The sequence below is a fragment of the Lacrimispora sp. genome (assembly GCF_032078915.1).
Taxonomy (GTDB): Bacteria; Bacillota; Clostridia; order Lachnospirales; family Lachnospiraceae; genus Lacrimispora.
Genome location: NZ_DAMAUN010000022.1, coordinates 1 through 57671, shown reverse-complemented (window position 1 = coordinate 57671; position 57671 = coordinate 1). Strand labels below are relative to the sequence as shown.

55 protein-coding genes (1 of these 55 running past the window's edge) are annotated in these 57671 nt (G+C 41.4%); 5 read left to right on the top strand and 50 right to left on the bottom strand.

Annotation, left to right across the window (positions count from 1 at the left end; all coding sequences use genetic code 11):
• The 7 genes from RT269_RS11155 to RT269_RS11125 all read right to left on the bottom strand — a co-directional run.
• On the bottom strand, positions 1 to 1582 hold the 5' portion of the coding sequence (locus tag RT269_RS11155; RefSeq protein WP_313182632.1) for a glycoside hydrolase family 9 protein. Its footprint begins 1721 nt before the window's first position; only the first 1582 of its 3303 coding nucleotides appear in the window; it begins with the start codon at positions 1580 to 1582; its stop codon lies beyond the left edge, outside the window.
• Between the two features lie 172 nt (positions 1583 to 1754).
• The gene (locus tag RT269_RS11150) at positions 1755 to 3857 is read right to left on the bottom strand and encodes a substrate-binding domain-containing protein (protein ID WP_313182631.1); all 2103 of its coding nucleotides are present in this window, start codon (positions 3855 to 3857) and stop codon (positions 1755 to 1757) included.
• Between the two features lie 87 nt (positions 3858 to 3944).
• Positions 3945 to 4823 carry an aldose 1-epimerase family protein gene (locus tag RT269_RS11145; protein WP_313182629.1) on the bottom strand — a complete coding sequence of 293 codons (879 nt, stop codon included), beginning with the start codon at positions 4821 to 4823 and terminating at the stop codon, positions 3945 to 3947.
• Positions 4824 to 4863: 40 nt separating this feature from the next.
• Positions 4864 to 5505, bottom strand: coding sequence for a hypothetical protein (locus tag RT269_RS11140; protein ID WP_313182628.1), 642 nt, complete (start codon positions 5503 to 5505; stop codon positions 4864 to 4866).
• Between the two features lie 26 nt (positions 5506 to 5531).
• Positions 5532 to 7667, bottom strand: coding sequence for a hydantoinase/oxoprolinase family protein (locus RT269_RS11135; protein ID WP_313182627.1), 2136 nt, complete (start codon positions 7665 to 7667; stop codon positions 5532 to 5534).
• A 161-nt stretch (positions 7668 to 7828) separates the two neighbouring features.
• Complete coding sequence (locus RT269_RS11130; protein WP_313182625.1) at positions 7829 to 9106, bottom strand: citrate transporter; 1278 nt, start codon at positions 9104 to 9106, stop codon at positions 7829 to 7831.
• Positions 9107 to 9138: 32 nt separating this feature from the next.
• Positions 9139 to 10521, bottom strand: a complete 1383-nt coding sequence (locus tag RT269_RS11125) for an FAD-dependent oxidoreductase (protein ID WP_313182623.1) — start codon at positions 10519 to 10521, stop codon at positions 9139 to 9141.
• A gap of 303 nt (positions 10522 to 10824) precedes the next feature.
• Between RT269_RS11125 and RT269_RS11120 the strand changes: the two genes are divergently transcribed.
• A complete protein-coding gene (locus RT269_RS11120) occupies positions 10825 to 11682 on the top strand; it encodes a MurR/RpiR family transcriptional regulator (protein ID WP_313182622.1) in 858 nt (285 codons plus the stop codon).
• Between the two features lie 240 nt (positions 11683 to 11922).
• On the opposite strand, the gene RT269_RS11115 is transcribed toward RT269_RS11120, so the two are convergent.
• From RT269_RS11115 to RT269_RS11090, 6 genes are all read right to left on the bottom strand, one after another.
• Positions 11923 to 12645, bottom strand: coding sequence for an MgtC/SapB family protein (locus tag RT269_RS11115; RefSeq protein ID WP_313182621.1), 723 nt, complete (start codon positions 12643 to 12645; stop codon positions 11923 to 11925).
• Complete coding sequence (locus RT269_RS11110; protein WP_313182619.1) at positions 12635 to 13360, bottom strand: MgtC/SapB family protein; 726 nt, start codon at positions 13358 to 13360, stop codon at positions 12635 to 12637. The genes RT269_RS11115 and RT269_RS11110 overlap by 11 nt, the downstream gene beginning before the upstream one ends.
• A gap of 107 nt (positions 13361 to 13467) precedes the next feature.
• Positions 13468 to 14148 carry a DUF1868 domain-containing protein gene (locus RT269_RS11105; protein WP_313182617.1) on the bottom strand — a complete coding sequence of 227 codons (681 nt, stop codon included), beginning with the start codon at positions 14146 to 14148 and terminating at the stop codon, positions 13468 to 13470.
• Between the two features lie 4 nt (positions 14149 to 14152).
• A complete protein-coding gene (locus tag RT269_RS11100) occupies positions 14153 to 14971 on the bottom strand; it encodes a carbohydrate ABC transporter permease (protein ID WP_313182615.1) in 819 nt (272 codons plus the stop codon).
• Positions 14968 to 15849, bottom strand: coding sequence for a carbohydrate ABC transporter permease (locus tag RT269_RS11095; protein ID WP_313182613.1), 882 nt, complete (start codon positions 15847 to 15849; stop codon positions 14968 to 14970). Before RT269_RS11095 ends, RT269_RS11100 begins: the two co-directional genes overlap by 4 nt.
• Positions 15850 to 15879: 30 nt before the next feature.
• A complete protein-coding gene (locus tag RT269_RS11090; protein WP_313182612.1) occupies positions 15880 to 17181 on the bottom strand; it encodes an ABC transporter substrate-binding protein in 1302 nt (433 codons plus the stop codon).
• Positions 17182 to 17331: 150 nt separating this feature from the next.
• On the opposite strand from RT269_RS11090, the gene RT269_RS11085 reads away from it, so the two are divergent.
• Both RT269_RS11085 and RT269_RS11080 read left to right on the top strand, forming a co-directional pair.
• Positions 17332 to 19086, top strand: a complete 1755-nt coding sequence (locus RT269_RS11085) for a cache domain-containing sensor histidine kinase (RefSeq protein WP_313182611.1) — start codon at positions 17332 to 17334, stop codon at positions 19084 to 19086.
• Positions 19067 to 20482, top strand: coding sequence for a response regulator transcription factor (locus RT269_RS11080; RefSeq protein ID WP_313182609.1), 1416 nt, complete (start codon positions 19067 to 19069; stop codon positions 20480 to 20482). The genes RT269_RS11085 and RT269_RS11080 overlap by 20 nt, the downstream gene beginning before the upstream one ends.
• Positions 20483 to 20729: 247 nt before the next feature.
• Here the strand turns inward: RT269_RS11080 and RT269_RS11075 are convergent, their stop codons facing one another.
• The 22 genes from RT269_RS11075 to RT269_RS10970 form a co-directional block, all read right to left on the bottom strand.
• A complete protein-coding gene (locus RT269_RS11075; RefSeq protein WP_313182607.1) occupies positions 20730 to 21089 on the bottom strand; it encodes a hypothetical protein in 360 nt (119 codons plus the stop codon).
• Positions 21090 to 21353: 264 nt separating this feature from the next.
• Positions 21354 to 21620 carry a helix-turn-helix domain-containing protein gene (locus tag RT269_RS11070; protein WP_313182605.1) on the bottom strand — a complete coding sequence of 89 codons (267 nt, stop codon included), beginning with the start codon at positions 21618 to 21620 and terminating at the stop codon, positions 21354 to 21356.
• Between the two features lie 4 nt (positions 21621 to 21624).
• Positions 21625 to 23445, bottom strand: coding sequence for a VirD4-like conjugal transfer protein, CD1115 family (locus tag RT269_RS11065; protein WP_313182603.1), 1821 nt, complete (start codon positions 23443 to 23445; stop codon positions 21625 to 21627).
• Positions 23446 to 23531: 86 nt separating this feature from the next.
• A complete protein-coding gene (locus RT269_RS11060) occupies positions 23532 to 24965 on the bottom strand; it encodes a DUF3991 domain-containing protein (protein ID WP_313182601.1) in 1434 nt (477 codons plus the stop codon).
• Between the two features lie 32 nt (positions 24966 to 24997).
• Positions 24998 to 25135 carry a hypothetical protein gene (locus RT269_RS11055; RefSeq protein WP_313182600.1) on the bottom strand — a complete coding sequence of 46 codons (138 nt, stop codon included), beginning with the start codon at positions 25133 to 25135 and terminating at the stop codon, positions 24998 to 25000.
• A gap of 12 nt (positions 25136 to 25147) precedes the next feature.
• Positions 25148 to 27889, bottom strand: coding sequence for a MobP3 family relaxase (mobP3, locus tag RT269_RS11050; protein ID WP_313182599.1), 2742 nt, complete (start codon positions 27887 to 27889; stop codon positions 25148 to 25150).
• Between the two features lie 2 nt (positions 27890 to 27891).
• Positions 27892 to 28314, bottom strand: a complete 423-nt coding sequence (locus RT269_RS11045) for a hypothetical protein (protein ID WP_104437357.1) — start codon at positions 28312 to 28314, stop codon at positions 27892 to 27894.
• A gap of 439 nt (positions 28315 to 28753) precedes the next feature.
• Positions 28754 to 29695: a DUF5688 family protein gene (locus RT269_RS11040; protein WP_313182598.1), complete on the bottom strand. Its 942-nt coding sequence runs from the start codon at positions 29693 to 29695 to the stop codon at positions 28754 to 28756.
• A gap of 90 nt (positions 29696 to 29785) precedes the next feature.
• Positions 29786 to 29959, bottom strand: coding sequence for a hypothetical protein (locus RT269_RS11035; protein WP_313182596.1), 174 nt, complete (start codon positions 29957 to 29959; stop codon positions 29786 to 29788).
• A 117-nt stretch (positions 29960 to 30076) separates the two neighbouring features.
• Positions 30077 to 30361 carry a plasmid segregation centromere-binding protein ParR gene (locus RT269_RS11030; RefSeq protein WP_313182595.1) on the bottom strand — a complete coding sequence of 95 codons (285 nt, stop codon included), beginning with the start codon at positions 30359 to 30361 and terminating at the stop codon, positions 30077 to 30079.
• A 4-nt stretch (positions 30362 to 30365) separates the two neighbouring features.
• The gene (locus tag RT269_RS11025) at positions 30366 to 31244 is read right to left on the bottom strand and encodes a ParM/StbA family protein (RefSeq protein ID WP_313182593.1); all 879 of its coding nucleotides are present in this window, start codon (positions 31242 to 31244) and stop codon (positions 30366 to 30368) included.
• Between the two features lie 35 nt (positions 31245 to 31279).
• Entirely contained in the window at positions 31280 to 31630 is a 351-nt protein-coding gene (locus RT269_RS11020) for a DUF6103 family protein (RefSeq protein ID WP_313182591.1), read from the bottom strand.
• A 48-nt stretch (positions 31631 to 31678) separates the two neighbouring features.
• Positions 31679 to 32782 (bottom strand): C40 family peptidase, encoded by a 1104-nt coding sequence (locus RT269_RS11015; RefSeq protein WP_313182589.1) that lies wholly within the window; start codon positions 32780 to 32782, stop codon positions 31679 to 31681.
• 64 nt (positions 32783 to 32846) lie between these two features.
• Positions 32847 to 33350 (bottom strand): gamma-glutamylcyclotransferase family protein, encoded by a 504-nt coding sequence (locus RT269_RS11010; protein ID WP_313182588.1) that lies wholly within the window; start codon positions 33348 to 33350, stop codon positions 32847 to 32849.
• 16 nt (positions 33351 to 33366) lie between these two features.
• The gene (locus tag RT269_RS11005; protein ID WP_313182586.1) at positions 33367 to 34416 is read right to left on the bottom strand and encodes an amidoligase family protein; all 1050 of its coding nucleotides are present in this window, start codon (positions 34414 to 34416) and stop codon (positions 33367 to 33369) included.
• A 37-nt stretch (positions 34417 to 34453) separates the two neighbouring features.
• Complete coding sequence (locus RT269_RS11000) at positions 34454 to 36283, bottom strand: VirB4 family type IV secretion system protein (RefSeq protein ID WP_313182584.1); 1830 nt, start codon at positions 36281 to 36283, stop codon at positions 34454 to 34456.
• Between the two features lie 332 nt (positions 36284 to 36615).
• Positions 36616 to 37998, bottom strand: a complete 1383-nt coding sequence (locus tag RT269_RS10995) for a hypothetical protein (protein ID WP_313182582.1) — start codon at positions 37996 to 37998, stop codon at positions 36616 to 36618.
• A 280-nt stretch (positions 37999 to 38278) separates the two neighbouring features.
• A complete protein-coding gene (locus RT269_RS10990) occupies positions 38279 to 39037 on the bottom strand; it encodes a Fic family protein (protein WP_313182580.1) in 759 nt (252 codons plus the stop codon).
• Positions 39038 to 39117: 80 nt separating this feature from the next.
• A complete protein-coding gene (locus RT269_RS10985) occupies positions 39118 to 39705 on the bottom strand; it encodes a hypothetical protein (RefSeq protein ID WP_313182579.1) in 588 nt (195 codons plus the stop codon).
• Entirely contained in the window at positions 39702 to 39965 is a 264-nt protein-coding gene (locus tag RT269_RS10980) for a hypothetical protein (RefSeq protein WP_026889870.1), read from the bottom strand. Before RT269_RS10980 ends, RT269_RS10985 begins: the two co-directional genes overlap by 4 nt.
• 79 nt (positions 39966 to 40044) lie before the next feature.
• Entirely contained in the window at positions 40045 to 40455 is a 411-nt protein-coding gene (locus RT269_RS10975; protein ID WP_313182577.1) for a DUF7768 domain-containing protein, read from the bottom strand.
• On the bottom strand, positions 40452 to 41354 hold the full coding sequence (locus RT269_RS10970; RefSeq protein ID WP_313182576.1) for a conjugal transfer protein TrbL family protein: 903 nt from the start codon (positions 41352 to 41354) through the stop codon (positions 40452 to 40454). Before RT269_RS10970 ends, RT269_RS10975 begins: the two co-directional genes overlap by 4 nt.
• A 420-nt stretch (positions 41355 to 41774) precedes the next feature.
• Between RT269_RS10970 and RT269_RS10965 the strand changes: the two genes are divergently transcribed.
• Both RT269_RS10965 and RT269_RS10960 read left to right on the top strand, forming a co-directional pair.
• Positions 41775 to 42437, top strand: coding sequence for a hypothetical protein (locus RT269_RS10965; protein WP_313182574.1), 663 nt, complete (start codon positions 41775 to 41777; stop codon positions 42435 to 42437).
• 195 nt (positions 42438 to 42632) lie between these two features.
• On the top strand, positions 42633 to 43040 hold the full coding sequence (locus tag RT269_RS10960; protein ID WP_331664141.1) for an SRPBCC family protein: 408 nt from the start codon (positions 42633 to 42635) through the stop codon (positions 43038 to 43040).
• A gap of 106 nt (positions 43041 to 43146) precedes the next feature.
• On the opposite strand, the gene RT269_RS10955 is transcribed toward RT269_RS10960, so the two are convergent.
• From RT269_RS10955 to RT269_RS10885, 15 genes are all read right to left on the bottom strand, one after another.
• A complete protein-coding gene (locus tag RT269_RS10955) occupies positions 43147 to 43485 on the bottom strand; it encodes a DUF3852 domain-containing protein (protein ID WP_313182573.1) in 339 nt (112 codons plus the stop codon).
• A gap of 73 nt (positions 43486 to 43558) precedes the next feature.
• Positions 43559 to 45253, bottom strand: a complete 1695-nt coding sequence (locus RT269_RS10950; RefSeq protein ID WP_313182653.1) for a hypothetical protein — start codon at positions 45251 to 45253, stop codon at positions 43559 to 43561.
• A gap of 70 nt (positions 45254 to 45323) precedes the next feature.
• The gene (locus RT269_RS10945) at positions 45324 to 45878 is read right to left on the bottom strand and encodes a DUF6550 family protein (protein ID WP_313182571.1); all 555 of its coding nucleotides are present in this window, start codon (positions 45876 to 45878) and stop codon (positions 45324 to 45326) included.
• Positions 45879 to 45974: 96 nt separating this feature from the next.
• Positions 45975 to 46403, bottom strand: coding sequence for a hypothetical protein (locus RT269_RS10940; protein WP_331664139.1), 429 nt, complete (start codon positions 46401 to 46403; stop codon positions 45975 to 45977).
• 119 nt (positions 46404 to 46522) lie between these two features.
• Positions 46523 to 46918, bottom strand: a complete 396-nt coding sequence (locus RT269_RS10935; protein WP_313182651.1) for a DUF4320 family protein — start codon at positions 46916 to 46918, stop codon at positions 46523 to 46525.
• 132 nt (positions 46919 to 47050) lie between these two features.
• Positions 47051 to 47923 (bottom strand): secretion protein F, encoded by an 873-nt coding sequence (locus RT269_RS10930; protein ID WP_331664137.1) that lies wholly within the window; start codon positions 47921 to 47923, stop codon positions 47051 to 47053.
• 4 nt (positions 47924 to 47927) lie between these two features.
• The gene (locus RT269_RS10925; RefSeq protein ID WP_313182568.1) at positions 47928 to 48857 is read right to left on the bottom strand and encodes a type II secretion system F family protein; all 930 of its coding nucleotides are present in this window, start codon (positions 48855 to 48857) and stop codon (positions 47928 to 47930) included.
• Complete coding sequence (locus RT269_RS10920) at positions 48854 to 50254, bottom strand: type II/IV secretion system ATPase subunit (RefSeq protein ID WP_313182567.1); 1401 nt, start codon at positions 50252 to 50254, stop codon at positions 48854 to 48856. The genes RT269_RS10925 and RT269_RS10920 overlap by 4 nt, the downstream gene beginning before the upstream one ends.
• Complete coding sequence (locus RT269_RS10915) at positions 50251 to 51063, bottom strand: AAA family ATPase (protein WP_313182566.1); 813 nt, start codon at positions 51061 to 51063, stop codon at positions 50251 to 50253. The genes RT269_RS10920 and RT269_RS10915 overlap by 4 nt, the downstream gene beginning before the upstream one ends.
• Positions 51060 to 51941 carry a Flp pilus assembly protein CpaB gene (gene cpaB / locus RT269_RS10910; protein ID WP_313182564.1) on the bottom strand — a complete coding sequence of 294 codons (882 nt, stop codon included), beginning with the start codon at positions 51939 to 51941 and terminating at the stop codon, positions 51060 to 51062. The genes RT269_RS10915 and cpaB overlap by 4 nt, the downstream gene beginning before the upstream one ends.
• Before the next feature lie 11 nt (positions 51942 to 51952).
• The gene (locus tag RT269_RS10905; protein WP_313182563.1) at positions 51953 to 52378 is read right to left on the bottom strand and encodes an A24 family peptidase; all 426 of its coding nucleotides are present in this window, start codon (positions 52376 to 52378) and stop codon (positions 51953 to 51955) included.
• Entirely contained in the window at positions 52368 to 52658 is a 291-nt protein-coding gene (locus RT269_RS10900) for a DUF6133 family protein (RefSeq protein ID WP_313182561.1), read from the bottom strand. Before RT269_RS10900 ends, RT269_RS10905 begins: the two co-directional genes overlap by 11 nt.
• A gap of 53 nt (positions 52659 to 52711) precedes the next feature.
• Entirely contained in the window at positions 52712 to 53077 is a 366-nt protein-coding gene (locus RT269_RS10895) for a SpoVG family protein (RefSeq protein ID WP_313182559.1), read from the bottom strand.
• A 57-nt stretch (positions 53078 to 53134) separates the two neighbouring features.
• Positions 53135 to 53695 (bottom strand): YodL domain-containing protein, encoded by a 561-nt coding sequence (locus RT269_RS10890; RefSeq protein ID WP_313182558.1) that lies wholly within the window; start codon positions 53693 to 53695, stop codon positions 53135 to 53137.
• 30 nt (positions 53696 to 53725) lie between these two features.
• A partial coding sequence (locus tag RT269_RS10885; RefSeq protein ID WP_313182556.1) for an S-layer homology domain-containing protein occupies positions 53726 to 57671 on the bottom strand: 3946 nt, incomplete at its 5' end.

Genomic DNA, 57671 nt, shown 5'->3' with positions numbered 1-57671 from the left:
CCTGATTATTTATATTTTTGGACTCTTCATCCAGTCGGGTATGTACATAACGGACATACTTGGTTCCTACTCCTGATACCCAACTGATATTCCATGGATTGTTTCCAAGAAACCAGTACATTCCCTTTTGAGCAGCCTTTAAGACCTTAGGGTCTTGAAACAATTCATAATACCGCAGCGCATCTGCTACGTAGGAGGCCTGTACTTCGTTAACTCCAAAGTCTCCAAACTCATTGACAACTCCATAGGGTGTATCATTGGAAGAAGAAAGAAAGTAATCCATTTCAGATTTTAACAGCGTCTTTATCTTATTCTGAACAGCCACATCTGCTTCCGGATAAAATTCAGCCAGAGCCAGAGGCCGTAGATCCCAGTAATTGGTACAGCGGATATCATTGATGGTCAGTTTGTTGATTTTAGCAATTGCGGCATTCTTGTAACTATCCTCACTCGTAAGTAGATATAATTCTACTTCTGCAAGAAGCATTGGATTGTTAATTCCTCCTATCGAAGAGTAGGAGCCTTCTGTACCATTGGGATGGCTTAATGCATATTGGTAGAATGTAACGGCAGCTTGCTGGCATTTTCCTAAAAACAACTCCATCTGCGCTCTTTGATTTGAAGCAATTTTATTTTCTTCTAAAGCAAGCTTTATCGCTCTTGCACAGGCAGCCATGGAAGCTGCCGCTTTGGCGGACCCACCAGTCTGTATTTCTGATTTTCCAGTTGATTGGGACAAAATAAAAAACGGATCATCTGCAGTTCCCGGAATATTATCGGTAGCTTTTTCTGGATGCTGGAAGGAAGTATAATTTTTAATGCTATAGACTGCTCCCTGCGTTTGCTCTGCAAATTTTAAAAGGTACTCGCATCCATATTTTGCTTCATCCAGCAAATCTGGGATTCCATTCTGATCATTATCAAATTGTACGTTACTGCTGCTAAAATTTCTTAGATAAGTTATTGCAATATTGGCTTGTACCCATTGATTTCCGCCATATTTCCCATAATCTCCTGCATCGAACCATCCTCCTGTGAAATCATAGTTGATTCCTGTATCTTTATCCTTGGCATCATCCAAAAAAGACTCTGGGTGAAAAATTTTATCAGATGGTGCAATACTGCTATATCCTTGTGGATACGCTGCCCGTGTATCCGTGGTGCGTAATAGCCGATAAAACGCTGTCATCTCATCGGTATAATCATTCCAAATATTTTCTTTAATCGAAAAAGGATAAGAGGAAACTCCATTATATCGAATTGTATAGTTTTCTCCGATTGGCTTGTAGGAGGTAAAATCAATGGTATATACCTCCTTATCCCCCCAATATCTCCCTTCCTTCGTTAGTCTCCCATTTGCAACCAAGGTACTCCCACGATAAATTTGATAAGCGGTATCCGTTAGTGTCTCATCGGTAATTACGAACGCAGGTTTATAAGCGGTGCTTGAATACCCAGCTTGACTTACTACAATTTGTACATTACTGCCTGCTTGTACGGGACTTACGAAAAAGCTAAACTGAAATAATAAAATAACACTCATAAGTAGAACAATTTGTTTCTTTCTTGACTTCCATAGCATGAAATCTGATTCCTCCTTATTTGTTTTTATTCCTATTCCTATTTGCTTATGTCTTCCCTTAGATGCCAAATATCTTCATTTTTTCCTAATATTTAAAACTATTCCTATATCAAGACATCTTTGAATTTGTTTAACAGGAGTCTCTTACAATCAGCTTCCCTTCCAACCTTTTTTATGATTTTCCTTTACACCTTCCAATAGATTTATCATATGGCTGATAAGACTTGCTATTTTCTTTATTTTTCTCTGTTTTTGTAATGGTATAAGTATCCAGCAATTCTATTTCCTTGATCTGATTTCCACTTTCCAGGTCAAAAATTTTTTTTAGTGCCATCTGACCAAATAAGTTTTGTCTTTGGGTGACCAATGCATCCACGGATCCGGATTTCACTGCATTGCAATTATATTCAGTAGCGTCAAATCCAATTAACTTAACCTCGTTTATCTCTGGTAACTTACGAATCTGCTCTGCTACCTTTACAAAATGCAAATCAAGCCCTGCAATTACCTTTAAATCAGGAAATTTTTTCATGGCCGCTTCTAAATACTGCAATCGATCCTGAATGCTTCCATGGTCTATTTCTACATCTACAATTTCTATTTCCGAATGAGTTTTTATATATTCTTCTACTGACTTTATTCTTATAGAAGCAATCCTGCTGCTTCTTGCTGTACTTAATATAACAATGCCTTTTCCTTTTGCCAACTTTATAATCGCCTCCGCTACACTGACTCCTGCCTTTTCATTATCGGTACCAATATAGGCTAAACGCTTGCTTTCTGGCAGATCACCGTCGATACAAATTGTCCGGATTCCCTTTTCATATATATAATTGATAATCGGGGTAAGTACTTTTGGTTCCCATGGATGAAGAATCAGGTAATCAATATCACCCTCTTTTTCCAATAGGTCACGGATAATTTCTACTTGTTTTTCTGGCTTACTATTTAAATAATTTTCCGGATATCGTAATAGCAGTTCATAACCATATTTTTTTGCTGTCGTTCTTGCTATTTCTACCAGATTGCTCATATAGGGATCGGTTTCTGGCAAAACAGTCACAAATCCGATTCTCGTATATTTTCTATTGTCTGCTTCCACATTAAAGTATCCAATGGCTCTTTCTGCACTCTCGATTTTATTGCTTAATTTCTTCGCTATATCTGACAGTACCACCATGGAATTTTTTTGGTTCAGGCTTAATTCTACTACCTCTCCTGTCGACGCCTCTGCTTCTTCGGTTACCATAGCGATATTTTCTATTTCCCCTGTGATATGGTCTTTAATCATTTGTAATTCCTGCAGACTACTTTTAACGCAACTGTATTGGTTAGCAAATTCATCCATACAAGTCTCGATATTATGAAAGCTATCCCCTACCGCTTTGACAGATTCCAATTGCTGATTGAGCTTTTCCTGCGTTGGCAGAATAATGGCTTCGGTCGCTTCGATTTCTTGAATCATATCCTCTATTACCTGATAAATGTCTCCCGCAGATTTTTTACTTTCCTCTGCCAGCCTGTGCACATCTTGTGCAACCACTTTAAAACCTTTCCCTGCTACTCCGGCTCTAGCGGCTTCAATGGAAGCATTTAGTGCCAGCAAATTCGTATGTTTGGCAATGTCTGTAATGGCAGATATGATTTGATAGATATTTTGTGCCTTCTCCTTTAATTTCTCAATGCTGTCAAAGACTTCGGAAAAAGCTTCCCTTGCTTCTGTACTTTTTCCCAGGGTATCTAAAACACTGGATCCACCTATCAAACTAGAATCTTCTAACAATTGAAATTTACTTTCAATGACATTCATCGCCCTGTCTACTTCATCATATTTTTGAGCCAATCCTTCTACAGAGTTCATGCTGTTTTCTATCCGCCTTGCCTGCTCCTTCGCACCGGTTGCTAATTCATGATTCAGCTTTTCCATCGTAGTTGAAAGTTTCTCCGACTCACTGGTGGTTTCAATCACTGAATGACTCAAATCGGATATCTCACTTACATAAATCTTAAAATTTTTCGCGATCTTTGAAAATTCCTCCAAGATAAATTTCTGATCCGAATCTAGCCTCTCCTTTTGGCTGATGATTAGATTACCACTCCTTATTTTTCCAATTACAAGATTCTTTGTTTTGTTTCCTGAATCTTGTTTATATAAAAGAAAAATCAAAGCGGCTCCAATCATGAAGAGAAACACATCCAAAAACGAAAACCTTCTTTGCATTATGCATAGAACCGTAAACAACAAAAGCATTAGTTTAAGTATACCTTTTCTCATATTCATGCACCATTACCTTATTTCCTTTAATGAACTTTAAAAAATCATTTGATAGTTAAGATTTCTTGTTTTATCCTGCATGTTCTCCTATAAAACCTGAAGATGATAGGAAAGTATTTTTTCTTCTCCCTGCCCTAACACGATACTATGTTGCTTCTCTCTAAGCTCTTCCCCATCCTCCTCAAAGGCCGGCAGACCATGCCAGGGTTCCAGACAAAGATAAGGAGCCTGTTTTTTGCCAATCGTCCATAGAGCCAAAACAGGAAAGCCCTCGAAGGTATATCCCACTCCCTTTTTGCTTTTAGGATTTATTAGCTTTAGGGTGTGTTCCGATATCTGATTGAAAATAATTGGCCCTTCTGCAAACAAATCATAATTAAGTGTGAAATGGTCCTCTTTTTCTAGAAACGAAAGTTCTGATGTTTTCTTGACTGGATCATCGCTGGCTGGACAATAGGCCTTTAAGGAAACCGGTCGCTCAAATTGAATTTGATAATCAGCAAAGGATTCTCCCTCTCTGACTGGGCATCTGATTCCCGTATGCCCTCCCACACAAAAAGGCATCTCTTCTCTGCCTTCATTCACGATCCGGTAAGACGTAGTAAATCCTTCTGTCTGTAAAGTATGTGTCACATAAAAGGAAAAGGCAAATGGATACTTAAGTTTTGTTTCCTCTGTATCCTTTAATAAAAAGGTAACGGCTGTTTTTGTCTGCTTCACTACCTCATAAAAAGTGTTTCTGGCGAATCCATGTTTTTCCATGGAATATCTCCTGCCGTTAATCCTGGTTTCCTGATTTTTCAAAGTTCCGATTATTGGAAACAGGTGGGGAGAACGCCCCACCCAATAGGCCTCATCACCGCCCCATAAATATTCCACTTCATTTTTATCCTTCAGTGAAATCAATTCTCCTCCGTACGTATCAGCAACACCATGAAAAAATTCATTTTCTAATTGAATCAGCATGTTTGTCCCCTATATTCCCCTTTAATTGTTAATTAACTGCTCAAGTCACCGACTTCTCAAGAATTTTTTCGTAACTTCGAATCATATCAAAAAAATGTTCCTGCTTCATCTGTCCGGAATTTATCAGATATATATAATCATAGATATTTGGCAGCTCCTCTAGTTGTAACAATTCCTTTGCAAATCCATGGGCTGCAATCTCACTGCAGCGATTGATACTTCTTTCTATTTTTAAGCCAAATACCTGAAATGGAACGATTTTGGGAAGTATCGCGGATACAAACCGATCTTGTTTAAATTCCAGGTAATGAAAAAATTCATGACTCAAATGAATCCGAAGGGCATCCTGATAAGAAATCGACTTTCTGCCAGCAAATTTACTGTTTTTCGCCAGGTCATCCAATGAGCCTTCATAAATCCAGATTTTTGTCTGTTTCTGACTCATCTCTACATGGGCGCGAAACGAAACCCCGTACGTTTTCTTGCTTTCTTTTAAGAACTGGATTTCAACTCCACTCTCTTTACAGACTTCGATGATATCCATTCCTTTATAAGCCTGGGCAGCACTCTTTCCAATTTCCAGTGATTCTTCAATATAAAGGCTAACCTTATCCTTTGGTATTTTATGATACAGTAAATCATTTGTCAGTTCGCATAACCCCAATACTTCATCTCGAATCATAACTGCGCTCCTTACAAACTCCGGCATCATTTATATGCTACTGCAATGATCTCTTCCTGCTCAGATAGTGCTTCTGTCTCCAGGTCCAGTATGGAATACAGCTGTTCCGCCGTCTGCATACCCGTTAAATCCAGCATCTTTTCGCGATAAAATATATATACTTTTGGAATGGTAGCATTTGCATCGGAATAAATGGTGTGTTCATCTAAAAAACTGTTAAAGGAAGAAGATCTGTTCCCTTTTTTGTAAAGCAGGCCAAAGGCTTTTTCCTTCTTTAATCGAACCACACCTTCTCTGTCTATAACGCAGATGCTTTCCTTTTTGGCTGGAATGATTCCAAAGATTTTTTTCTTGACAGTCGCTTTGTATACATTCCACCTGCCTGTCTCCATGAGAAACTGGGTTTCTTTTTCTTCTGCTCCCAATGCTTCTGCCGAAATTTTTTGTAATTCTGCTTTTGATAACGCCTGACTGCTCAAATCCTTTTGTCTTAATTCTGTAGCTCCTGTTGCGATTGCTCTTAATATATTTTTCTGGTTGTCAATTTCTATCGAAACATCTACCGTATCTTCCTGGGCACCGGATTGCACGATTTTTTCGATTACTTCCATTCTGATTTTTTTAATATCATCTTCGGTGGGATTTACGATTGTACGTTCCATCTGCTCTCTGACCATTGCTAGTGCTACACCGATGGTAGAAATGTATGGTGCATTTTTTGCCAGTTTCCACTTAAAGCCCATATGCTCTGCCAGTGCATTGACCAATACGGTGCCGCTTCCGCCGCCTCCTACCAGTGTAATAAATTTACGATCTAGTTCATACTCCTGAATTAAATCGTTCACTACGACTACCAATTTTTTCATGGCCAGTTCCATAACCTGTTTGGCGGCGTCTTCTGCCGATATTCCCAAATAATCTCCCAATACCTTCCATGCCGCTTTGGTTGAATTTTCATTACCCTTTGCGTAATCTCCCTCTGGAATGTATCCCAAAAGATTGGCTGCACCTGCCAGCGTATAGGAATAACTGTTTCCATCTTTTGCTGAAATCAGTACGTATTCACAAGGATCATCTTTTCTGGGGCTTACAAATTTAACTTCTCCGCTGTTTAAGGATTCATCTTTTTGAAAACATTCGTATTCCACACCTGCAATGTGTGCGCTTCTCGGTCCGATATCTACGATTCTTTTATCTTTTATCCGTATCATGCTGCCGCCGGCAACTCCAAGAGTCCTTACGTCTAAAGACTGCAAATATGTTTTATGGCCGCCTACCTGGGCATACTTAATCATAACCTTGCCGTTTTTGATTACGGAAATATCAACACTGGTTCCACCTACTTCAAAAAAGATACCATCTGATATTTTCTCATACATTAAAACGCCTGCTACTCCGGCTGCCAGACCAGACAGCATAGTAAGGATGGGTCTTTTCCGGACTTCATTTATGCTCATAACTCCACCGTCACACCGCATAATCATCAAGTTGGATTGAATTTTCATATCCAAAACGGCTTGTTCTGTCATATTGGCTGTTTCCATCATTTTGGGGATCAGACTTGCATTGACTACCGCTGTTCTGGTTCTCATTTTGAGACCGTACAGCTGAGAAATTTCATGCCCCCCTGTATAATATAGTTTTCTGTCTTCCGCTTTTTTCATGACCATCAGTTCCGCTGATGGATCATCCACGCTATATGCTCCTGAAGCAACAATTACATCTGATTTTCTTTCAAGTAATGTGTCAATTGCCGTTTCAATTTTTTGATCTGACAGTTCCTTCGTATCCAGAAAAACATGCTCTGTATGCAGATATTTGCTGGGAGCCAGTTCAATTCTTTCCACATTCGTCTCACCTTTGGCACTTCTGGCATCTAAGCCGGTTCCCATTCCGATGACTCCTACTGAAGCAACATCACCTTCTAACAGTGCATTGGTTGCCTGCGTCGTACCGTGAGCTATAAATACCACATCCTCTGGCGAAATATTATTTTCATTCATTAATTCAGAAATAATTTTCACGATACCAATGGCAACTCCCTCTTTATGAGTTGTTGGTATCTTTCTTTTCGCAATCACATCATACGTTGCATTATCAATAATTACCGCATCCGTAAATGTACCTCCAACATCGATTCCTATCCTGACTTTCTTTCCCATGTAAGCACCTCTCTCAATTGTAATCCATCTGTCTGTTTTCTCTATCTATATTGAATTTTCCTTGTTTTCTAAATTAATAAACCATTATGCAAACTACATCTAATTTGAACAGAGGGCTGCGAAACTCTGTTTGATTTACGCAGCCCATACTAATTTTTTAATTATAATGAAATAAGAAAACTTGCTACGATCAGTCCTATGAAAGTAGAAACCATAATCCATAAAATATTCTTTTTTGTGAATTCATTTACATCTATTTTAGTAAAATCAGCAATCCATACATTGTGTGAGTTTGTTGGGTCACATACAGACTGTACATTGGAATCCAGCCGCAATGCTACCATTGCCGCAACAGGATTCATACCACTGGCAGCCAGTAACGCTACGATTCCGCTTCCTAATCCCCATACATTCAGTGGTCCGCGGTAAATTGCCAAAGGTGACAATAATCCAAAAATCAAAATAAATGTAATGGGATTGGTGGGAATGATTGCATTTACAAGTGGAGCTAATATATTGGAGACTTCGACTGCTGTTACTGCTTTCAATACCATACCAATACCAATCATCAGCCCTGCCGCTCCGGCAGTTTCCTGAATCCCCTCTACGAAAGAGCTGGAAACCACCTGCACTACATTTCTAGGAGTAGAGAGGATTAAAGTTACAATAATACCGATGATAATGGAAGAAATCAATGGTAAATGCCACACAAAAACCAGCACAACCGGAATGACCGGGCTTAATAAAGCGATTGCTCTTACATTTTTTTCAGCTGCCAGATCATTTGCAGAAGGCATAGCCCAGGCCTTTTTTGTCTTGCTGCTGAATTTTGTGAAGTAAAAAATCATTACCAGCCCTACAATAATCAAGGGAATTCCGCAGAGTAGAGAATATGAAGTAACCTGATCCTGTGTTAATCCTAATACATCAATATAGACTGCTAAGGTACTTACACTAAAAGTAACTCCGATTCCGTTCGCCAGCAGAAGTACCGTTCCGGCGACCAAAGGGCTTAACCCTGCACTGATCATAATTGGTATGATAATCGTACCAACTAAAATAACCATACCAAGGCCATTGGAAGCTGCAAATATCACGGAGCAGACAACCAGGAATGCCAGCGCGATGGGTAACGGCTTATCTCCTGCCATTTCTGCTGCCTTACGAATAATGGTTTTCGTTACACCTACTTTTGATAAAACTTTACCAAAGAAACCACCAAAAAACAAACCTGCAATTGCGGTGCTCATCCTCATGGAACCGGCTTCAATGACATCTTTCGTGATGCTGAATTCCCCGCCTGTAAAACGAATACCGGCAATTATGGCAATGCCAATTGCCAGAATGGGTAATGCCAGAATCGTTGGCAGCTTTCGTGTCATCATAAGAACTACCATGATAAGAAAAAGCCCCAGAATACCAATAATTTGTAACGTCATAAAAAAATCCTCCTCTGCTAAATTTCGTGTTGTTAATTATGGCATATCAGTTGCAAATAAGCGTCTTCCTTCAACAATTGTTTCTGAAGTTCTGCTGTGCTGATTTTCCTTATATCACCGCCTTCTTTCGCAGCCTGTGCTGCTGCAGCCCCACATGCATGACCGAGTGCACCTGCAGTTGGTGTTGTCCGAATCGCTGCCTGTGCTTCAAAGGTAGCGGATATACATCTTCCAGTAACCAATAAATTAGAAATCTCATTGCAGACCATGACCTCATACGGAATACTATAAAAGGTTCCTGGTTCTGAAACAAATGCGCTGTCCGTACCTTCTCCATTGGGATTATGTATATCAATTGGATAGGCAGAATGAGCAATGACCGTTGAAAATTCTTTTCGTTCCAGGATATCTTTTGCAGTTAAAGTATAAATTCCCTTTAATTGTCTGGATCCCCGTATTCCAATAGAAGGGCCTGTAAACTCTAAAATGGCATTTTGAAATCCCGGTACATATTTTCTTAAAAAGAGATCCAGATCTCTGCATTGCTTTCTTCCCAGGAATTCTGCCTCACTAAGGGATACCGCATTGGTTCCGTCCATCCCAAGAACTCTTGTAGTATTTATAATAAATTCACCCGGCGTATTGGTTTCGAAAGCAAGAACTTCCTCTCTTAAAATATCAAGCTCGCCTCGTTCTCTTGCCTGCCTGAATTCCTTTTCAAAACCCGCAAAAGAAAGTCTGGAAGTCTGAAACATGAGAGCAATGTTATTCACCATACGAGGGAACTCTTCTGCATGTGCCTCCATGTGCTTCTTTAAACTGTCCGTATCCACATTGCAATACTTCATATTCATGGTCATTGGCTGCATCGCTCCGTCGCCTTCTCTTCCTTTTGTCATAGGAGCTCCTGCCCAGGCTGCAACATCACCGTCACCGGTAGCATCTACAAATACCGTGCCTTTTACTCTGTGCAGCCCATCTTTATTGCAGACAATTATGGAGCATATTTTACCTTCCTCTACCAAGACATCACCGATGGCAGTGTGAAATAAAACATCGCAGCCTGACTGTTGAATCATTTCATCCAGCACAAGTTTTAATCCCTCTGACTGAAACGGAGTCAGATAGCTTATATACTGTGTGGTATCTTTGATATGACCTGGAGAATATCCTTTTTCCACCAAAGCCTCCACAACTTCCTGCATAATCCCTTTAATAACCTGCTGCTCTCCCGCATGAAATGTCATCATAGGACCGACACCGCAACCGGTTAACGATCCCCCGAAGTACCCGTTCTGCTCAACAACTAACGTACTGGCTCCGCTTCTGCCTGAGGCGATAGCAGCAATTGCACCGGAAACACCGCCTCCTGCGATGACCACATCATATTCTTTCTCATAAGAAAAACGTTCCATCCAAACCTCCCATTTTCATTTTTTGCAAAGAGGAAAATGATTTTATCATTTTTATGAAAATCATTTTCACTGTCTTTGATTGGTTTTTACAGCTCAGTTTGCTTTTTTTGTGTATTTCCTACAGTTATTCGTGAATATTACTTGTTTTTACGTTATTATGCTAACATACTTTTCATTACGTGTCAATAATTCTGAAGCTATTTTGAAAGTTTTTGAAGATTTTTTTCATAGATTTTGTTTAGAATTGCATTTATCGGTACAATATCGTATAATATCATTAATAAATCATAAGGAGTCCGTAAAATGGTATCTACTGTAATTTCGAAAATAGTATCCATGCAACACAATTTTACGCTGAGCGAAAACGAAATCAGTCAATATGTAATAAACCATCCAGATCTGGTTGTTTCCAGCACCATAACCACAATTGCGAAAGAAACAGGCACATCGGAGGCAAGCATAAACAGATTCTGCAAAAAAATCGGTTTTAAGGGGTTCAACGGTTTTAAAATCGCATTGGCTCAGGAGAACTTTTACAATAATATGATGAAGCAGAATACGAATTCAACAGATGGTGGGTTTATCTCTTCCGTAACTGCTGATTATCGCCAAATGCTGATTAATACATCTGCTATTATAGACGAAAATACAGTACTGAAAGCCGTGGAAGCGCTTAAGTCCGCAAAAAATATTCATATTTTTTCTCTTTCTAATTTATCGATTATAGCGAATGAATTGCGATTTCGATTCGATCAGATCGGATATCGCTCCAAAGCATATACAGATATTTTGGAAATGAGGATTCAGGCGACCAATATCACACCGGACGACCTGTCGATTATCATCGCCCCATCCATAACCATGCGTGATATTTTTCAGATCGCTGGCGCTTCCATCGAACGCGGTGCTAAAAATTTAACCATTACCAGCTACGATTCGCCAAAATTAAATGATATCTCCGATTATAAATTTGTAATATGCGATAAGATTGTAGCGACTAATTCTATTTCCTTATCCAATAACATCATGTTTTTATATGTCATTGACATACTTTTTACCGCATTGCTCAGCTCTGATAAGTCCTTGCGTCAGAAAAAGCTAAATAGTGATGCCATTTCCAGTAACTATCAGATGTCTGATTCTTATGAATTTGAATATTAAAGGATATAGTCTGATAATCGTAATTCTTCGCTTAATTAATGCCACCGATTTATCCGGTGGCATTGCTCTACTCTTAGGGGTACCTGCTTGCATCCTGAATATATTCTGGATCTGTATTATAAAAGTGGACACGATGAGTAAAAAGCGACGACTCTTTGACATCTGGGTATTTGCACTGTATTTTCTTCCATATTCTGATATCTCTCTTCGTGTTTTTGTCGGATTTTTGCAAGGCGTTGACTACAATTCAAACAAATTATAGATACCATTCATTTTCTGCATATCATTTATAACTTCCCTGACTATATGCTGTCGCTTCATACGAATGGAGAAAATTGCACATGCATTATATTTATTATTACTTTTAGACCTGGTAATTTCCAAATTCAATATTTTAATTCCATTCGTATCAAAATACTTCAATACACTTTCGAAACATTCGTTATCCTTATACTCCATGTAAATATTTATATCTGGAACATTCTCCAATATTTTATATTCAAGTTTAGATAACAGTAATTCTGCAAACAAAATTATTCCTGTTGATAAAATAGCACCTTCATAAAAACCTGATCCAGTACATAAACCAATAATAGCCGTTGTCCATAATCCCGCTGCTGTAGTCAGACCTTTTACACGCTCTCGTCTGGTTATAATTGTTCCTGCTCCAATGAAACCAATTCCCGCTATTACCTGCGCTCCCAGACGTGACATATCCGTTGGATAATGTAAATAAAAGTATATATATTGTCCAGTCAAAGTTGTCATTGCCGCACCCAGGCAAACCAAAATATGTGTTCTAAATCCTGCCGGACGTCTTTTTAACTCTCTTTCACACCCGATCAGTCCTCCGCATATGACTGCCAGACACATGCGAATACATGTTGAAAGTATAGTAACATCCCTTATCTCTCCAAATATGTACATCATAATACCATGCCCTATCTTCTTTCTATAATTCATAAACAGTTGATACTCTGTGAAGATTTGAAATCATTCTAATAATCCCTGCATGTGACATCTTTTTCTCAAGACGTATGTCAAATACTGCACAAGGACTCTTCATTTTTTTCTCTTCTCCCCGATCGATATCAACAGAATAAATTTTAATGTCCAGTGTCTTAATACAAGTAATAATAGAACTTATATCATTTAATGATTCAAATTCAATATAAAGATTCATATTTTTTGAATTCTCAATGATCCGGCTTTCAATAAATAGCGTTCCCTTAATTGATAACCAAACCAGTATGAAAGCAAAAATAATACATTCATAGAACCCGACTCCTATTGCAAGTCCCATACAAGCAGAGACCCATAGCCCTGCAGCAGTAGTTAATCCCTTTACTTCCTGTCTCCTGGTAGCAATTATGGTTCCGGCTCCGATAAAGCCAACACCATTTATTACCTGTGCACCATATCTTGATACATCCATCTTTGTTTCTGCTATGTTGACCATATTTGACCATACCGTTTGCAGCATCTGAATTTCATATTGACTTAGTAACATTGCTAGTGTTGCCCCTACGCACACAAACATATATGTCCGAAAACCAGCAGGTCTCCGTTTTCCTGTTCGCTCAATTCCTATTAATCCACCTAAAAAAACAGCAAGCATCAGCTTTACGCTCAAAGATATATAATTCATTTCTCTTAAACAATCAAACGATTGAATCATTTTGCAGCACCTCTGTTTCAAAGTTAGTCCTTTTATAATAAAAAGCAGTTGTTCACATTACATATTGTGAAAATCAACTGCTTTCTTTTTAATATGCTCTTACCAAATTAATGTCTAGGAATTCTATCCTCATTAAAATAGAACATATTATCAAAATAAGTCAAAATCGGCTGCTCTAACTTAAATGAAGGACATTCTTTTATTAACCATCGTTCTACCTTATCCCTGATTTTCTTAATTTCTGCTTTTTCGGCTTCGTCCATTTCCCATAGCTGATAGGCGATACTGATATGATATCCATATCTGTCATGATCAGGGAATTTGATTCCTAAATTTGCAGATATATCATTACGATATCTATTCAGGTTTTCCTGATCATTTTCGTTTTTCGGTATAAACCTTATGATTATAATATTATTTGTGATATCAACATAATCAAATATCATTTCTGTCTTATCCATGGTTTTTATCTGTTTAAACTTTTCCTCGAAAAAATCATCAACTTTTGTAAGTGATTCATCAAGAGGCAGATAATTACTCCACAGTTCTTCTTTTCGGTCTTCATCGCATAAACCTTGAATGATTGTCATATGGAAACTTTCATCAGGCAAAAAAGAGTATTTATTACTGAAGTTTCCCTCCTGAAATAGCTTAGAAACCTTAAGTGCAATCGGATATATATTATTATCACTCTTTATTTTACTAATAATAGTATTTCCTTGAAAGAACCGCACAGTTCCATCTGAATTGAATTTCCGTCCTATATTCTTTGTATTTATCTTGTCCATTTTATTATCCTTTCACAGCACCATCGGTTATCCCTTTTACAAAATATTTTTGCATTGCCAGGTACAAAAGAATCGGTGGTATTATTACCAATAAAGAGGCTGCCGCTCCAGCATTCAAATTTGCAGCATTTTCTGTAAAAAAAGAAGCAATTGCAAGCGTTACTGTTCTCATGTTTTTTCTCTGCAAAATATATAGTTGAAAAGAATAATCATTCCAAATATAGACACCTGTTAAGATAATTACACTGGCAGTTACAGGTTTTAGTGAAGGAAGAATTATCCGATAGAATGCTTCCAGTCTGCTGCAACCATCTATCATTGCTGCTTCATCTAATTCTTTTGGTATTGTTGAAATAAAATTACTGTATAAAAAAATAGCAATCGGCAAATCGTATGTAACTGAAATCAAAACGATACCCCAATACGAATTAATTCCCTTTAATAGTATCATTGTCTTATACAATGGTACTAACACACTCAGCGGAGGAATCATCATTACCGCTAAAATAAATGCAAGCACAAATCTATTAAAACTGCTGGCTACCCGGGCAAGAGGATATGCTGCCATTGATCCAAAGATCACAATTAATGATACTGATGCCACAGTAATGAATAGTGTATTTCCAAGCGCACGTATTAAATCGCCTTTTACCATTGCTATTATGAAATTTTCCCAATAGATATAATTAGGGAACTGCCATCTGGAGCTCAAATCCATTTGTCGTTTAAAAGATACTGAAATCAAAATATAAAAAGGTATAAAGTGAATGAGTAAAATAAACAAAGCTATGAAAATTTTAGGAGAAAACTTTTTTAATTTCATGCCAGTTCACCTGCCTTTTTATCAATCTGACCTTTAACCACAATACTGATGAACATAATAAACAGGAATGTAACCACACCTATTGCAGCAGCATAACCAGCATTCTGATTGCTGAAATACATATGATTTATTAATGTCTGTAAGGAATGAGAGGCATAGCCAGGACCCCCACCAGAAAGTGAAATAATTAATCCATATAGTTTCAGACCACCAATCAAATTTAATATTATGTTTGTGGTAAATGCCGGAATTAGCTGGGGTACTGTTACATATTGAAACTGATCCCATTTCCCGGCACCATCCAATGCAGAGGCTTCATAATAGTCTGTTGGAATCCCATTTAAACCAGCTGTGAAAATAATCATAGTTTTTCCAACATAATTAATACCATTAATCAACGTTATCAATATTACTCCTCTAACACCATCAGCCATCCAATCAACCGCTTGTAGCCCCAGTATTATCATAATATCATTGATGGCACCACGATCATACTGTACTAAAAAATACCAGATATAACCAGAAACCAAGGATGAAACCATTACTGGTATGTAAACAACCGTTCTTGTAATATTCCTCCCCCAAAAATTATTTTGTAAAAATAACGCATATAATAGTCCCAAGATCGTCTGAATGACAGCGCTTCCAAATCCGTAAATAAGAGTATTAATAAAAGCAGTATGGAACATATTATCTGTAACCAATCGTATATAATTTGTAAATCCCACATAAGTATACTGTTGTGAATACCCATTCCAATTTGTTAATGAGATTTGTAATCCTTGAATGAGAGGGTATATTACAAACGTTAAAATAAGAACTAATGCAGGCGCACTAAGAATAATTAATCCCTTTTCAGAATTTAGAAAATGCTTCATTTTGGTAACCTCACTTCATATCTTTACCTATTATTTGTTCTGCGATTTGAAATTTGTGTAGTCTGTAAAGAACATTTTAGAAGCTTCTTTGGAATTTAAATCACCAGCAATCAAAGACGTACCTACCGTTTTCATCGTACTCCACATTCCATTTGGGAAGCACTCGCGGTCAAATTTATTTAATACACGGATATCACTATATTTATCATAACTTTCCTGAATTTTACTATCCAGATTGCTTGTGGCATTCTTCATACTCACCGGCATTCCACTGCCAGCCGATACTTTTTCAATATTTTCGGGTCTAGCCATGAAGTTTAATAATGCTTTTGCCAGTTTCTGATTCTTACTGTCTTTCCAGATACCATAAGCCTCTTTTTCTCCACCTGTTAAAAATACTTTCGTATTTTCATTAGTTGTAGGAACAGGCATCATAGCAAGAGTTGAGTTTGAATTCAGCGCATAGGCATCAGCCATAGTAGAATTACTTTCCAATGCAAAAAGAACTTGTCCACTTGCTAGTTTTTCAGGAATGGATGTAGGATCCGCTGTTACATAATCTACATTAAAATATCCTTTGTCTTTCAGTTCAACAACAAAATCAAAAACAGGTACAAAGGCATCATCGGTAATCGTTCCCGCTTTTAAAGCCTCTACTTCATTATCTTCGCCTGCAGCCATAAAAGAGTTCAAAAGAATATTCAGCAAACCCGCTGTTTTCCCAGCATCTTTTCCTGCCAGATAAACTGGTGTATATCCTGCAGCTTTTGCCTTGCCGCAGCAATCAAGAAGCTGATCCAGGGTTTTAGGAATATCACAGCCAATTTTCTCAAGAATCGCTGTATTATAAATAATACCGGCTTTATCAATATTTAATGGCATAGTGTATATAGTTCCATTTTTATCACTAATTACAGGAATAATCTCATCATCCAAATTCTGGTACCAATCCTGATCGTTTAGAGTAAGTAAATATTCACTGTACCGGTTTACAGACCAACCATGTGTGGCAAAAACATCAGGAAGATCATTGGCAGCCATTTTGGCTTTCATCAGAGATTCATAGTCTGATCCCTGGCTTGATAAATCTATTTTCACGCCTGGATTCTGATTCATAAAATCTTGAACGATTCCTTCAACAGCCTCATATGTTCCACCAGTTGAATTTGTCATCATAACCAGTTTTCCAGACAGCTCTGCTGCACCTTCCACTGTGACTGATTCTTTAGCAGACTCATTTGTTGCCTCTGCTTTGTTTGCTGAACCACATCCCGTAACTGCTGCAATTGCTAACACTCCACACAACAACCCACTAAACAATTTCTTTTTCATTTGAAATACCTCCTCCTTTTTATATTCCATATCATATCATCATCTGATTTCAATAAAATATTCAATTTCTATTTGTAATAAGCATTTTTTACACTGCCCTTGCATCTGTCTTTTGTATATACTAATATAAAAGACAAAGGAGGGATTTGAATGGACACATCTAATAAGATAAAAACCCTTAAATTCTCATTTTCTCTAATACGAAATTTTTTAATTAGTATGTTTATCCCTATGGCGGCGGTCACAATCCTTATCGCTAATATATATAATAAGAACTATAATCATGATATATTTATTTTAATGAATCAATCCCTGCAAACATTAAGCAGAAATTTAAATACCTATTTAACTGAATTAGATCAGACAAGCCTGATGCCTTATTACAACAATAGTTTTATTATTGCCATCAGCAAAATAAATCAGAAACCCAATGGACCGGATACTCTTGATAAAATTGAAATAGAAAAGGCTGTCGGTAATATGTTGACATTTTCCCAGTATACCCGTAATGACATCCTGGGTACATTGATTGTCTCCAATAAACAAGCTGTTTTTAACAGTACAAGATTAATTAATTGCTCTATAGATCCTACTTATGACTTTTCAAAAGAAGCATGGTATCAGGAGGCAGTCAAAGCAAATGGTAAAGCAATATTTATTCCTCCACATCTGCTCAAATATTATATGGCAGACAATAGTAACTATGTAAGACCTAAAGTGATTTCCGTAGTTCGGTCAATTGTTAACATTAAAACCCGCAAATCTCAATGCGTAATCAAAATAGATGCCAGTATGGATTCTTTTGAAAATATATATAAAAATCTTGAATGGCATGTTCCATCTTTTTTTATCATTACCGATAATGAAAACAATCTGATCTATTCGAATACTGAAACAGACCCAAATGCAATAAGCAATCTTTCTGCTTCTGAAAAAGAAATAACCTATATGAATCAGAAATGGTTCGTTTACCATTCAAATGAGAATTCATATAATTGGAATGTTTATGTCCTCTTAAGTAAAACAGCCATTCATGCCAAAAGCCTTTATATTTATGTTATTGCTATACTCTTTTATATATTAGGTTTGATTTTTGCAACAGTGATCTATTTTATGTACTCTAAAAGAATGGTCGAGACTGTTAACACAATTAATCAGATGACTGAAGAGATAAAGCAGGGAAATATAAACCATAATTATACCTTCTCCAAAAATAACGAACTGCAATTAATGATAGATTCTATCACTTATATCACCTCTTTGCTGGAAGAAAAAATACAGCAGGAATACCAACTGAAAATAGAGCAGAAAGAATTTCAGTTCAAAGCTCTCCAGGCTCAGATCAACCCACATTTTCTTTTTAATACTTTAGGCAGTTTAATTGCACTTAACCAAATCGGTCAAAATGATAAGTTGGGAAAATCATTATTTTCACTTACAAGCATGCTTCGTTATACGTTAAGTTCCACCAATGAAAGCAGTGTGGAACAAGAACTCAGATTTATAAATGATTACTGCGCCTTACAAAAACTACGTTTTCAAAATAAATTGAATTATAACATTAATTACGAAAAAAGCACTGCTCTATATTCTATGCCAAAATTATTACTTCAACCGCTTGTTGAAAACTCTATTATTCACGGCATAGAGCCACAACGAAAAAATTGTTACCTGAATGTAGATATTATCGATTATAAAAATAATTTCATTTTAATAACAATTGAAGATGATGGCATCGGATTTGAGATAAACAGCTACCAATCACACATCGGCCTGTCGAATGTTGAAAAACGTCTGAAATTATTAAATCCACAAAATACCATGAGCATTGAAAGCGCACCTAATATGGGGACAGTTATTACACTCACTCTGGAGGTTAATAAAAATGAATTTCCTAATAGCTGATGATGAATTTTTATCTAGAATAAGCGTACAAAAAGCATTAAATGATTGTGGTATCAGCAATCAAAATATTATAACTGCCGATTGTGGTAATAAAATGATTGAACTATTACAGATACACTCGATTCAAGTCGCCTTAGTTGATATAAAAATGCCAGATATATCTGGTCTTGAGGCCATTAAAAGGTGCCAGGCCTCTGCTCCCGATACATCTTTCTATATCCTCACAGGTTTTGAAAAGTTTGAATACGCAGCAGAAGCAATTCACCTTGGCGTAAAGGACTTTCTTCTGAAACCCTTAGATGTTCAAACATTATCACAGATAATAGAAAGAGAGAAACAAAGTTTAGATAACGAAAAGCAGCATATCAATAACTTTTACTCTGCACAAATTACTAAAATACTGCTTAGTGATAATCAAATCAGCAATACAAATAGCCTGCTATGCTTGCCATATTACTTAACAAGCAACAATATTGATAACTGCGATTTAGAATGTTTAAACCAGGTAACTTTTATATATCCCAATATCCATATTATTACTGTTCCACTTGAAGATCAGATGGGAGTTGTTTTTTGTACAGATAAAGAACAACCATCCTCTGCCATAATTTCCTTCATAAAGGAAACTGTGGCGAAATCCCTGCACCAACGGGAAAACCAGGATCTCACTATATTTAATTTCGACTCTTTTATTTCATCATCTGTTTTAAAACTTACCTTTGACGAATTAAAGGTTTTTTCCTCGATCAGAATAATATATGGCATGCACCGTATATTTACTTATAGTTCAAAAATACAAACTTCTCTTACAAAAGATCTGATCCTCGCGCAAGATTTTACAGAATTATATAACTTATATATGAATGGATCCTACATTGAATTCTCTAATGCTGCACATCGTATCTTGAACGGAATGGAAAATTCAAATATTTATAACAGTAAAATAAAACTTGCAAATATTGTGGTATGGCATACACAAGTTATGCCATTACAAAATCAACCCTTGTCAACAATAAATGATTTTCCAAATTACTATAAAACCCTGGCCCAAACACTGTTGCAAAAAAAGAGCGCTGATCTATTTTCTATTAACAGAGCAATAAATTATATAAAAAGGCATTACATGGAGGACATTTCTATCATCAGCCTTTCTTCTGAACTACATGTTTCACCAAATTATTTAAGTACAAAATTCAAAAAGGAAACAGGAATAAAATTTATTGATTACATTACGAATCTTAGATTATCAAAGTCTAAGCAACTGCTGATAGAGACAGATATGCAAATCAAAGAGATCTCAGCTCAAGTCGGCTATTTGACTACCAGCCACTTCATTCGTACTTTTGTAAAGCAAGAAGGAATAACACCACTGGAATTCAGAAATAAAAATCGATAATTTTGAAATAGTCCAAATACTATTAAGTGCAATTTAACAGAAACGAGCTTAATTTTGAATCAGTCAGCTCCTTTAATGTACGCTTTACCGTAGAAACAGATATGTGAAGCTGCTTGGCCATCTTTATTAGACCAGTTATTCCGATAAATCAGTTCGGAAAACGCACGGCTTTTCAGACTGCTGACATATACCTGTTGCTTTAGTTCGACTTGCTGGTTATCATCAAAAATACTCCTCACATTGGGCATTACGCCCCGGCGATATATTTTGTCATCATCGCTTTATATGCTTTGGCATTGCTCATACCGTCCGTAGGCTCAGGATGGTACTCCAAAAGCAATACTTTATAAAAATCGCCTTGCAGAATAGCGGCATAATCACCTTTTACCTTTTTGTAGGTAAGCAAGCAAAACACAGTGGTGTCCATAGTTTCCAGCCTTTTCAGCAAAATCATGGAGCGCGGGATTTCATAATGCTTTGCGCCGCAGACCGCCAGCAGCATATTGGCGGTTTTGGCGGTTTCGTTTATATTCAGTGCATATCCAATATCATAATGATAAAATTTACGGGCGTTGTAACTATCTATACAATTGTTCTCTTTCTGCAATTATCTTTTCTTAGAATGAGGAGTTCTCTTTCACGGCGCATCACGAACTCAGTCACAGTCCAAAAAAAAGCAGAGCATTCTCTTGGCGGTATGATCTACTTTTAAGTCTAACTGTGTACTTAACCTTTTTATTAATGTACTCTCAAAAATATAATGCGATTATATCATATAAAAGACTGTTTTTCATATTCTTGAAAATTCCTTTTGCATCATTTTCAGCTGCTCTATCTTTTTAGCCTAGGGGAAATAGTCTTTAATATCCGATTATTGCGGGTTACTGTTCAAAAAATAGAGATTGCTGCTCTTGCCTCCATTATCCCGCCACCGCTGCTCCTTTCGAAGGTAGCCGCTTTTCTCCAAATCTGACAATGCCCTCTTAACGGTGCTTCTGGAAAGATTCAGTTCTCTGGCAATGGTACCAATTGCCGGATAGCATTTGCGGTTATGATCAGCCCTATCATGGAGATACATGAATACGGATTTTGCCCGGTGAGGCAACTCAGATTGATACACAGATGTAAAATAGGTCATATTTTCACCTCCTGTCCGAATACTGTTTTTGCTCCATTGGTTCTAAATTTATAGCAGGATTCGGAGTTTGTACGATTCCTCCCGAAGCTGATACCATATCTTTTCTCACTTCAGGCTCTGGTTCAAAAGCGGCATTTCGACGGATGATTTCTTCCTCCACTTTACGGCGGTCGGCATACTCCACCTTTCTTGCGGACTGCTCTGCAATTTCATATGGCTTGCCAAAGGTAATACCCCATTCTAAGAACAGCTTAAGGCAGGTACGCATGGGATAGGCTCCTGTCTTGGTTACAATGAACCTTCCCTTTGGCATGGATTTCAGCTCATCCGGTGTCATCAATGGACGCTCAATCATCTGTAAGGACTGACTAGGGTCATTCTTTCCCCTGCTGACAGAACCACTCATAACAGTCTGACTGCCGAGGGCCTTTGACAAAATCTGTGCCGATTCACTGTTAGGAGCAAAACCGCCGAACACTGTATCCTGGCAATTATCGGTTATAATAGCAGCACCTTCCTTGCCATAGTTTTTCTCCAGCTGTGCAAAGCTCTGGATTATGGCAACAATGGATACCCGCCGGGAGCGGCTGGCCGAGAACATCATCTCTGCCGATTCAATTTTAGGGATGGTTCCAATTTCATCTAAAAACATCATGACGCGGTTTGGCAGCTTACCGCCATACTCATCGGCTACAGAAAGAATTTCCCGGTAAAGCTGCTGAACAATTAGACTGATTATAAAATACTTAGTGGAATCTTCTTCCGGCATGACGAGAAAAATGGCACTTTTCTCGGTGCAAAACCGTTCAGCATCTATGGCAGTGTCAAAGCATAAAATCTGTTCCAGCTCTGAATCTAAAAAGGCATTGAGCCGTGACAGTGCTGTGGATAAAACGCTCTGCATGGCCTGCTCTGCAGAGTTGAGTGCCGCGCCTGCAAACCACTTGGTTTTATGATCGTCAGGCAAATGCGCCAGCAGAAGCTGAAACAGCGTCCTGCCTTTGACACCGCTGGGCGCCAGCAGATCCTGAATAAGCTTAAACACGGATACGATATGCCGCTCCCCTGGCTCACAAAATTCGGCAATCAGCAGAATGACTGAGGTCAGAAGCCCTTCTGCTGCATCATAGAAGAAGGCATTTTGCCCTGCGGCAGCACTGTCGAAACCTCCAGAATTAATAATGGTCTTGGCTGTAATCTTAGCGTACTTTTCCGCTCTTGCCTTGTACGTTATGCTTTCCGGGTGAGCAAGGTACAAATCCATATATCGGTTGACTAGATGGAGCAGGTTATTGCCATCCGAGCGGGTAGGATTTCGCAGGTCAATGACCGACACATGATAGCCGTAATAATCCTTGGCAATTCCTGCATAGTTTCGATAAAGGTCCCCCTTTGTGTCGGTAGTGATAAAGCTCATGCCAGAAGCACAGGCATATTCCAGATTTGGATAGAGAAAGTTGGCTGTTTTGCCGACACCTGCCGCACCAATCATCAGACAGTGAATATCATCGTCATCTACCAGAGCATAGCCGTGATGCGTTGATTTATCAAAGAGTGATGCTTTTCTCCAGCCTACAATCAACCCTTGTGCTTTGGGCATGTTGTTTCCCTGACGCCATTTTTCCGGCTCATATCGAATCGGGGTATAGACCGTCCGAATTTCCTTTTTAGTTGCCCAACGGGCCGTACCATGTTGACCATCACCTACAGTTTTAGATTTTATACCATTTAGGCTGTAATAATGGGCAAGCAGTGATAATGAAGCAAGTATACTAAACATTGTCGTGCCTACGACAATCAAGGTTACTATTTGTGGCATCTGCATCGGTTGCCCTCCGTTTCATTGTAAAAGAAAACCGCCAAGGAAAGTTTCAACTTCTTGAAGGTTTCTGTGTCTTAGGTGATTCCTAGTCACATGCTTAATCTCATATTTGTCTCTTTCTCCTGTTTTTGTTGTAACGCTTGAAACTCCAGTTCTATGAACATTTCAGTTCTGATACAGTTTAATGCCAAACGAAGGTATACTCCACCAAGCTGTTTCTGGTCAGTCTCCGTGCGGATACCAGAAGTATCAATCATTTGGTTAAGCTCAGTCATATCGCCACGAATATCCTCCAGCCTGGAACGAAGCCCTCCCCTGTCTTTATGAACGCTATAATTCGTTTGAATTTTCTTCATAAGTTTATCCGTAGTCACCAGATGCTCCATCTGACGGCACAGTTCCTTTGTTAACAGCAGGGAACACGCCGCCATATATTCTATACATTCTCTTACGGACTCTTTATTTTCCGGCATAATCTTTCCGCTACTTACCATTGGCTTCAAAGCTTGATAAGTATTCTTTAACAGATATCTGATATTCCGGTTGAGACTGATTTTTTCGCATGACACAAGCAATTTCTCACATACTTGCGGAAAAAGTATAATCTTTGGGTGTTCCTCTGAGGGAATTGGAGGCATACCGTTTTTTGCTTTTAGATCCTCATTCCAGTCCTTGTTGATTGACTGAATTACGGTTACATCTATATAATCATTTTCGGAAAGAATCTCCTTCAATCGTGCATTTGCTTCGATCCCAGCTGCGTCATGATCCAGGCAAAGGAATACTTTTCTAAGCTGCGTGTTCTGCCGAAGCTGTTGAAGCAGTGCATGCTCTGAAACTCCATCCAGGGCAACATAGCTGTGTTCCTGCCAGTCTCTTGGATACAGGGTGATAAAAGACAGCATATCTACCGGTGCTTCAAAAACATAGATTCGGTCACTGTTTCCGCTCCAATGAAAACAGAATTTTGGATCACTTCCTTCTACATTGCCCTTATAAGAATCTCCTTTTGTATAGGTACCGCGCTTATGAGCATGACGGGGGATACTATTTTCGTCCATACCTACGAACACTGCATTATGATACTGGCTGTCCTCATAAATGAGCTTTTCGTGGGCAAAAAATGATATTATCTCCCGATCTATAAACCGCTGCTTGATGAGATATGCAAACACCCGTCGCATGTCGTAGTTTTCCTCTGGCAGTGCAAAAACCTTGCGTGGACACGGGGCGCTTTTCTCTGTTTGGTTCCACTCCACGCCGGATTCCCCGCCCAGTAGGAAACATACCGCCTCCGGAAAGCTCATATCATAGAACTGCTGTACAAAATCAATGGCACAGCCACCTTCTTTGCGGGAATGGCGGAACCATTCGTTGCCCCGGACGGTTACACTGTCATACCGTTTCCAGCGCCATTCCCGTCCTGAACGAACCAGCTGTTCTCCCTGGCGCTGGAGGAAGTCCACCAGATCCACTGTATTAGCCTGATGTTTTTGTTCATCGGTAAAATATACATATGCCATCTGAAACACCCCCTTTATCAACGTTTACGTTTTCACAGCGCATATGCCCATGCCGAGTGCAGAAAAAGGCCGCCCGCTGATGCATGGACGACCTTTGACATAATTGAACGGTTTGTATAGGCGGCAGTTTCTTTTTCTGTCTCTGTAATTGCTTCCCCATGGAATACCATACCTCCTTTTTTTTAATAAATAGTGAGCTTTTGTTCATGATCATTCGGAGCGTGCCCCTGGGCAATCTTTTTTTCTCTCAGCTTTCTGCGCAGCTTACTTTCCGTTTGAATACCTGGACTACCAGAGAGTCTTTTGACTTCCTCCTGAAATATCCGACTGATATGATGCAGTAACCTTGTTGTTGCCAAAAACATGGAGGGATTACGGATGGAGTCCAAGTTGTCCAGGAAAAACTGCGCATAAATATTACCTTGTTCTGCTGAGAGAGTGAGCCATCGCACAGCAGCTTCCCTGTCGCGGGGAACCTCCTGTCCCAGCAGATACAGTTTGCCGAGCTGGTATTGGGCGTATTGATTTTCCTGTTCAGCTGATTTTTTCAGCCATTTTACAGCAGCAGCCGTATCTTTTGAGATGCCTTCTTCCTGCAGATACAACGTTCCCAGGGCATACGCTGCATAGGAGTTATCCTGCTCTGCCGAGAGGGTAAATAAATCTACTGCCCTTTGTATATTCCTTTCCACGTAATTTCCGTCCCGATAGAACTTTCCGAGAGCATACTGTGCAAGAGCATTGCCGTTGTCAGACGCTTTTATCAGCCATCGAAGAGCTTTCTCTACGTTAAATTTTCCGCAGTGCACATCCAGATAAATTTTTCCCAGCATATATTGTGCATTGACATTCCCCAGCCGAGCGGATTTTTCCAAATAGTAAATCGCCTCGTCCAAGTTCTTTTTCGTTCCGGTTCCGGTGTAGAGCATCTGACCAAGGCGGTACTGAAGCTTATCATTACGGCTTTGTCGTTCCATCTGCTGAAAACCATGGAAAGCAGCCTTAAAATGCAGCTGCGCTTCCTCAGTATTCCGCGCTGTTCCAATTCCGTCCCGATACATCTTTGCCATCTCATAGTCTGCATAGGGCATACCCTGTTTAGCAGAACTTTGGTACAGTTGAAACGCGGTATTTAAATTATGTTCTACGCCCCTTCCCCTATAATAGAGAACTCCCAAAGAATATTGAGCGTATTTATGGTTCTTGGAGGCTGCTTCCTTAAACCAGTTTGCCGCTTCCACATAGTCCTGTTTCGTTCCAAGCCCTGCTGCATACAGTTTGCCAATGCGGTACTCTACATACCGATGTTCCTTTTTGGCTTCAATCGCCAGAAAAGCAGCAAGCGCTTTGGAGTACCAGACAAAAGCAGCATCTGTATTCATTTCCACACCTAACCCGTCAGTAAACATCCGCCCCAAATCATGCATGGCAAGGGCATTTCCGTCCTCTGCTTCTAGCAAAAATAAGGGCAGAGCCTGTTCAAAGTCCGGCTCTGCGATATCCGTACCATAAAGATAGGTAAGGGCCTGTTTATAGCGGTTGTTCCATGCAATGTGTGGCTTTTTGGGCACTGTACTTAAGGCAGATACTGGAGATATGTTATTAGAATGTTCAGTGGGTGATGATTCAGAGTTATGTCTAGCTCCGGTTTCAAGCTCAAATACTTTTATTTCCCCTTCTTCATCTGTATTAAGAAAAACAGAACTGGCTTCTTCAATTGATTCTATATGATTCATGATTGTTGCTTCCTCTATAATGCTTTCTCCCTCTGGAAGCGATTCGGCATATTCATCTCCTACAAAAACAACCTCCTGATTGCACAACCTGACCGCCTCCGAAATTATTATATTTTTTATCTGCTTGAATTCCTTCTGCTGGGAAAGCGGCACCGGCACGGGAAGGTCATCCTTGTAAGTACGTAGCACCTCGTTTCGCAGCTCCTGCCATTGGACATAAGCTGCCGATACACGTCCATCCTTCGCCAGCTCGTCAACAATCTGGTTTACCAGTTTCTTGATCGGTGCTTTTAAATAGCCATATTGCTTTTTGCCGGTGGTTTGCCGAAGCCGTTCCGCAAGCTGAGTCAACATATTTTCCAAAACAGGATTATCACAATTCCCCGTCTGCATCTGCCTCAGAAGGTCCTGGAGTGTATCCTGACTCTGTGCCGTCAGCGTTTTTCTTCGCTCCGTCTGCTCGGTATAAATCTGGAGCAGATCCTGCTGAAAGATTTCCCTTGCCAGACTGCTTCGCATGGCTTCAATGGCTGGCTTGGTTATAAAGCCCTCACGTGGATCGACCGAATACACGATCATGTGGCAGTGAGGGTGATGTCCTTCATCGTGATAGGCAGCGTACCAGCGCAAATTCTCTGGTACAATCTTTATTTGCTGGGCAAAGACATTCCTCTGCTTACGCAGCAGAGCCATCCACGCAGCAGCATTGTCGTATCCTAACCGGGCAGCATCCTCTCGCCTCAGGGAAATAATAGGTGTCCAGATGTTTCCGGTGTGCGCTGCCACCTTCTGTGCTGTCTGCGAAAGCACCAGCGGAACATCTTCATCGGAGAACAGCCCATGACTGTCCAGTTGTTCGGCACGGGGACGGGTAGCAATATAGTTAACATACACCTCTTGATGTGCCAACTGGTCAATGTTTTGATCCAATGCAGCAGAGATAAATTCTGAGGCATTTTCCATGGTAGGCTTCATTAAATAGTCCTCATACTCGAACAGCCCTGTGGAATCTGGAAACTGCTCCAGAATATCTGACATAAGAAACTTCTGCTTATCTGTGGCAGGACGATTTCGCATCCGCTCTGGAAGTCGCTCTACGCCCTCCCGCGTGGCAATGTAGGTTACCAGATTTTCTGCATGAGCTGCCGTGTTTTTTAGATAGCGGCATTTAAAGATAATTCGGGGCATGGTCAGTCACGCCTTTCTCTCTTCTGGAAGCTGGCTACATTCTCAAAGGTCACGGAACCCACTGATCGCTTTACATCCTCTACACATTTCCCCCTGAGCTTACGCAGGGTATTTTCGTCTACATCTGCAGTGGTGGAGAGGATATTCATCATCATTGACATCTCAACTGCCAGCTTGAATATCAGCCGGGACATACGGCTCTCCAGACCATCCACCATTCCGGTCATGGCTGTGGTGATAGCGGCTGGAAGAAAACGCATCCCTTCTTCTGCGGAGATGTAGCCGCAGTAAAATTTAATTGCCTTTTCGATGAACTCACTTTGACTCTGGCAATTGTCACGCTGGTACCAGTCTGCCACTAGCTGTCTGGTTTCCGGATACATCCACAGAGGGAACTTCTTTTTGTTTTTTGCTTCTTCTGACATGGTAGACCTCCGTTTCTATCAAAAAAGGGCTACAACACCGGTCACAACCCCTATAAAAAGCCTTTGTTTTACGCATTTACCGCTATTGTGGCATTCGCACAACCCCGAAGGCAACCCCAAGGGCATTTTTACGACCCCGGTAAGAAACCGTTTTTCTCCCCGCACTGCGGGGAGATGTGAGCCGGAGCGGGGCGTCCTTGACCCCGCTCCTTTAACCCGCATCATTTTCGACCCCCTGGATCACCCCAGTTTTGGCGGTTCTTACCACTGCCAGGAATTAGGTGTTAACGGTGGCAACAGGGGCTTTTACTGTCTTATGGCGCAACACTCTGCTCCTGATAGATAAAGGCGTTACAGGGGCATACAGGCGGCAACAGGGGGAATCTTTTCTCCATGTTGTTACATGCTTTACTGAGTGGGTAAAATATTATTTATAGCATTACATCTCCAGATGCATACCCTGCTGCATTTCTCCGTCAGATGCCATTGATATACTTCCTGTTTCCGCATCATACCGATAAACTTCATTAGAAAGACGTTCTTCCTCATCAACCTGGCTTTGATTAATATCACATACAATATCCTTTAAATCCTCAATTTCTCTTTCCTTTTCTTCACGAATCACAACCAGCTCATGGATCGATGAGGGAAGAATCAGATAGTTTCCGCCAAGATCCTTTGAAACTGCTTCCAATACATCCGGGCAGAACAGATAAGAAGCTCCCTGCCACTTTTTGCTATTACTCAATACAAACATAAAGCTGTTTTCCATGCTGAGTTGACTCTCTTCTATGGAACATCCCATCATATCCGCAATTACATAGTCCATGCTATGGAACTCATATGGCATAAGCTGCTTCATACTCTTTTCAGCTTGTTCATGCAGCATCTCTGAATCAATATTCCACAACTTTAAATGATCGTTATTGACTAGGACCGTACCAAAAATGCCTCCATCCTCTTCAATTAAATAGCGGTATACAACAGCCAGATCCTCTACTATCTGATGGGGGACAGAGGACAGCAGTTCCCGATTCTTATCAGCATTTATCGCACACATAAACAAACTGTCTTTCAAATTTTCGTAGTCAAACTTATGTATGCCAAACTTCGGTGCTGCTTCCACTGACTGCAGGTATTGTTCTGCAAGCTTCTTTAAGATTTCCTCCATACTGACACCCATGCTGTAAGATTGATAGGCATTATCTAAGTATATCTGCGGAGTAAGATCACTTCCTGGTATCCGTATACTCATTCCATATAACTGAATTCCATTATTTTTTAGCTGCTGACGAACCGATACCTCTTCATTTTTCCATTTCTCAGGCAGATATTCCTTGATATGCCGTTCTACTTCTTCCATAAATTCTTTATATTCCATTGTGCAAATCCTCCTGTTTTTGTAGTTTATACTTTTCACAGCTTTGACGGTTCTGACCACTTTCAAAATTTTAGAGATAAAGAGTAATTCCTATATGTTGCCTGCTGATTCAATACGTTCCTGAACCTCTGCTGGAACATTCTTTTCATAGAGCGCCTGAAGCACAGCCTCCAGTTCTGCCTTTAGTTCTGCGTCATTTCGATACTGCCGCAGAGCTTCCAGTTTCTCCAGTTCGTAATATATTGGGATTAGAGTTGTTTTCATAATTAACCTCCATTTAAGTAAGCCAAGTTGGTGCATTCATCATAAATATCTTAAACAACTGACTATGAATTTGAGCCAAGTTGGTGCAACCTTTCTTCTGAGTTAAACATCAGGATGCTATAAATCCTCAAGTGCATGTATCAGACTGCCTGGAATATCCTCCAGCTGTGCTGCCACAGCCTGCTCCTCTTGTAGAGGAGTAGCTCTCAATGAGAGCTGATTTATTTCCTCTCGAACAGCCTGCCGCACAATTTGTTCCATATGACTGTTTTGTTTAGCGGATAGAATACTGGACACCACAAATTCGGATCGGTGACGGCTGGCCTGCTGAGTGAACAGCCGCTCGGCTTCCTGGTGTCTGGGATCGTCCATATCAAAAGACAGATAGTATCGTTTTCGCATAGTCTTATCCCAGCAGGAGCTTATACCCGTCCGCATTGGCAAACCGGTTCAGCACCGCAGCAATATTAATCTCATTTCCTTGCAGCCGGGATTCCAGCAGTTCTGCTCCGCCGCCTGCAAACACAGTAGGGAGCCTTAAATCCAAGCCCCGTTCCCGAAGAGCGTTCAGCAGTTCCTTGCAGTAGGCAGACACTTCATACTCCACTGTTTCTTCAATTTTCTTACGATCAGTGTGTTGAATTTTCCCTCGGATTGCGTCAGTGATCAATGCTTCCGAAAGCAGAATGCCACTTTTCTGCAGAGCGTCCTGAATGCGGCTATAGAGGATGATAGTTCCCAAACGCAGACTAACACAGCTTGCACGCTCCAGCTTGAAACTATGGACTGTGAGAACATCCACCGTATAACCGCCGATGTCAACGAGGGTAATGCTTCTGTATTCCTGCAAACGAGGATAATACCGGCACAGTGCCGCATGTCCCTGGGCGAACACTTTACAGTCAGAAATACGACATCGGTATGCTGTACCTTCGAACTCAAAGGACACATTTTGTAGAAAATACCGCCGAAACGCATCTTTTTGTGTACCATAGCTGTCAATGGGAAGCCCCACACCCAGCATAATATCTGTATCCGTTACTCCAGCACGTTTCATAGCTTCGGCAATGGCTGGCAGGGTGAGAATAAAAGTATCCTGCTCCATTGTCTTATCCTGCTGAAAGCGCAGTCGTCGCTCTCCGATGGCGTAATAGCTGCCTTCATAGAACAGCTGAAGCTCCGGTGTTAAAAACTCCCGGTCGCTTACAGTAAAGCCGGAGGCATAAAGCATACCTTCTGAGGATTTTGTATTGTAGTTTCCATTGTCTATTCCAAGCTTTATCATGACAGAAACCTCCTTTTTCTTTTCTGCATTTATGGTTACATCCCCATTGTCATACCCGGCGTTTCCTCCTGAGAATCCTCTGATGTTGTTTCGGATGGCACGTGTTCTGTCTGTGTCTCTGCAGCTGCCTGCTCCCTCTGGCGTCGATTCTGACGAACTGGTCGTTCTCTTACAGAGGATGTATCCTGGCCTTCCTGCGGCGCAGACACCTGCTCCATGCGACTCTCCACATATTCCCGCACTTGCGCAGGAACTGCTTTTTCATAGGTTTTGTCCAGATAATCCTTTAGCTCCTGTTCAATGGTAAGTTCCTTTTTGTCCATGAAAAAACGGAGTGCTTCCAGTTTTTCCGACGGAAATGATACCTTTAGTTCTGACATGCTCATTGCTTTTCCTCCTATAATTTTTAATTTTATTTCCGGCTATCACGGTCTTTATTGTGCCGTATTTTTCGCATAAGGTCTTGCATATAGCACCTGCTTGTCAGAATCAAACAGGTCCCGGTACACAACCCGTCCTCTGGAAGATGAGGCGTCCACTACTTTGCCATTGCCGGCATAGATGCCCACATGAGTAATATTGAGATAACGACCGTTTACTTTGTGGCTCCAGAACACAAGATCACCTGGAGCAAGATCGGCTTTCGAAACGGTCAGACCATTGTTGACACAATATTTTCCCTGCTCGGCGGCTGTACCAGGAAGATTTACCCGAAGCTGACGGTATATCCACTGTACGAGATAACTACAGTCGGTATAACCTGCCTGACCGCGAAGTTCCTGTGAGTAGGGATCTCCCAGACGGGACAGCGCAAGCTGAACAGCCTGGGAACCAGTTTCTCCGGCAGTCAGATCATAGGTCGGATTGACAAACTGTTCCGGCAGCCAATCCGACCACTGATCAAATCGATCTCCTTCGCCTGCTGCGCCGGTTCCATATAAGGCCCGGTAATAAATTTCTGAGGCATTTGCCTGATTTTCGTAAGAAATCCTGCGCCCGAGTGTACTTTCTAAATTTCTATAAATTACTGGAAGGGAAGTAAGCGGCACCGCTGCGATGTAGGTCTCCTCATGCTCCACTCCGTCCTCATCCGACCATGTACGAGTGCGTTCCTCGTAGCGAACGAAGCAGTCAATAAATGACTGATAATCAATTCCTCGCAAGGATTCAGCGCCGAAATACAGAGAATAAAAAATAGCCTTAACCTGTACAGGGTCAAGACTTCCATCCTCGATCATTAATGTGATTTCAGCAATAATCACATCCAGCTCCGAAAAACTTTTACGCATATCCTCAATATATTCTTGATAATCCTCCGGTACATTACCTGAAATAACTCCGTTATGAAAGGATAGCTGAACAGCGGCGTTGTTATGGTTCGCAGTTCCGGACAAAAGACTGGAAATCATGACAATAATCAGGATAAAAGGTGTTAAAATCGCGGCAATGAGAACACCCACCGCCTTCCAGGTCCGTTTATCTGCAGCTGCCATAATTGCTGCCTTTATCGCTAGAGTAATCGTTACAGGATCAGCCATGGCTGCACCTCCTTTTCGTAAACATGCACACGGATTATCCCCAAAGTGCAGTAAAACTTATTTTTTACCACCACTTCTGTCCGAGCAGATTCCCCTGCTGCAGCTCATACTGTTCCTGACTCTGTGCTAACTGAATCGATTTTTCCACTGCCTGTTCCAGAAAGTCCGTATCAAAATTAGCTGAGTGATAACCCTCCAGAATGGTATTAAGATAATAATCAGAAGGGCCCCCAAACGGGCGCCCATCATTCATGATATACACCATGGCTTTTACTGATCTGCCGCCCAACTCCACGGGAAACAGCTCCTTTCGGTAAAAATTTGGATATCCTTCATACCGATCAAGAGCAAGCTCGTCCTGGGGACGAATTTTCCACAAGAGAACCGGAACCCTTGCACCAATAAGAGGCTCCACAGTTGCAACAGCACTACTGCGACTCCCCCGAAACAGCATCTCATAATCTTTCATTTCACTAGTGCCTATCACCTCGGCAGTAGGGCATCGATAGGCCATTTGAGTAAGGTTTAAATTACTGCCATAAGCAATATATAAGGTTTCTTTTTTCATTTAGGCATTCCTCCTTCTACATGGACATAGTAAGACCGGGGCTTTGCTCGTCTTCCCCGGCCTGATTTGTTTCGTATTCTGTAACTGACTCCGTCTGCGCCGAAACGCTCTGTTCCTCTTCTAAATTCCGTTCTTTTTTCTGCCGTAATCGTTCTTTCTGCTGCTGGGCCTGTGCCGGGTCACGCCAGGCAATACAGCCATCCAGATGTTCCAACAGATGCAGCCTTGCAGTTTTAAATTCATCTCCAATAAGACCAAGGCGCAGCAGCCAAGTCCGGAATGTATATTTTTCGTTGGTGGTTTGTGTCTTGGTTCGGCTGGCACAGCGCTGATTAAGAGCCTGTGCCGAAATCGCCATACATAACTGAATGTACGCTTTAATCTTGCCGGCATGGGTAGTGCTGTTGAATAAACGGAACTCCACCGTACCCTTCTGGAATACACTGTGCAGATTTAAACAGTGGTAGCGGCTGTCATGGTAATGCTCATGGCTGCCATCCCCGCCGTCATACCAGATGCTGCTGACCTGATCCAGCGTTTTGGGTCTTCTAGCGTTTAGTTCCTCCAGAAAGCGGCTATCTACCGGCTTACACCATCGGTGCTGTCTGTCAACAGTCACCTGCAGAGCCTTATAAATCATATCCTCCTTGGCTGCCATTATATTGGTGATATTCCTAAGCGTGTTAGCGTCAAAAGGTGATGCGTCTACATGCACATGAATGCCGCAGGAGCTGTTGGTAATTGCACCAGCCTCCCGAAGCTTGCGGATTAGCTCCTGTACCGTTTCGATGTCCTCCCAGCGACAGATAGGGCTGACCATCTCGGTTCTGTATTCACTTGGCGCGGAAACGATTTGACGTCCGGATTTTTTCTGTGCAGTAATACTGGAATCACTCATAAACTTCCATTTACGCCCCTGAGAATCCAGCGCAGAATAGGTATCATAACAAGTGCCGTCGTAATGGCTGGCAGTTCCAAAATATTCCGCCGCAACCTTTGCTGCCTGTTCACGAGTCACGCTGGTCATCTCAATTTCAATGCCAAACCGCTGTTCCTTCATGTCCATGAGTTATACTCCCTTCGCCGTATATTCCGGTCGGTCATCAGCGACCGCCTGCCTTTCCAAACAGCTTTGCCTTATGCTCTGGTGCATGAACCATCAGGTTATAGCGTTCATTTCCGCATTTATAGAGGCACACACCCTGCTGGGGATAACGTATGAGCTCAAATTCGGATTTCTCCAGCTGGAGGGTATCCATGTAGAATTTTGCATCAATGGAGCCTGCATTAAAAAGGAACTGGTGGGTCGGAATGGAGAACAGGGGCTTGGTCAGCTCTCGGATATGCTCTACATTAAAATCCTCCAGATTCTGCGAGGCAAGAATAACGGCACTTTCCTTTTTACGTACACGTTTCATGAAGTTGCGGATATATTCAATTGCGGTCAGGTTGGTCAGGAACAGATACAGTTCATCAATGCTGGCAGCGGTGTTCCCAGTGGTTAAAAGCTCATTGCTCATATAGGACAGTACGTTGAACAGTAAGGCGTTTCGCAGATTTTTACTGACATTTAACACACCCTTAACACCAAAGGTTATAAAATCATTGCTGGTAATGTTGGTATGACCGTTGAAAAACTTAGACTCCGCTCCTTTGCACATGGAATGGAGTCCAAGACATATTTCCCGCAGAGAATCTGCTGTATAGAGCTGTCGGTGACTTTCATGGAAATTCTTGTATTCTGTCTCGATATAGTCGTACAAATCAGAAAGAATGGGATAATCCGTATGCTTTAAACGGTCAAAATTACTTCGGTCGGTGATACCCCATTTTTCATAAAGCCTGCCAAGCATGATTTCGATTGTGTCAATTTCTCTGTCGGTAAAGTCCTTATAGGTACGAAAAAAATCCTTTAAAAAGCTGATGTGCTGACTGAGCTTGCTGGTCTGCCGGAATGCCTGGGGTGCCTCTGTATCTTTTGGGTCTCCGGTTTCATCCCAGCTTTTTGGCTCCAATACATTGATAATGAATTCGCCGGATATAAGGTCAATGAAGCATCCACCAAGATTGAGAGTCAGATCCTCATACTCCATTTCGGGATCTAGTCCAATGATGTGCATACCGGATTCCCGCAGGTTACATAAAATCAGCTTAAGAAGGTAGCTCTTGCCTTGACCGGAATTTCCAAGAATGAGGATATTAGCATTGGTTTTGTCATCAGCACGGCGGTTAAAATCCGCCAGAATGTTACTTCCGAATTTATCTCTACCAAGGTAGAAGCCGTTGGGATCGGTCTTGCCGGAGTAATTAAAGGGATACAAGTTTGCGACCGAGCTGGCAGGCAGCACCCGTTCAAACTGATCTCCGAACACGTTATAACCAGATGGCATGACACATTGGAAGCCCTGTTGTTGACGCAGCATCAGCCGGTCCACGTTGAGCTTGCTCCGGATGAGTTCGGTTAAAACCTCCGTCTGTAAGAGCTTCAGCTGGTCATAATCATGAGAGGTCAGTTCTATATACACAGCAACATGAAGCAGTGGTTCCCGGCTACGATGCATCTGCGCCACGATAGTCGCAACATCCTGCAGATTACTTTCCGCTGTGACCGTCTGCTGTAAATCCTGCGTACTGGTACTTTGCATACGGTTTTTATTTGCAGCATTTGAGATGATCTTCTTTTCCTCTACCGGGGTAACATGACGGGTATAGAGGTGCAGCGTCACACCGTCCTTTTCACCAAGATGACGGAGGATAGCCTGTTCATCAGTAGCGGTTGGGTACTCGCGAAGTGCCCACACACATCGGTAGGTATTGCCGCATATAAAGTGATCAGTATTAAACTTGACCACCGAGGGCGCAATCATATCAAGAAACTCCTGAATTCGGATATCTTTCTGCAATATACTTTCAGGATTGCTTTTTTTCGACATGAGCAAACTCCTTTCGTTTAATTTAAATCAAAAAAAACGCCACTAAAAAGTGACGGATTGCGGTTGCAGAATATTAAATTGGTAAAGAGAAAGACCCCCATTACTGGAAGTCTTTCAGACTGTAGACAAAATCATTTCATAAATATACTTACCTACATCTTCAATAATTTTCGTTTTTAAAAAATTATTCTGTAATAAATTACGAGGCAACACAATTAATATATAAATGTGACGCTATATAATCTACAATTTTTCTCATATTTCCAACTAATGCTGGTATTGCTAACTTCCCATAATAATTATTTCGTTTCTCGTATATAGAAATCATAGATTTACTTTAATAAAAGCTTTATGAAACAATGAGACGACTTTTGAGTTACTTTTACATTGTATCCATGTCCGAAATTTTCTAAGGCTACTATGTGAGTCTGGTCTGGTCTGTGAGCAGTATTATTACCACATACAACAGCAGTCGCATTGCTTTTAACTTTTAGCGCAGAATAATTCATAACTGAGCCATGATGAGGAACTACTAAATTATCATATCCTATAGTTCTCTTATTCCAGATGACTGTTTCAATGGCAGAATATGGAATATCACCACAAAATAAGTTTTCAACCTTTCTTTTTCTTTTTTTATTTTTAATTTCTATAACTAATCCCCCACAATTTTCTTTACTAATGGAATTTTTCTTCTTGTTTTCACCTAAATAGAATGATATTGTTGAATTAAGATAACTTATTTTAGATAATTTTCTAGCAATAGTATTTCTTTTGACTATTGTCAATTTTCCTTTTTTTGTTAAATACGCTGCCAAGCGCTTTGCATTTATTGCATGTGCTTTTACTATTTCCGGTGCAATCCAAGGACATTCAAACAACGAATCTTGTGCATATACACAGCCCATAATGTGATCATCATCCCAATGAGAAAGAAATACTGCATTGGGTATCACATTTTTTCTAAAATATCTTATAGCACTGCCATAAATAAATCTTTTATCGTTCGGGTGCTGTTTTGAATGATATCCTACATCATACAGCACATTAAATTTTTCAGATCCTTTTTTTCCAATAATATTAATCAAATTGCCATTTCCTACTTTATAAACATTTGAGGACAAGAAACGTACTTTGTTTAACAATAAATTCAATTCTTTTTGGACATTTTTATCTAAGCTTGGATTCACTATTCTATAAGTATTATTTATTTCATTAAGAGTTACAGGTGAAAGAGTTGAATCAGATATATAAATTTTGTGATCTCGATAGATAACAGCACTTGCGCTACTTTCTATCGCTCCATGATATTCTTGCCAATCATCATTGTTGTTCTTGTAACTTAAACTAGCTTTAAACCATTGGTTCCCCATTTTTTTTAATTTATTATATATATTGTTATTATTTCGGGGGCCCATATAAATTATAAAACTAAAAAAATAAGGTCTATAATCTTTGACATTATCATTTCTTGAATCACTAATAAAAGATTTATCATAATCTAACATGCTTTGACTTAAAATTGTTAATTTTGCAATTCTACTTAAGTTATTCTCTTCATAATTAATGTTAAGATCTTCTTTAAATTCATTTATACATACCCAAATCTCTTCATAATATACTTTATGAAATATATTTTTAATCTTCTTTTCATGACTTTCAGATCTTTGAATACTACTTGCTGTTTCATATGATATGGGAATTTCTTTTTCCATTGTAATCCTCCATTATGTATAAATTCAAACCAATAAATACCATTTATACAAATTAAATTTGTTACAAACCATTATACCAAATCTTAACCTTATAGACAATTAAAACTGCACCTCTTAACAGTCTACTTTTACTTCATTAAATTCGGATTTGCTTCAAAATTGCATGTTTTTGTGTTGTAAATAATAAAATGTATAATCATAAGTGATTATACATTTTGTGAATTCCTTAATATACTTTGTCTACAGTCTGAAAGCCCCCCATTACTGGAGGTCTTTCTAGTTAAAGTTGTTGTTGCTGTGTTTGTCCGTGTGTAATTGCCATTCCAAGATAGCGGTCAAGCTGCTCTTCCTCTAGGGATGCAATCATATTGGAAAATGGTTTAATATCCCGTTCAACTGCATAAGCTTCCAAAACATTAAAATATTCCAGACGGTTTTCCTTCGCGATAGATATTGGCAAAAAGCCATGAGCCATCAGCTGATAGTTCATGATTAATCTAGAGGTTCTTCCATTTCCATCGGCAAACGGATGTATTCTCACAAATTCAGCATGTGTCCAGGCTGCAAGCTCAATAACATTTTCTATTGCTGTATCCTGCAAATCCATATAAAATGCTTTTACCTGACGATACATCTCGTTAGGACTTGGCGGAGTATGGGAGGCACCAGAAATATAAACATCTACGTTCCGATATATTCCTCCAATCATAATATTCTCCATTAAAATAGCATGTAAGTCCTTAATAATATGCTCGTCCAAAGGCTTTTTTTCTGCGATACAGTCTTTTACATACTGATAGGCTTTGTTATGATTAATGACCTCATAAATTTCTCGAAGTTTTTTTCCACCTACAGACAGCCCTTCCTCCAATACCACCTTAGTTTCCAGAAGGGTAAGTGTGTTCCCTTCAATTGCTGTAGAATTATGTGTATATTGTAGTTCAAATTGCTGTGCGTAGCTTTTTACCGTTATTTCAGGGAGTGAATCTTTAATTTGTTCATAGTCATCTCTCTTTTGAAGTAATACTTTATAATCCAATCTATCCACTCCTTTCTTCTCTATTCCTAATATGATATTTTACCATGTTTTGGTTATTTATTCAATGCAAGACTAAGATATTAATCACCAAGTATAACCCAACGCTCACCGTCATAATCCTCAAATTTTTCGGTTGTAACATTCTGTTCAAAATAGACTGCCAGTAATCGCTTAATATCTTCCTTGCCAGCTCGTTGTGCAATGAATCCCTGCTCCCGCAAGATTTTCTCTATGCGATTTAAATAAGGGAAAACCTCGCTTTCCTTTTCGTTACAAAGCCGTATGATAACGAGGAATTCCCTCGCTGTTGCCATCTGCACCTGTATACGATCAAGGTGAATCAGATCCAACTCCAGCAACTTCCGCACAGCCGGTTTATCTTCCTGATCCATACGGCTTCGCAAAAATCGCTTATTATCCTCGTAGCTCTCCCGGCTATTGAGACAAAGGAACTCTAGCTCGGCAAAGCCTTTGAGAACAGTCATCAACGCATATATACGAGCTGATATACTTTCTTCTGATAAAACAGAAATATTTGTGGGCTTAATCATAAAATATACCAGACGATCGCTCCTGTAGGTTTCAAGACAATAATCCATAACCTCTCTGGTTCCAATCAGTTGACGGGTGACCTGACACTGTCTTGTACTTTTCTTTTCTTTACTCATTTTGGATACCCCCATTCGTAGGTCTGCTGTTTCGTTAAAAAGAAAGCACAGGAATATTTAATAAAGTCAAGGATGCTGATATCATCAAAACGTATTGTTAAAAAGGCATAAAGGGCGGTGATCACAATAGGTGGCAAAAGCCACAGCTGCACAAATGCAAACACAGATATTAAAAGCCCCACTCCGATGATGCCAATATCCCGCAGCTGCCACAACCAGAGTGTGGCCCTTGATTTTAAGTTATCGGGATAGATGTACATGCGTATTCCTCCTTTCTAAATCTAGTAAATAGGCGATTCCCCGGAGCACATGCTCCACACAGGAAATCGCTACAGTCCATCATATAGGCTGCCGAGAGTTAACGGCTTTATCAATATCGTATTCCGGTGGATGGCCCTTCCTCTGGCATAAATCCTTTCTTATTTTGCTATGCTCCATAATTTCCTCTTCTGATACTCTCCTAACTGGTATACCCAGCCGTTCGGCCTCTTTAAGCTCGTAAAGCATTCCGGTGATGATGTGGGAACCGCACAGCCATAATTCCTCACATGTAATGAGTATCCGAAGTCCCATTTGAATTCCAATTTTCCGTTCTTTAGGAACCATATCATCCAGCAGCTGAGGATAAATCAGATGCACCGCCACCGGGGCACAGTTCTGGGAGATGGCATAGTGGCAGGCTTCCTGTGCAAACCTTATATTTCGTTCAACCTCACCTGCATAGGGGGGACAGATATATACCAGCTTCATTTCGCCACCGCCTTTACAATGGTCTTTGTAATATTCATGGCTGTCTGCCCTGCATAGACAGCACCCATAAAGTTGGCTTTCGTACTGGTATCCAGCCCGAAAGCTCCGGCGATCCGGGGAATTTCTCCTGCTGCCAGCATCAGACCTAACCCCAGCAGAGCATTATCCTTAATCACCATCAGACCAGCAATGAGAATGGTTGCCTGTAGAAAAGCAGTCAGGCACAGACCTACAATCTGCTTACACCAGCCAGTAAAACCGTCAATGTATCCACGGGGAACAGAAAACATATATAGACTTCCCACTGCAATCTGAATGATCAGGATTCCTCCGCGCTTTAGATTTGCAAAAAACACCTTGATTACGGCATAGCCCATCATAATCAGGATAAATAGCATCATGATGGGGCTGGTGATTATGCCCAGCCCACCGAAAACACCAAGGCTGCCTGCACTTTCAAGGCTGCCTGCTGCGGAAAGCTCGCTTATAATGTTGCCTGCAAGAGTGTTTAACCCGCTTCCAGAGCCGGTTATGCCAGTTGCCAGGCTGCTCTGCAGAGAAATAGACAGCTTGTAAAGTTCTACCGGAACTGTAGAAAACAGTCCTACCGCCATAAAGCCCTTAATAGCATTAAGAGCAGTATCTCGGATACTTCCTCTTCCGGACTGATATTCAATCGCACATTCAAACATGGACACTACCAGCCCGGTACCATAGAGCGACCAAGACAGGTAAACAAAGAACAGCACAATTGACTTAACCCAGCTCATCTCAAACAGATCCGCACCCATACCCCCCATGGCAGAAAAGAAATTTCCGAGAAATCCTATAATCTGACTATAAATCCAATCAAGAATCTGACCCAGCACCGTATCGGCTACAAAGTCCCATATGAACATGGCATCACCTCCAAAAAAAGAGCCCTTTCAGGCTCCTATCAATACAAATTAAGTCAGTTTACATCTAATTAACTTCCATTTCATTAAATTAAAAAAAGCCCTCCAAGAGATTCGGAAAGCATTACTTGACATTTTATCTTTTCTGAGCTTACATGGTATTGGCGGGGTTTCCTCGACAATAAAAAACGTCATGGCAGGCTGATGTGCTCGCAACACACCACCCCTGCGCTAAGGTGATTCGACCACCCAGCACAACCGCAAAGCGGCACCACGACAAGATTATTATACTTCATCTGTCGGTGCGGCACAAGATGAAAAAACAAGCGTGTGCATGGGAAATGGGGTGTACTTACCCCCACCTTTGCATGCGCTTTTATAATACGGGAAATTCCCGACCACTTTATGAAAGGTCGGGATACTATGAATATTTTTGAACACAAATCCAGTTTTCTGGGAAGGCAGGAGGTTGATTACTCTGGAGACTCCCTCTTGTCACTGCTAAGGCTTGCCAAGCAGATCCGGCAGAGACTTGGAACACAAGGCTATTTGCTGGACTGCTACCTCTCTCTCTTTTTCGAGGGCGTCAACACAGTACTTACTTATGAGGCCGCTAGTGATGGCTTTATGGGGTGCGGTGAATTCCAGAGCCTATGCCTTCATGTACTGGACGGCACTGAGCCAGATAGGCCACACCCTCTTTACCATCGGATATTGGAAACTTATGAAGCGCAGAGAAAAAGATTATCCTTTCAGGAAAATAACACGCAATTATATATGCTTCTGGTCTTTCTTGAAGATGAGCTGCAAGCTTATGCAACTGAATGCTTTGTAAAAGAGCAAGTAGAAATTATAGAGGATGCGATTGATTTCTTCAGACTGAAGGAGTTATATAACCAAATTTCTCAGATTGTAGGTGAGCCATTTATGGAAGAACTTAACATACGACTTAAAAAGCGGTTTCTGCTTACACCGATTGCAGTTGTGTTTGCACAAGGCTTTACCGATGAATTGCTTGACAGACTTATGTGCCGTGATCCGGAAACCAGCAGACTAATATTTCAGCTTATGATTGATGTTTTGTAAAGGTGACAAGCAAATTGAGAAGGAGACGCACAGGGAAAATTGACTCTCTGTGCTTTTCTGCTAATTCATAATGAGTTGCTTGTATCCATTTCGTCTCTATGGTAAACTCTTCTTAGATTTTCTACTCAGTAAAATATTTTTGATAAGGTAGTAATCGAAGTTTACGCATAAGAAGCGAATTTATGTAACAAGAAGGTGGAAAAGATAAAAGAATCAACTATTATAGCAAATTTTTGTAGTCCAATCGAAACCGTTTGGAACATTGTTACTGACAATACAGCGTATACTTGGCGTAGTAATGTAGTAAGAATTGAAGTGTCTGATGATGGCAATAGCTTTACTGAATTTACGAAAGATGGATTTGAAACTCAGTTTACTATTACGATTAAAAATCCATATGAACGCTATGAATTTGATATGAAAAACAAAAATATGAACGGGCATTGGATTGGGCTTTTTTCAAAAGACGGATCTGGCACTAAGATTGAATTCACAGAAGAAGTTGAAGTCACAAATCCCATTATGAATTTATTTGTAAAGTCATATCTTAGAAAGCAACAAGAAACTTATGTTATAGATTTGAGAAAATCATTGGGCGAATAAAATGAGTATTGCACGGGATTTTGAAAATAGTCCAACCAAATAAATCTTACTTATCACGAAGTTGAGCCGTTGCATCAAACCAAAGATGCAACGGCTCCTGCTTTGCCTATATGCCTAAAATGCCCCAGATATATAAAGGACAAGTTAAAGTAAAAACAAGGCAAGCAAAAAGAATAGCAGGAGCAGCAAATTCAAACTGACCATGCTTACGATAATCAAAATATGCAGTCCCAAGTTTAACAAAAAAACAGACTGCCAAAATTAAGTCAATAGCCGGAAATACAACCTTGTTAACAACAGTCTTTATTTGGCTGGACGCATCATTCCATGTGCTCTCAACGGCTCCAGCAACATCACCGCTTCCAGCAGCGAGTGCAGTCATTCCAAACAGAAAAATCAACAAGAATACTATATTAAGGATTACAAGGATACGTTTTAGCTTCATTGAAATTGCACCTCTTTCATTAATTTTAAAATAGATCACCAAGTTAACAGTGCACTCTTTTTCCTTTTGCCGATCAGGGCATTACAGGAGCGATATGCCAATCGTCCCAAAGACTTCCATGAATATACACCGAGTCAGTTAGATTCATGGATAGCATACCATCAGGGGTCCAGCAGTCAAAAAGCCATGTATACGGGGTATATCTGCCGTCTGGCATCCATATGGGAGTGAAATGCGTCCGCCGTTTATAAGTTGAAAATTTATTTTTCGGAAATTCAAATTTTGCATTATATCCAGACTGAGTCTGATCAAGCAGCCTCCAATAGTTCTGGTAATTAAATTCTGGTAAATAAGTCAAGGCCGTCTGTGCATTCGTCACAGCTGATGATTGATTGGTACTAACATGAGCAGTTGTAGCTTGATTGATTCCGTATCCACTTTTCAAATCATTGTCTGAAGCAGTTGGGTCTTTTTCATCCGGAGTGATACTCATAGAGGCCGAAAGACTTGCACTATATGAATTCCAGTCAAATTCCCACCATCCCTCATCTTCCCAATACCCATCATCATCGTCATCTCCGTCATGCCACACCCAATTCTCCTGCCACCATGGGTGCCAGATTCCCCATGACGCCGAGGTCTTCTGGGTATTATTTGGTATAGATGAGGCGGTGTATGAGTCGTTACGATCATCCGCCAGTGGATTAGGAGGGTCATTTCCTAACAGGTCTACAATATTTGCGGTAATTGTCCCCTTATTTACCACACCTCCTCCTGTCGCAGATACACGTATAATCATGGGCTGCGTAGTAGAAGGTGTTGTCCACCTTACCCAAACCAACTGACTATCCCCCTCCGGATAATACACGCCACTTACTGTATAAGTCTGACTCCCAATGGTAAATTTAACTTTTACAGGATTATCCGGATCAGCCTGCCCACCACTAACAGATACTGAGGTAATGACCTCTGTGTTGATTCTATATTCGTAATCATAGTCCGCAGCTTCTGGCGGTATATCTGTCTCTTTAAATCGAACAATCCCAAAACCCAAGGCTGTTTTTATTTCCTGATTAGTTCGAATACCTGTTTTGGGTCCACTCCATGCTGGATACCCCAAATCTTCCGCCTCCAAAAACATGGAAAGAGGTAAGTTTTGAAAAGCAGACGTTGGAAGCACAGCACGTACCGCTCCGCTTGTTAATTCATCATACATGGCTGCTTCTGTTGCCGTCATCGCCATATATAATCCCTGAAATTTAACATATATAATTGGTTCCAGCAACAGCTTATACCTTCCACCAATCAATACTTCAAAATCCATTCCTGTCTGATTTGCGATGCTTCGTATGACCTGCTCATCTGTGAAATAACTTTTTATCGCCTCAATGCTGGCTGCTCCAAGACTTTGGGAACTGATAATCTTCGGAAGTGACTGATCCGGTTTCTTACACACATATACTCCTGTATTCAAACTAAGCACCGATCCACCCGAATAAGAAAGCTTACAAACCTTTCCAAACGAATAAGAAATATTGCTTAATCTCTTATTTGTAAGATCAATGGGTGTCGTGACCGGTTTTCGACTCTCATCTTCCACCACAGTTACCCGAACCCCTTCCATTCCAGGAGTCCAACTGTTTTGTGAAGTACCCTGTCCCATACTTCCCCCACCATTGTCAATGTTTCCATCGCCGATTGCATAGGCTGTTACTGGAGATAAGGTCACCATAAGAACTATAAAAAGCAGATGAAAAATACCTCTCATACAGCTCCCTTCCACAAAAAAAGCACCACCCCTAAATCTGAGGCGATGCATTTTCTGATAATTGTTACTTTTAATCCATTGAACCAATTTTATTTCCATTTTCGTACATATCCTCAATAGTCTCTTGAGATACGCCTCCGCCATTGTCTTCTACCCAGCCAAAACCTGGAACATAAATTTCCCCTTCATGATTGTTTTCTGATTCTGATGATGATTGCGTAGGTGCAGTCGTTGATTGAACCTTATTCTCTTCCGCCTGTACCGCGGTAGTTACTTTTTCTCCGCTTGGTGTTTTAGTCGGATCTTTTTTTGCTTCTTCTAAAGGTTCAGCGGGTTTTGTTACCTCTGGCTGAATACTCTGCTCGGTACTGCTTGAATCTCCGGTATCCATATTCTGTTTCTCCGCTTCTGTGGAAGTAATCGGAGTTGTCGTTTCCTCTCCCGTGACACTCAGTGTTGAAATGGTCGGAGAATCTGTAGTTGTTATCAACGCAGCGGTAGTTGCCTCTGCTTCAACAAGTGTCTCCGTCTTAAATCTGGAAACAATAGCAATTACCAGGATGATACACATAAAACCGATTCCTGTGACAATACCCCATTTCTTTTTCCTGTCAGATAGTTTCATTCAAATCTCCCCCTCTTTCAGTATAAGTTTCTCCTTTATTCAGTAACACACATTACCACAGATACTTTCGCAAGTCTATGGTACATATGTGAGAACTTAAAATAAAGGCATATATTTAGCCATAACCTTCAGATTTATTGTCATAGGAGGAAAGAAGTTTCCTCCAAAAGATACCGGAACTTCCAACCGGATTGTCGTATCAACCAAAAGACCATTGGAATTGTCAGGAATTGCAGGAGCAAACGACATGTTATCTAAACTGACAGATAGAGCTGACAATCGGAACTCGGCTGTGCTCCCGGCATATTTCACATGATATCCTTTTTCCTGTCTTAATCCAAGCACTTGATCCAAACGACTGTAAATATCACCATAATCCAAACTTTCCTCAAAATCACCCGCAAACGGCTGATATGCTCCCGAGTAACCTTCCCTCACACCGTGATATACGTCATCATAGCTGTCATTTACAGTCGAAATCACAGCGGATTGTACTGCATCACGAACACCTTGTGCAACAATCATTAATCGGAGGCCCTCCGAAATAACACACAGAAGTAGTAAAAGGACAAGTGCTGTTGCAACGGTAAGAGGAAAAGACGAACCTTTCTTACTTTTTAGTATATCACCGACTTTAACAGTTGTCACTTCCAATACACCTCACTTTTACCAGATGACTTAGCTGCCAGAGTAATAGGAAAACTACCGAAACCTCCGAAAATCCCGATATCTGTCTGCAGGGTTAAAGTTACCGTAAACTCTTCATTCAGCTGAATTTTTCCAGTCTGGGACCATGAGATATCCGGTTTAAGACCTGTCTGTTCCGTTAATATCTGTGATCTACGGGTGGTTTCCGTCCCAACACCTCCTGCTACTTCTGCTTCACGGCAAAGCTCACTTGCATAGATGTCCAGCTTATTTTTGGAGATAAATACCGGCAGAACACTGACCCCGACTGCAATCACCAGCATAGCACACAGAACCAGTACTGCCACATCCACATATCCCTCCCCACACTGAGAACGCAGGAGTTTTAGTATAGATGTACCACCTCGTCTAAGTTTTAAAACATAGCGTCCTCCATCTCTCCCACGCTCTGAACGTGATACGCCATAGCACATGCTCCCACTATCCTCTTTCTGTCTCTTTTCATCTTTAACCATAAATCCCTCCTAAAACATGCTGCCTAAAGAATCCATAATCTGTACCGCAATGATGACCAGATAGGTTAGCAGAAAGCACATCAGCATCACAAAGGAATACACACGGATCTTCGGAGGGACTTTCTGTGCCTGGCCTTTTAAACGCTGAAGTTCCAGCGCCTTGAAGTCATGAGCCAGCATTTGAAAATATACAGCACTATCGTCTCCTCTTAGGACGCCAATGAGTCCTCTGACTACATCGGATAACATGGGTGAATTAAATCTTGCCTCAAATCGAGTCAGTGCTGCCTCATAGCTGGAGGAACGCATATCGGCCGTCAATATATCCAGCTCCTGAGCAAAAGCAGAGCTGGCGTTCTTCTTGTATGTTTCCAACATCGCCAGTACATCACGACTGGCTTTTAAGGTCTGCTCTATGGTTGCCACGAACCGCGGCAGTTCCCCTTCAATCTGATCCCTTTTTACCTTCAGCTGTTCGTCCGCCTTTCGGATCTCTTTGAAATATGACAGTACCGCAAGGAACACCACAATAGGAATAAGTAACGGAATCAGGATCAGACATGGAATAATTCCTGACAGAATAGCTCCGGCCTTTGTGATGGCATATGCCTCATATACTTCCGGGGTCACAGAATAACCTGCCGCTTTTAAAACATTGCTCATACGACTGTGCTTATATTTGTCCAATCGAATGTATTTTGACACCTTTACTGCACCGGACATCAACCAGGCTTCCACGGTTCCAGAAGCTCTTTTACTGCTGCTTCCTGCTCCCCGCATAGCTTTTGACGTACTCAAAGTGGGGATCTTAAAAACATCTGCCAAAAGAAAGAATAGTCCTGCCGCAAGTAAAAATCCAACAAAAAATAGTTGTCCCATCATCTCATCACCTCCTGTACTCTACGGGCTTTGTAAGCTTAATCACAAAGGCTGTTGAAATAAAGATTGCTGCTGCACATACCGACAAAACAATCTGTCCAACTGCCGTATGCATCAAAGTATAGTACCAGTCTCTGTTTAGCAGGTACATAATGGGAATATTACCGACTACAAGGAGTGCCATCATTATAAATTCTTTTCTTGGTTCGAACACCATATACTCCAGCTCCGCGTTAACGATTCGCATATCGGATAGCTTGCTTACGATAGGAGTCAGAGTCGTTTTTAAGCTCCGGTCATACTGACACGCTGCGATAGCATCACACCACTCATGGAATACTTCATTTTCAATTTGTGAGTTCATGCCATGAAGTGCCTCTACAATATCCGGATTAACCAGTTTTACCTTAGTCAAAAATCCGGCGAACACGCTTTTTACAGGAGGATTTAAGTAAGAGACGCTTTCCTCTACCGCAGTAACAATATCTTCATTCCGAAGGTATGCTGAGGTAATAATAGATAAGGCAGTTTCTAACTCATCCGCGATGTTTTTTTTGTAATGGCTGGCGGTCAGCCTTATATACCAGAATGGCAGAAACATCATACCGACAGCCAGAACCGGAACAAGAAATACATTATTCATAAGTATAGCAAGGCTGACACCGGTGGCGAAGCCTAACAGTGAGGCGGCACAGACAAGAGAAAACCATCCGCTCCGTTCTGTAATCTTTAGAATTTCCTGTATCTCTGTAATCTCCCGCCGGAAAATAGCCATCTTTTTCCGCTTGGCTGCCTCGTTGATTTCGGAACGAATGCTCTTATTCTTTCTTGTCAGAAATCCAAACAGGCTATCTGTAAATTCCATGGGAGTTAAGCCTAATAAAAAGAAAAAGCCGGCTATTAACCCGATGCAGGAGGCTAAAAGAATTGTGGTCATGCTATGTCACCTCCCAGCCCAAAAATCTGTTTTAAGGTATCCTGCGGCATCCCATTTTCAAGAAAGCGTTTCTGCAGACTTTGAGAGATACCTTGTATTGCCTGATGGCTTCCACTTATAATAAAGTTTCCATCCTCTACACGGTTTTCCGTAATTTGAAACTGAAACAGACTCCGATAGTTTCTCGTGCCATCCGGTAGGATTTCACACTCCATGATTTCCATCATACGCCGTTTTTTATTTTCAAGCTGTTTTGCAAATACCACGATAGGAAAGGCTTCTGTAACCAGATCCATGAGGGTGTTATCCGCCATATCGTATTTCCGCTTGCAAAGGGTAACCATACGGCGCCAGGTAGCTTCACAGGAATTAGAATGAATGGTGGTCAGCACCGTATGCCCGGTCCTGGCAGACTCCTGTGCGGCATATGCTTCAGGTCCACGCATCTCGCCCACACAGATAATTTCAGGATTAAAGCGCAGAGCCATATCCAGAAGAATATCCTGATCAATGTTCTGTTTTTCATTTTCACTGAACCGGGTCAGGGTATGGATTACACTGTTTGTAACTTTGCCGTCCTTTTTACGGATCAGTGCTAGTTCACGGGAACCGTTTTCAATGGTAAAAATACGTTTATTGTCTGGGATTGTGGTAAGTAGCCAACCAGCCAGTGTAGTTTTACCGGAACTGGTAGCACCAGCAACGCATACGGAAATACCATACCGCAGACATTCCGTAAGAAAATCCAGCATAGGTTCCGTGGCTGTGCCACCCCTGATAAAATCAGCTTTTTGCATACTTTGAGGATTTACGATACGAATGGAAGCGGCTACGCCTACATCCTCATCTACCACTGGGGATTTTAAAGCCGCAATTCGAATGTTTTTACTTAAATGTCCCAAGATTGCAGGGCTTGCATTATCTAAAACCATACCAGAAACATGAAGCATGCGTCGTACCACATTGACCGCGTGTGCCGGACTTTCAAACTGTTCATCTAGTTTTTTGGTTATTCCGCTGCTGTACTGCACCTCGATATCATTCCATGCATTAACATCGATTTCCTCAATTCCTGCACCAAAAACGTATTTAGTCAGGAAAGAAAACTCTGCCATCTCAGTGTAAAGGGCATCAACCAGCTGGAATTGTGACATTTCGGCAACTGCCAGACGGTAATCCTGAACATATTTGCTGATATAGCGCTTTACCTGGGACTTGACTTCTTCGCTATCTCCGTCGGTGATTAACGTTGCATACTTGCTGGAAATATAGGATTGTACCTCTTTGAGTACCTGCCGGAACTCTCTGATCGACCCTTCCGCAGAAAAAAACAGTTCCTGATTACCGTCTGTGCTTTGATTCAATAGGATATCCGTTTGTATGGGTTCTTTTCTCATACGCCGAACACCTCCTTTGCGATTTCTGCTATCTCCTTCCGAAAGCCCCGGCTGTCCTTAAGCGAAAGATCTCCAAGGAGGTTCCCATCTAATCCCAGCTTCTCAAGTTCATCAGAATGTGGAAGTTTAAAGGTTACATTGCCAAGCACCTGCTCAATATGCTCGCTTGCCTGATTTGGTTTTATATCAGATGCAACCTTATACTGTTTATCCGCGTCCCATTTCTGATCCTTTAGGAGCGGGAGCTGGCTGGACAGATAACTGATGGATTTCAAATCGCAATTTACCAGCCGAAGAACCGAATCAGCCTTCAGAAGAGATACAGCGGAAAGAACATCATAGGCAATGTAACTGCTGCAATCGATAATAATATAAGGGGCAATCGCCCGCAGATGTTCAATTAATTCTGTTGCCAACTCCGTGGTATAGGGTGGGTAAGTATACATATTTTCCCCCTTCTTCATTCCTATGATGGTCAAATACTCCAACTTTTTGAGGGTAATACAATTTTGACGGATAAGCTCATCTGTAATATGAGTTGCTGCCAAAATACTTCCGAGGGAACGTTCACATTCCAGATCTGTCTGCGGACATATGCATGGCAGCATCGGTGCCGTCATGTCACATAAAAGCAACAACGCATTGCGTTTATGAGCAGCCAGATATTTGGCAAGTCGTACACTGACTGTGGTCTTTCCACTGCCAGGGCTTCCCCACACCGCTAACACCTGAACATCTGGATTTAAGTCCTCCTTAGATGGCTTCAGCTGATTCCTGAAAAAAAGACTTCCTTTCATAAAATTAATCATTTATTCCCCCCACTTTCCGGTTCTACAGCAGAATTGGCATATGTGTCCGTTTCAGAGCTGTCATTTGATGATGTATCATCAGAAGAACCATCTTCTGGCACTGTACTGTCTGCCTGAGAGGTACTATTCTGGCTTAGGGAAGGATACAAAGCCTCCAATAGTTTACTTTGAATATCTAAAAACTTATCTGTGTTTTCTTTGCTGCCCCGATAGACAAGAGAAAGATGGATATTTCCCTCCGATTCCAACTCTGCCAGGATTTTCGCCTGATCCGGCGAAGCCAGCAGGGTCACAGAAGCAGGTAACTTCTTTTCTTTTTCTGCCGATTGATTGGATTCGATGTTATTCTGATTTAGATCATAACCGGAGCTTGCAGTTACCCCAATGACCTTGATATAAGTCAGTTCTGGTGGAATCACAGTTGCCCCCTGTTTTTTATAATCTGATGCTATGACACTGACAATATCACCGGATGCCAGTTTGCCGGATAGCCCTTGTGCAAAGTTTTTGATACTGACTGATATAGCCTGTTTATCTCCATCGAGGTCATATAAGTAATTATTTTCCTCTGCCGGAGCAGCCGCCAGTTTTGAAGTGAGAATATAATCACCGGGTGACAAAGCCGTTACTGCGTACTTACCAATGGCAGAATCCATTTGCCGAACTACCTGCTCCGGTAGGTTATAGCTACCTACTTCTACCGACTGAACCATATTTTTAGTAATCTCCTCTCCGCTTCCAATCTCTTTTACCACCCGGACAATGGTTGTTTTTTGCGATATACTCTGGTTATAGAGAGGGGTGATTCCAAAACAGATAAGTAAGGCCAGCATAATACAAATAACACCAAGTACTGTGCGGTTCTTTAAAAAACGCATGAATGTTCCTCCTAACATAAAAAATAAGCTGCAAGGCAGCCAATTGAAAGAAAAGGGGCAAGAGGATATGATTTTTTTATATCCTTCCTGTGCCGTTTTAAAATCAGAGTATGGATCATATGGAATGTCAGCATCAGAATCAGTCCTAAAATCATACCGGTCATACTCTTTTGAAAACCCAATACCAGACCCACTGCAGCTGAAAATTTGATATCGCCCCCAGATAGACCACCCAGGAAAAGCGCGAGAAACAGAAACACTGCAGCGGTTAACAATCCAAACAATTTTTCCGGTGTAAAGTCCAAAAGCCCGATCAGAGCAATTCCAAGACAGATCATGTCTGGAATGATCTGTCTTTTGGCATCCCATATGGCAGCTGCAACCAGCAGCGCAACAAAAAAGCCGCCCTGCAGCAGACGCGGCCAATCACTTACCATAGTTGAACATATCTACAATGCGCTCTTTCAAAGTCGGGAGTACCGTTTCTCCAAATAGGGCATAGAGTCCCGACAACACCAACGCACCAATGACTACAGAAATTAGAATCTTAATAGCAGTATCCACAAAACCTTCCCCACGCTGGGAGCTAAGAAGCTTCCATGCGTTTGAAACAGTCAGAGTATTTTTTGATTTATCAAATAGGGATACCAGCTTACTTTCAATAGTTTCAGAAATACCTGACATTTTGTATCTTACCTTATTTAATAGATTTCTCATGACAATTTCCCTCCAAAATAATTATTTAATAACAGATGATAAAATGTTGAACCTCAAAGCCCTGCCATTTGTATGCCAGTATTCTGCTCTGGCATTTGATCCGAAGTAGGCATCTCGGCTATCCGCTGGTTTTGTTCATGATTTTGTGTTAGAACAAGATCATAAGCCTGGAAAACTGCCTGATTTAGTTGTTCCCGAAATTCTTTCGTAACCGGAAAGCAGATATCCTTGTATTCGCCGCTCCCTGCCTTATAACTTGGCATTGCAATGAACAGCCCCTTAGTACTGTCAACAATTTTTATATTGCGAATGGCAAAACAGTCATTCAGATTAACAGATGCATAGGCGCGAACATTACCGTCCGGGTGAATAGTGCCGATCTTCACGTCTATTTTCATAGGTGTTGTCTGTGAATCCATTTGAGTTCCTCCTAGTTCTAGAATAAAAATGCAGCCTTTCAACTGCAATGCTTGTAATTATAAATTCATTTGTGGTTCCTGACCTTGCTCCTGTTGCGGCTCCTGAAAAGAAATTTCTTTGAAACCACAGGTATCACAGTAGTAAAATGCACAGGCATTTTCATCGTACAACTCCAGCACATCGGACATAGAAAGGCTATGTCCCTGGTAGCCGGGTGGGTGGTCGATATTAAATTTCGTATAGAGTGCTTCCAAATCATTAGTCTCCACCTCGCCGTCATACACTACCTGATAGCTGGCAGAGTCCGGCTCCCCGAAGCGGCTTGTGAGCGTATTATAGCTAATGAATTTCATCATAATATCTACTTCGGGTGCAAGCTGCCACACGCGGCAGCGTTTGAGCAATGCTTTGTTGCCCTCCGGATCAATGGTTCCTGCCACCAGTCTCTCAAAGGTACCGGGCTTCCAGTCCACCTCCAGTCCGTTCTTTTCTGCGAGATAGGACTCCAGCTCATCGGTCTGAAACATGGGATCTATAACAGCTTTTTCCCCTGAGAGGTAGCCAGCTATGTTGCCGTAATAGAGAATACGGTTGCTTCTAATTTGAATGTTGCTCATGAAAATTCCTCCCTTCAGATGCATTCACCCTTACTGGAAGTAAAACTCTACGCTATATGTAATATTACTCTTGTTATACATACAATCGTGATTTGTGTAGTAGTAAAATTCCAACTGACTGTAGATGCCGGGTGAAAGTGAACGGCTGAAGGTAATGCCGTTGGTGGTTGTTCCGTAATCCAACTGGTCCCACTGTCCGGTGAGGATGTTGTAGCCTCGGACACATCCATAGTCATTGCCGGAATGCCCGGATACTGGCGGCACCGTAAAGGTATAGTTGGTGATGGTTGCGCCGGAAATACCCTGCTCTAAAATCACTGACTCCGGACCGGTCAGGGTCATACCGCCACCGCGGTTTGGGTCAGCTACAAAGAATACAATGGCTGCCCAGGAGGATTCGGCTCCGGTGGAATCTACTGCTTTTACCCGCACCACATTTTTGCCAAGCGGATACGCTGTGCTGGTCTCAGCAGGACGTCCCTCCCAAATGTAAGTAATGGCATCTCCATCCGGATCTGTGCTGTAAGCAGTAATGGTGACAGGAACACCAGGGGCTATACTATTTCCGTTTGGTGTACGGGTAATGACTGGAGTGCTGGGTGCAGAATTGGTCACAGTAAAGGTAATATTCGTCCAGTCGGAATATAGCCCCCATGCATCTTTGGCACGAACCCTAACGGTGTGGGTACCCACAGCATAGTAGCTATCAGCAGTGTTACCTGAGTATTCCAGCGTTACTGCATCGCCATCCGGGTCTGTTGCTGATGCAGTAATGTTTACCAACAGCTTACCGTTCCGAGCAGTTCTATAGACCGAGGCATATCCGACTGGTTTATTCGGCGCATTATTAGTAACCGCAAAGCTCTGGGAATAGCTGAAGGTTCGGCCCATGCTATCAGTAGTGCTGGCTGTCAGGGCATAGCTTCCTGTGGCATTGATAGAAATATTACCGCCGCTGTTAGATAGGTTTCCGGTATAGCTGGCGGTACCGCCTCCTTTTGTTAATGACCACGAAAGGATTCTACCGTCCAGTCCGGTAGCTGACGGCAGGGATACTTGAAAACCGGAACCAATGTGAACGTTAGATGGAACCGTAAACGGGAAACTGGCAATGGGCTTGATGGTTCCGGTATTGGAAGTAAAAGTGAATTTCCGACTGTTGGAATCAGTTACCTCTGCCACCAGCTTTACAGCTATTGTTTTGTCTGTAGAGATACGCAGATTTCCGCCATCCGCAGAAAAAGATCCATCAGCATGCTGGGTATAGGGATTTGCTGCCCCGCCATCCACTGAAAGGAGCCATGCTATACTCATATTATCCAGCTCGGAACCTGTGGCATCGACCGCTATAGAATCTCCGCTGTAGGTCAATGCTGGAATACTTATGTTCATATCAGGGATTGGGTATACAGTAAAGTTTTGGGTTCTTTCGTAGCTACGGGTGGCAGGGTCTGTCATTGTCAAAATCAGCCGATACTTACCCTTTGCAGGGAATGTAATTATACCGCCCATTTTGGTAAGGGTTCCGGAAGCGTAGACTCCATAAGGCTCCAAGCCTCCTTCGTCCTGAACAATCTTCCAGCTGGCAGTGAGGTTCTCCAGGTCCGTACCGCTAACGGTGATTGTTCCGGCTTCACCTGCATACCAAATGAGAGGTACATTTAGTGTAATCGTAGGAACTGGATAGACTGTAGTACTGGTACTGTAGGAAAATATCCGTCCCAATGCGTCCGTCATAGAAGCTGTCAGGGTATAAGTTCCCACTTCTTTAAAACGGATTTTCCCGCCATAGGCATTCAGGCTGCCCTCCAGCGCATTGGTAAGTTCCGCAGGATTTCTATCCTTTGTGATCGTCCATTCTATCGGCAGTGTGCTATTGTTACCGCGGGTGCGCAGGTCAATCGTTCGGTCGGTGTGAGTCGCTTCCGGAAGTTCGAAAGAAAGAGACAGTACCGGAAGTACTTCAATTTTTCCTCCAGTTTCATACAGGAATACACGCCCGGTTTCATCGGTGATTCTTGCAATGAGCTCATAAACTCCGGCGTGCTTAAAGCGGATGGTGCCGCCGCTATTTGTCAGCGTACCATCAAGATAAGTCGCAAGATTCTGGAATCCAAAGCTATTCTCTAACAGCCATTCCACAGTTAAGCCATCCAAATCCATGGTTTGGGGAATCACAGAAACGGGGGTATCCGTATGGGCTGTTTCTGGCAGCTGGTAGGTAATACCTGGAACCGGATAAACCTTAATGGGTGAGGTATAGCTGTAGCTGCGTCCGGCAGGGTCTGTAAAGGCGGCTTTTAGAACATAATCTCCCTTTTTCTTAAAGCGGACGGTACTGTTTTTATCGGTCAGCGTTCCTTCAATATAATCAGAAAGAGTGATGTCTTCACCGTTTCGGGTCAGTGACCACTGGATTTCAGAAGTCCCAAGATTCTGAAATGTGGCTTCTACCTGAACACTCTTGTCCGTGTGCGTAATTTCTGGAAGGTAAAAACCTACAGAGCCTACCGGGTAAATAATAATAGTTTTCGTAGCATCAAAGACTCTGCCGGTTTCATCCGTTAGCGTTCCGGTAATCCGATACACGCCCTTGTCCTTAAATCGAATCTTTCCACCCGCATTGGTCAGGGAACCTTCCAGCTCATCTTTTATTTCAGCCGATTCACCGTTTTTCATTAAGCTCCAGACCATAGGTAATCCATCTGCATTCGTTCGTGCTGCAGTAACTTCCAAGGCGGTATCGGTGTGAGACGCTTCTGGAATCGTGAATGCAATCTCCGCGACGGGATAGACTCTTGTTCTTTCCGTATGGATAAAGATGCGCCCGGTTTTATCCATGATCGTGGCAGTAAGGGTGTATGTGCCCTTGCTTTTAAAGACAAAGCTTCCTCCCTCATTAGAGAGAGTACCGTCCAGAATATCGGCTGGCTGAACCGCTTCTCCGTCCTTTTCTGCCGTCCATACAATGTCATATCCATAGAGGGCTTCCAAAGAATAATCCAGCGTAACAGATTTGTCTGTATGAGTCGTTTCAGGGAGGGCAAAAGTCAGGTCAATCGTCGGATAAATGGTTACTGTTTTAGCGAGCAGAGTTTCTTTTCCTCTGACATTTTTTGCAGCTGCGGTCAGGGTGTATTTCCCTGGCTCCCTAAACTGGAGCGTTCCTCCCTCCATACCGAGAGTGCCGATACCTGCAAGCTCCATTGGCTGTTCGGAGCCATCCGCAGCAGTTTTCGTCAATGACCAGGAAAAGCTCTCCATGTATTTCCATACCGGCATGATTTTAATTTCAGTATCGGTATGAGCGGTGACGGGAAACTCAAAGCGCACCTGCGTATCTGGATAGGAATAGGAGCCACCGCTGGAATCACCGTGGTCATCCGAATCCCGTCCGGGTTTTGGTATAGGTGTAGGCTTCTCTGGGGTAGGCGTAGGCTCCACCGGCATTGGCGTTGGCTCCACCGGAACAGGCGTAGTGGGCTCTGGGGTCGGTTTGGGCATTTCAGAGGTTGGAATAGGCAGCGGCTTTGTCTTATCAATCATTTTCTCTGCTTCGCCCTTGGTAATTGGTTTATTCGGCTTCAATTTGCCGCCATCCTCATCTCCAATAATGTCATCCTCCCTGCCGATGATGACGTAGCCCTTGTCACTATTTTTGATATCCTTGTCATCGTCATATCCACTGTGGCCTTTGGTATTCTTGGCTTCCTCATCCCTTCCGCTGATACGCACCAGCATCTTGATAATCTCTGCACGGGTAATGGGTTCATCTGGTTTAAAGCCATCTGGATAATCAGCAGGATCAATGATCCCCGCATTGATGAGTGCCTCAGTATACTTCTCCGACCAGTGACCGCGGGTATCCGGGAAGCTGGCTGTATCCTTTTTTGCATCCGCCGTATCCAGCGGAATGTCCCGTACTAAAATTGCGGCAAATTCACCGCGGGTAATGATTTCATCCTTCGGTATAAAC

Excerpts from the sequence above, each read along its gene's own strand:
- RT269_RS11035 (WP_313182596.1), bottom strand. The coding sequence starts at position 29,959 with ATGAAAACAACTCTAATCCCAATATATTACGAACTGGAGAAACTGGAA.
- RT269_RS11150 (WP_313182631.1), bottom strand. The coding sequence starts at position 3,857 with ATGAGAAAAGGTATACTTAAACTAATGCTTTTGTTGTTTACGGTTCTA.
- RT269_RS11135 (WP_313182627.1), bottom strand. The coding sequence starts at position 7,667 with ATGGGAAAGAAAGTCAGGATAGGAATCGATGTTGGAGGTACATTTACG.
- RT269_RS11140 (WP_313182628.1), bottom strand. The coding sequence starts at position 5,505 with ATGATTCGAGATGAAGTATTGGGGTTATGCGAACTGACAAATGATTTA.
- mobP3 (WP_313182599.1), bottom strand. The coding sequence starts at position 27,889 with ATGCCCCGAATTATCTTTAAATGCCGCTATCTAAAAAACACGGCAGCT.
- RT269_RS11080 (WP_313182609.1), top strand. The coding sequence starts at position 19,067 with ATGAATTTCCTAATAGCTGATGATGAATTTTTATCTAGAATAAGCGTA.
- RT269_RS11065 (WP_313182603.1), bottom strand. The coding sequence starts at position 23,445 with ATGCAGATGCCACAAATAGTAACCTTGATTGTCGTAGGCACGACAATG.
- RT269_RS11070 (WP_313182605.1), bottom strand. The coding sequence starts at position 21,620 with ATGACCTATTTTACATCTGTGTATCAATCTGAGTTGCCTCACCGGGCA.
- RT269_RS10995 (WP_313182582.1), bottom strand. The coding sequence starts at position 37,998 with ATGGAAAAAGAAATTCCCATATCATATGAAACAGCAAGTAGTATTCAA.
- RT269_RS11020 (WP_313182591.1), bottom strand. The coding sequence starts at position 31,630 with ATGAGCATGTCAGAACTAAAGGTATCATTTCCGTCGGAAAAACTGGAA.
- RT269_RS11030 (WP_313182595.1), bottom strand. The coding sequence starts at position 30,361 with ATGCGAAAACGATACTATCTGTCTTTTGATATGGACGATCCCAGACAC.
- RT269_RS10905 (WP_313182563.1), bottom strand. The coding sequence starts at position 52,378 with ATGGTAAGTGATTGGCCGCGTCTGCTGCAGGGCGGCTTTTTTGTTGCG.
- RT269_RS10985 (WP_313182579.1), bottom strand. The coding sequence starts at position 39,705 with ATGAGTAAAGAAAAGAAAAGTACAAGACAGTGTCAGGTCACCCGTCAA.
- RT269_RS11040 (WP_313182598.1), bottom strand. The coding sequence starts at position 29,695 with ATGGAATATAAAGAATTTATGGAAGAAGTAGAACGGCATATCAAGGAA.
- RT269_RS11015 (WP_313182589.1), bottom strand. The coding sequence starts at position 32,782 with ATGGCTGATCCTGTAACGATTACTCTAGCGATAAAGGCAGCAATTATG.
- RT269_RS10965 (WP_313182574.1), top strand. The coding sequence starts at position 41,775 with ATGAATATTTTTGAACACAAATCCAGTTTTCTGGGAAGGCAGGAGGTT.
- cpaB (WP_313182564.1), bottom strand. The coding sequence starts at position 51,941 with ATGCGTTTTTTAAAGAACCGCACAGTACTTGGTGTTATTTGTATTATG.
- RT269_RS11095 (WP_313182613.1), bottom strand. The coding sequence starts at position 15,849 with ATGAAGCATTTTCTAAATTCTGAAAAGGGATTAATTATTCTTAGTGCG.
- RT269_RS11010 (WP_313182588.1), bottom strand. The coding sequence starts at position 33,350 with ATGAAAAAAGAAACCTTATATATTGCTTATGGCAGTAATTTAAACCTT.
- RT269_RS11100 (WP_313182615.1), bottom strand. The coding sequence starts at position 14,971 with ATGAAATTAAAAAAGTTTTCTCCTAAAATTTTCATAGCTTTGTTTATT.
- RT269_RS10945 (WP_313182571.1), bottom strand. The coding sequence starts at position 45,878 with ATGAAACTATCTGACAGGAAAAAGAAATGGGGTATTGTCACAGGAATC.
- RT269_RS11125 (WP_313182623.1), bottom strand. The coding sequence starts at position 10,521 with ATGGAACGTTTTTCTTATGAGAAAGAATATGATGTGGTCATCGCAGGA.
- RT269_RS11105 (WP_313182617.1), bottom strand. The coding sequence starts at position 14,148 with ATGGACAAGATAAATACAAAGAATATAGGACGGAAATTCAATTCAGAT.
- RT269_RS10920 (WP_313182567.1), bottom strand. The coding sequence starts at position 50,254 with ATGAGAAAAGAACCCATACAAACGGATATCCTATTGAATCAAAGCACA.
- RT269_RS11055 (WP_313182600.1), bottom strand. The coding sequence starts at position 25,135 with ATGGTATTCCATGGGGAAGCAATTACAGAGACAGAAAAAGAAACTGCC.
- RT269_RS11110 (WP_313182619.1), bottom strand. The coding sequence starts at position 13,360 with ATGATTCAATCGTTTGATTGTTTAAGAGAAATGAATTATATATCTTTG.
- RT269_RS10915 (WP_313182566.1), bottom strand. The coding sequence starts at position 51,063 with ATGATTAATTTTATGAAAGGAAGTCTTTTTTTCAGGAATCAGCTGAAG.
- RT269_RS11145 (WP_313182629.1), bottom strand. The coding sequence starts at position 4,823 with ATGCTGATTCAATTAGAAAATGAATTTTTTCATGGTGTTGCTGATACG.
- RT269_RS10975 (WP_313182577.1), bottom strand. The coding sequence starts at position 40,455 with ATGAAGCTGGTATATATCTGTCCCCCCTATGCAGGTGAGGTTGAACGA.
- RT269_RS11060 (WP_313182601.1), bottom strand. The coding sequence starts at position 24,965 with ATGGCATATGTATATTTTACCGATGAACAAAAACATCAGGCTAATACA.
- RT269_RS10895 (WP_313182559.1), bottom strand. The coding sequence starts at position 53,077 with ATGGATTCACAGACAACACCTATGAAAATAGACGTGAAGATCGGCACT.
- RT269_RS11115 (WP_313182621.1), bottom strand. The coding sequence starts at position 12,645 with ATGAATTATAGAAAGAAGATAGGGCATGGTATTATGATGTACATATTT.
- RT269_RS10925 (WP_313182568.1), bottom strand. The coding sequence starts at position 48,857 with ATGACCACAATTCTTTTAGCCTCCTGCATCGGGTTAATAGCCGGCTTT.
- RT269_RS10950 (WP_313182653.1), bottom strand. The coding sequence starts at position 45,253 with ATGAGAGGTATTTTTCATCTGCTTTTTATAGTTCTTATGGTGACCTTA.
- RT269_RS11130 (WP_313182625.1), bottom strand. The coding sequence starts at position 9,106 with ATGACGTTACAAATTATTGGTATTCTGGGGCTTTTTCTTATCATGGTA.
- RT269_RS11025 (WP_313182593.1), bottom strand. The coding sequence starts at position 31,244 with ATGATAAAGCTTGGAATAGACAATGGAAACTACAATACAAAATCCTCA.
- RT269_RS11120 (WP_313182622.1), top strand. The coding sequence starts at position 10,825 with ATGGTATCTACTGTAATTTCGAAAATAGTATCCATGCAACACAATTTT.
- RT269_RS10930 (WP_331664137.1), bottom strand. The coding sequence starts at position 47,923 with ATGATGGGACAACTATTTTTTGTTGGATTTTTACTTGCGGCAGGACTA.
- RT269_RS11085 (WP_313182611.1), top strand. The coding sequence starts at position 17,332 with ATGGACACATCTAATAAGATAAAAACCCTTAAATTCTCATTTTCTCTA.
- RT269_RS11000 (WP_313182584.1), bottom strand. The coding sequence starts at position 36,283 with ATGTCGAAAAAAAGCAATCCTGAAAGTATATTGCAGAAAGATATCCGA.
- RT269_RS10900 (WP_313182561.1), bottom strand. The coding sequence starts at position 52,658 with ATGAGAAATCTATTAAATAAGGTAAGATACAAAATGTCAGGTATTTCT.
- RT269_RS11045 (WP_104437357.1), bottom strand. The coding sequence starts at position 28,314 with ATGTCAGAAGAAGCAAAAAACAAAAAGAAGTTCCCTCTGTGGATGTAT.
- RT269_RS10940 (WP_331664139.1), bottom strand. The coding sequence starts at position 46,403 with ATGATTGTTGCACAAGGTGTTCGTGATGCAGTACAATCCGCTGTGATT.
- RT269_RS10980 (WP_026889870.1), bottom strand. The coding sequence starts at position 39,965 with ATGTACATCTATCCCGATAACTTAAAATCAAGGGCCACACTCTGGTTG.
- RT269_RS10970 (WP_313182576.1), bottom strand. The coding sequence starts at position 41,354 with ATGTTCATATGGGACTTTGTAGCCGATACGGTGCTGGGTCAGATTCTT.
- RT269_RS11005 (WP_313182586.1), bottom strand. The coding sequence starts at position 34,416 with ATGGACATGAAGGAACAGCGGTTTGGCATTGAAATTGAGATGACCAGC.
- RT269_RS10955 (WP_313182573.1), bottom strand. The coding sequence starts at position 43,485 with ATGAAGCTAAAACGTATCCTTGTAATCCTTAATATAGTATTCTTGTTG.
- RT269_RS11090 (WP_313182612.1), bottom strand. The coding sequence starts at position 17,181 with ATGAAAAAGAAATTGTTTAGTGGGTTGTTGTGTGGAGTGTTAGCAATT.
- RT269_RS10890 (WP_313182558.1), bottom strand. The coding sequence starts at position 53,695 with ATGAGCAACATTCAAATTAGAAGCAACCGTATTCTCTATTACGGCAAC.